General features: G+C 41.9%; 46 protein-coding genes and 1 tRNA gene (2 of these 47 cut by a window edge). 32 read left to right on the forward strand and 15 right to left on the reverse strand.

The window, feature by feature from the left end:
* On the forward strand, nucleotides 1-1230 hold the 3' portion of the coding sequence (locus tag ACWU4D_RS00575; protein ID WP_456049423.1) for an ATP-binding protein. The gene continues 1008 nt to the left of window position 1, outside the view; 1230 of the gene's 2238 nt are visible here — the last part of the coding sequence; its start codon lies beyond the left edge, outside the window; its stop codon occupies nucleotides 1228-1230.
* 137 nt (nucleotides 1231-1367) lie between these two features.
* A tRNA-Ser gene (locus tag ACWU4D_RS00580) sits at nucleotides 1368-1455 on the forward strand.
* 511 nt (nucleotides 1456-1966) lie between these two features.
* On the opposite strand, the gene ACWU4D_RS00585 is transcribed toward ACWU4D_RS00580, so the two are convergent.
* Nucleotides 1967-3631 (reverse strand): hypothetical protein, encoded by a 1665-nt coding sequence (locus ACWU4D_RS00585; protein WP_456049424.1) that lies wholly within the window; start codon nucleotides 3629-3631, stop codon nucleotides 1967-1969.
* Nucleotides 3632-4049: 418 nt separating this feature from the next.
* Here ACWU4D_RS00585 and ACWU4D_RS00590 point away from each other — a divergent pair, with 418 nt between their 5' ends.
* Nucleotides 4050-4502, forward strand: a complete 453-nt coding sequence (locus ACWU4D_RS00590; RefSeq protein ID WP_456049425.1) for a hypothetical protein — start codon at nucleotides 4050-4052, stop codon at nucleotides 4500-4502.
* A 215-nt stretch (nucleotides 4503-4717) separates the two neighbouring features.
* Here the strand turns inward: ACWU4D_RS00590 and ACWU4D_RS00595 are convergent, their stop codons facing one another.
* From ACWU4D_RS00595 to ACWU4D_RS00605, 3 genes are read right to left on the reverse strand one after another with little or no spacing between them, the layout of a single operon-like run.
* On the reverse strand, nucleotides 4718-5464 hold the full coding sequence (locus ACWU4D_RS00595; RefSeq protein ID WP_456049426.1) for an ABC transporter ATP-binding protein: 747 nt from the start codon (nucleotides 5462-5464) through the stop codon (nucleotides 4718-4720).
* Nucleotides 5464-6564 carry a FecCD family ABC transporter permease gene (locus ACWU4D_RS00600; RefSeq protein WP_456049427.1) on the reverse strand — a complete coding sequence of 367 codons (1101 nt, stop codon included), beginning with the start codon at nucleotides 6562-6564 and terminating at the stop codon, nucleotides 5464-5466. The genes ACWU4D_RS00595 and ACWU4D_RS00600 overlap by 1 nt, the downstream gene beginning before the upstream one ends.
* Nucleotides 6564-7739 (reverse strand): ABC transporter substrate-binding protein, encoded by a 1176-nt coding sequence (locus ACWU4D_RS00605; protein ID WP_456049428.1) that lies wholly within the window; start codon nucleotides 7737-7739, stop codon nucleotides 6564-6566. The genes ACWU4D_RS00600 and ACWU4D_RS00605 overlap by 1 nt, the downstream gene beginning before the upstream one ends.
* A gap of 195 nt (nucleotides 7740-7934) precedes the next feature.
* On the opposite strand from ACWU4D_RS00605, the gene ACWU4D_RS00610 reads away from it, so the two are divergent.
* Nucleotides 7935-9809, forward strand: a complete 1875-nt coding sequence (locus ACWU4D_RS00610; protein WP_456049429.1) for a DUF294 nucleotidyltransferase-like domain-containing protein — start codon at nucleotides 7935-7937, stop codon at nucleotides 9807-9809.
* 12 nt (nucleotides 9810-9821) lie between these two features.
* On the forward strand, nucleotides 9822-10538 hold the full coding sequence (locus tag ACWU4D_RS00615) for a 3'-5' exonuclease (protein ID WP_456049430.1): 717 nt from the start codon (nucleotides 9822-9824) through the stop codon (nucleotides 10536-10538).
* 189 nt (nucleotides 10539-10727) lie between these two features.
* Here ACWU4D_RS00615 and ACWU4D_RS00620 read toward each other — a convergent pair whose 3' ends face one another.
* On the reverse strand, nucleotides 10728-12308 hold the full coding sequence (locus ACWU4D_RS00620) for a BCCT family transporter (protein ID WP_456049431.1): 1581 nt from the start codon (nucleotides 12306-12308) through the stop codon (nucleotides 10728-10730).
* Nucleotides 12309-12772: 464 nt separating this feature from the next.
* Here ACWU4D_RS00620 and ACWU4D_RS00625 point away from each other — a divergent pair, with 464 nt between their 5' ends.
* From ACWU4D_RS00625 to ACWU4D_RS00640, 4 genes are all read left to right on the forward strand, one after another.
* Complete coding sequence (locus ACWU4D_RS00625; protein ID WP_456049432.1) at nucleotides 12773-13255, forward strand: hypothetical protein; 483 nt, start codon at nucleotides 12773-12775, stop codon at nucleotides 13253-13255.
* 475 nt (nucleotides 13256-13730) lie between these two features.
* A complete protein-coding gene (locus tag ACWU4D_RS00630; RefSeq protein ID WP_456049433.1) occupies nucleotides 13731-14144 on the forward strand; it encodes a DUF4174 domain-containing protein in 414 nt (137 codons plus the stop codon).
* 258 nt (nucleotides 14145-14402) lie between these two features.
* On the forward strand, nucleotides 14403-15299 hold the full coding sequence (locus ACWU4D_RS00635; protein WP_456049434.1) for a DMT family transporter: 897 nt from the start codon (nucleotides 14403-14405) through the stop codon (nucleotides 15297-15299).
* A gap of 139 nt (nucleotides 15300-15438) precedes the next feature.
* On the forward strand, nucleotides 15439-17142 hold the full coding sequence (locus ACWU4D_RS00640; protein ID WP_456049435.1) for a methyltransferase domain-containing protein: 1704 nt from the start codon (nucleotides 15439-15441) through the stop codon (nucleotides 17140-17142).
* 128 nt (nucleotides 17143-17270) lie between these two features.
* On the opposite strand, the gene ACWU4D_RS00645 is transcribed toward ACWU4D_RS00640, so the two are convergent.
* Both ACWU4D_RS00645 and ACWU4D_RS00650 read right to left on the reverse strand, forming a co-directional pair.
* A complete protein-coding gene (locus ACWU4D_RS00645; protein ID WP_456049436.1) occupies nucleotides 17271-18683 on the reverse strand; it encodes a hypothetical protein in 1413 nt (470 codons plus the stop codon).
* A gap of 469 nt (nucleotides 18684-19152) precedes the next feature.
* A complete protein-coding gene (locus tag ACWU4D_RS00650) occupies nucleotides 19153-19605 on the reverse strand; it encodes a MarR family winged helix-turn-helix transcriptional regulator (RefSeq protein WP_456049437.1) in 453 nt (150 codons plus the stop codon).
* Nucleotides 19606-19886: 281 nt separating this feature from the next.
* Here ACWU4D_RS00650 and ACWU4D_RS00655 point away from each other — a divergent pair, with 281 nt between their 5' ends.
* Nucleotides 19887-20090, forward strand: a complete 204-nt coding sequence (locus ACWU4D_RS00655) for a hypothetical protein (protein WP_456049438.1) — start codon at nucleotides 19887-19889, stop codon at nucleotides 20088-20090.
* Nucleotides 20091-20142: 52 nt separating this feature from the next.
* Here ACWU4D_RS00655 and ACWU4D_RS00660 read toward each other — a convergent pair whose 3' ends face one another.
* A complete protein-coding gene (locus ACWU4D_RS00660) occupies nucleotides 20143-21408 on the reverse strand; it encodes an anaerobic sulfatase maturase (RefSeq protein WP_456049439.1) in 1266 nt (421 codons plus the stop codon).
* 194 nt (nucleotides 21409-21602) lie between these two features.
* Entirely contained in the window at nucleotides 21603-23834 is a 2232-nt protein-coding gene (locus ACWU4D_RS00665) for an arylsulfatase (RefSeq protein WP_456049440.1), read from the reverse strand.
* Between ACWU4D_RS00665 and ACWU4D_RS00670 the strand changes: the two genes are divergently transcribed.
* On the forward strand, nucleotides 23824-23958 hold the full coding sequence (locus tag ACWU4D_RS00670) for a hypothetical protein (RefSeq protein WP_456049441.1): 135 nt from the start codon (nucleotides 23824-23826) through the stop codon (nucleotides 23956-23958). The two genes, ACWU4D_RS00665 and ACWU4D_RS00670, sit on opposite strands and share 11 nt — an antisense overlap.
* Before the next feature lie 421 nt (nucleotides 23959-24379).
* Here the strand turns inward: ACWU4D_RS00670 and ACWU4D_RS00675 are convergent, their stop codons facing one another.
* Nucleotides 24380-25300, reverse strand: coding sequence for a LysR family transcriptional regulator (locus ACWU4D_RS00675; protein ID WP_456049442.1), 921 nt, complete (start codon nucleotides 25298-25300; stop codon nucleotides 24380-24382).
* A 286-nt stretch (nucleotides 25301-25586) separates the two neighbouring features.
* Between ACWU4D_RS00675 and ACWU4D_RS00680 the strand changes: the two genes are divergently transcribed.
* The 5 genes from ACWU4D_RS00680 (at nucleotide 25587) to ACWU4D_RS00700 (ending at nucleotide 30104) form a co-directional block, all read left to right on the forward strand.
* On the forward strand, nucleotides 25587-26567 hold the full coding sequence (locus tag ACWU4D_RS00680; protein WP_456049443.1) for a TRAP transporter substrate-binding protein: 981 nt from the start codon (nucleotides 25587-25589) through the stop codon (nucleotides 26565-26567).
* Between the two features lie 81 nt (nucleotides 26568-26648).
* A complete protein-coding gene (locus ACWU4D_RS00685; protein WP_456049444.1) occupies nucleotides 26649-27134 on the forward strand; it encodes a TRAP transporter small permease in 486 nt (161 codons plus the stop codon).
* Between the two features lie 54 nt (nucleotides 27135-27188).
* Nucleotides 27189-28466: a TRAP transporter large permease gene (locus ACWU4D_RS00690; protein ID WP_456049445.1), complete on the forward strand. Its 1278-nt coding sequence runs from the start codon at nucleotides 27189-27191 to the stop codon at nucleotides 28464-28466.
* Between the two features lie 148 nt (nucleotides 28467-28614).
* Complete coding sequence (locus ACWU4D_RS00695; RefSeq protein ID WP_456049446.1) at nucleotides 28615-29451, forward strand: aspartate dehydrogenase; 837 nt, start codon at nucleotides 28615-28617, stop codon at nucleotides 29449-29451.
* A gap of 137 nt (nucleotides 29452-29588) precedes the next feature.
* A complete protein-coding gene (locus ACWU4D_RS00700) occupies nucleotides 29589-30104 on the forward strand; it encodes a GNAT family N-acetyltransferase (RefSeq protein ID WP_456049447.1) in 516 nt (171 codons plus the stop codon).
* Nucleotides 30105-30121: 17 nt separating this feature from the next.
* Here the strand turns inward: ACWU4D_RS00700 and ACWU4D_RS00705 are convergent, their stop codons facing one another.
* Nucleotides 30122-31063 (reverse strand): DMT family transporter, encoded by a 942-nt coding sequence (locus tag ACWU4D_RS00705; protein ID WP_456049448.1) that lies wholly within the window; start codon nucleotides 31061-31063, stop codon nucleotides 30122-30124.
* A gap of 273 nt (nucleotides 31064-31336) precedes the next feature.
* Between ACWU4D_RS00705 and ACWU4D_RS00710 the strand changes: the two genes are divergently transcribed.
* Both ACWU4D_RS00710 and ACWU4D_RS00715 read left to right on the forward strand, forming a co-directional pair.
* Nucleotides 31337-31786: a MarR family winged helix-turn-helix transcriptional regulator gene (locus tag ACWU4D_RS00710; protein ID WP_456049449.1), complete on the forward strand. Its 450-nt coding sequence runs from the start codon at nucleotides 31337-31339 to the stop codon at nucleotides 31784-31786.
* Entirely contained in the window at nucleotides 31783-33174 is a 1392-nt protein-coding gene (locus ACWU4D_RS00715; protein WP_456049450.1) for an MATE family efflux transporter, read from the forward strand. Before ACWU4D_RS00710 ends, ACWU4D_RS00715 begins: the two co-directional genes overlap by 4 nt.
* 45 nt (nucleotides 33175-33219) lie before the next feature.
* Here the strand turns inward: ACWU4D_RS00715 and ACWU4D_RS00720 are convergent, their stop codons facing one another.
* Nucleotides 33220-34119, reverse strand: coding sequence for a LysR substrate-binding domain-containing protein (locus ACWU4D_RS00720; RefSeq protein WP_456049451.1), 900 nt, complete (start codon nucleotides 34117-34119; stop codon nucleotides 33220-33222).
* A 109-nt stretch (nucleotides 34120-34228) separates the two neighbouring features.
* On the opposite strand from ACWU4D_RS00720, the gene ACWU4D_RS00725 reads away from it, so the two are divergent.
* The 9 genes from ACWU4D_RS00725 to ACWU4D_RS00765 all read left to right on the forward strand — a co-directional run bounded on the left by ACWU4D_RS00725 (nucleotide 34229) and on the right by ACWU4D_RS00765 (nucleotide 48543).
* Nucleotides 34229-35581 carry an aspartate aminotransferase family protein gene (locus tag ACWU4D_RS00725; RefSeq protein ID WP_456049452.1) on the forward strand — a complete coding sequence of 451 codons (1353 nt, stop codon included), beginning with the start codon at nucleotides 34229-34231 and terminating at the stop codon, nucleotides 35579-35581.
* Entirely contained in the window at nucleotides 35578-36423 is an 846-nt protein-coding gene (locus ACWU4D_RS00730; protein ID WP_456049453.1) for a 3-keto-5-aminohexanoate cleavage protein, read from the forward strand. The genes ACWU4D_RS00725 and ACWU4D_RS00730 overlap by 4 nt, the downstream gene beginning before the upstream one ends.
* A 147-nt stretch (nucleotides 36424-36570) precedes the next feature.
* A complete protein-coding gene (locus tag ACWU4D_RS00735) occupies nucleotides 36571-37536 on the forward strand; it encodes a TAXI family TRAP transporter solute-binding subunit (protein WP_456049454.1) in 966 nt (321 codons plus the stop codon).
* Between the two features lie 341 nt (nucleotides 37537-37877).
* On the forward strand, nucleotides 37878-40718 hold the full coding sequence (locus ACWU4D_RS00740; RefSeq protein ID WP_456049455.1) for a TRAP transporter permease: 2841 nt from the start codon (nucleotides 37878-37880) through the stop codon (nucleotides 40716-40718).
* 283 nt (nucleotides 40719-41001) lie between these two features.
* Nucleotides 41002-42405, forward strand: coding sequence for a glucuronate isomerase (gene uxaC / locus ACWU4D_RS00745; protein ID WP_456049456.1), 1404 nt, complete (start codon nucleotides 41002-41004; stop codon nucleotides 42403-42405).
* Between the two features lie 92 nt (nucleotides 42406-42497).
* Entirely contained in the window at nucleotides 42498-44504 is a 2007-nt protein-coding gene (locus tag ACWU4D_RS00750) for a heparinase II/III domain-containing protein (RefSeq protein WP_456049457.1), read from the forward strand.
* On the forward strand, nucleotides 44495-45358 hold the full coding sequence (locus ACWU4D_RS00755; RefSeq protein ID WP_456049458.1) for an SMP-30/gluconolactonase/LRE family protein: 864 nt from the start codon (nucleotides 44495-44497) through the stop codon (nucleotides 45356-45358). The genes ACWU4D_RS00750 and ACWU4D_RS00755 overlap by 10 nt, the downstream gene beginning before the upstream one ends.
* A 202-nt stretch (nucleotides 45359-45560) precedes the next feature.
* A complete protein-coding gene (pfkA, locus tag ACWU4D_RS00760) occupies nucleotides 45561-46523 on the forward strand; it encodes a 6-phosphofructokinase (protein WP_456049459.1) in 963 nt (320 codons plus the stop codon).
* Nucleotides 46524-47004: 481 nt separating this feature from the next.
* Nucleotides 47005-48543: a sensor domain-containing diguanylate cyclase gene (locus ACWU4D_RS00765; protein WP_456049460.1), complete on the forward strand. Its 1539-nt coding sequence runs from the start codon at nucleotides 47005-47007 to the stop codon at nucleotides 48541-48543.
* A 79-nt stretch (nucleotides 48544-48622) separates the two neighbouring features.
* On the opposite strand, the gene ACWU4D_RS00770 is transcribed toward ACWU4D_RS00765, so the two are convergent.
* Nucleotides 48623-50242, reverse strand: a complete 1620-nt coding sequence (locus ACWU4D_RS00770) for an NAD(P)/FAD-dependent oxidoreductase (RefSeq protein WP_456049461.1) — start codon at nucleotides 50240-50242, stop codon at nucleotides 48623-48625.
* A 323-nt stretch (nucleotides 50243-50565) separates the two neighbouring features.
* Here ACWU4D_RS00770 and argG point away from each other — a divergent pair, with 323 nt between their 5' ends.
* Nucleotides 50566-51909 (forward strand): argininosuccinate synthase, encoded by a 1344-nt coding sequence (gene argG / locus ACWU4D_RS00775; RefSeq protein ID WP_456049462.1) that lies wholly within the window; start codon nucleotides 50566-50568, stop codon nucleotides 51907-51909.
* A 96-nt stretch (nucleotides 51910-52005) separates the two neighbouring features.
* Here the strand turns inward: argG and ACWU4D_RS00780 are convergent, their stop codons facing one another.
* Complete coding sequence (locus ACWU4D_RS00780; RefSeq protein WP_456049463.1) at nucleotides 52006-53211, reverse strand: multidrug effflux MFS transporter; 1206 nt, start codon at nucleotides 53209-53211, stop codon at nucleotides 52006-52008.
* A 476-nt stretch (nucleotides 53212-53687) separates the two neighbouring features.
* On the opposite strand from ACWU4D_RS00780, the gene ACWU4D_RS00785 reads away from it, so the two are divergent.
* From ACWU4D_RS00785 to ACWU4D_RS00800, 4 genes are all read left to right on the forward strand, one after another.
* Entirely contained in the window at nucleotides 53688-54362 is a 675-nt protein-coding gene (locus tag ACWU4D_RS00785; protein WP_456049464.1) for a spondin domain-containing protein, read from the forward strand.
* Nucleotides 54363-54370: 8 nt separating this feature from the next.
* Nucleotides 54371-55063, forward strand: a complete 693-nt coding sequence (locus ACWU4D_RS00790) for a spondin domain-containing protein (protein WP_456049465.1) — start codon at nucleotides 54371-54373, stop codon at nucleotides 55061-55063.
* 68 nt (nucleotides 55064-55131) lie between these two features.
* The gene (locus ACWU4D_RS00795) at nucleotides 55132-55869 is read left to right on the forward strand and encodes a response regulator transcription factor (protein ID WP_456049466.1); all 738 of its coding nucleotides are present in this window, start codon (nucleotides 55132-55134) and stop codon (nucleotides 55867-55869) included.
* 23 nt (nucleotides 55870-55892) lie between these two features.
* A complete protein-coding gene (locus ACWU4D_RS00800) occupies nucleotides 55893-57344 on the forward strand; it encodes a sensor histidine kinase (protein WP_456049467.1) in 1452 nt (483 codons plus the stop codon).
* A 77-nt stretch (nucleotides 57345-57421) separates the two neighbouring features.
* On the opposite strand, the gene ACWU4D_RS00805 is transcribed toward ACWU4D_RS00800, so the two are convergent.
* On the reverse strand, nucleotides 57422-57671 hold the 3' portion of the coding sequence (locus ACWU4D_RS00805; RefSeq protein ID WP_456049468.1) for a cupin domain-containing protein. Its footprint extends 83 nt past the window's final position; only the last 250 of its 333 coding nucleotides appear in the window; the start codon falls outside the window, past its right edge; its stop codon occupies nucleotides 57422-57424.

The following is a 57671-nucleotide window of genomic DNA, read 5'->3' on the forward strand; positions in this document are numbered from 1 at the left end:
GTCTTTTTAGATGCTGAAAAAATGAAAGCTCAAGAAAGTACCACTGCAAAGAGTAACTTCTTCGCGACCTTATCACATGAGATTCGTACTCCAATGAACGGTGTGTTAGGAAACGCCCAGTTGATGATGAATGATGAGCTCAGTCCTGCACAAGCTAAACGCTTACAGGTTCTTCACCAATCCGGTGAACATATGATGACCCTGCTCGATGAAATTCTCGATTATTCAAAAATTGAACAAGGCTATTTAGAGCTTGATGCACAAGATTTCGCTTTAGAAGATTTGACCGACAGTATTGTCAGTGTTTACCAAGGGTTATGTGACGAAAAAGGCCTCACACTTAACATTGAATCGAATATCGAGCCAGACCGGTATTATGTTGGGGATATATCGCGGATTAAGCAGATACTCTTTAATCTCCTCAATAACGCGGTTAAGTTTACCGACCAAGGACACATTAGTATTCGTTTAGACGAAGAAGTGACTGGGTATCAAGAAAATACGTTAAGCATATCGATTGAAGACAGCGGCATTGGTATTAGCCCAGAAGCGCAAGATAAAATTTTCAGACCTTTTGAACAGGCCGAACTCAACACCAACCGTAGATACGGTGGAACAGGTTTGGGCCTCGCCATCGTTGATCAATTAATAAAACTGATGGGTGGGGAAATTAAGCTCACAAGCATACTGTCGCTTGGGAGTTTCTTTGACGTCAAACTTCCTTTGAAATTGGGTACTAAAACCGAATCATCGACTTCGTATGTGACGAAAGATGTTCAGTTTAATGGAATAAAAGCCTTGATCGTGGAAGACAATCGAGTCAACGCTCATATTTTGGAATCGTTTCTTGTTAAGCGAGAGATCGAGAGTGTCGTTGCTGAAGACGGCTCCATCGCACTTGATCAACTCGAAAAGGAGGACTTCGATTTTATTCTTATGGATCATCATATGCCAGTTATGGACGGTATCGAGACGATCAAACGTATTCGCGCTCGTGGAGATGCGATCAATCAAATCTTTATCCTCGGCTGTTCCGCTGATGTATTTAAGCAAGCGAAGGATAAGATGATGAACGCTGGCGCCGATGTGATGCTCAATAAACCAGTAATGGAGCAGGAACTCAATGATGTGCTCTATCGTCATACCGATAAAATTTATCAATATCATAAAGAAGCAGCGCAACCTTCGGAGAATGATCCTCTAGCAGACGACAAAGAGACAGAGGACTAACCCGATTTATTTAAGCACAGAGGCGAACCCAGATGTTTATTGTTTAACCAAACAACTGTTTTTTGTATGAATATACTTGACCCAAAGTCAGATAATCATTACATTGACGCCTCGTTAGCCTATCGTGCTAACAATACGGTGAGTTGGCCGAGTGGCTGAAGGCGCACGCCTGGAAAGTGTGTATACGGCAACGTATCGAGAGTTCGAATCTCTTGCTCACCGCCACATTGTAGTCCGCAGACGTTCGTCTGCGGACTTTTTCGTTAAAATCTTCTTATTTTTCATTGCCTTACCTTCCGTGGTCGTTCGTTTGTGTTCACCTCTATCCGTGCATTTGTGTATGCCAAAATGTATGCCTACTATGTAGAACTCATTTTGGCATACACTTACAACAGGCTAGTCGTTAATGGAAAAGGGAACGATTTTACCTACTGTTGTTGAGATAATTGGTAATATTTTCAATACGTTAACTTATCAAGTGTATAACGGCCAAAATACCCAATTTCATCAAAAAATCCGCATACACTTGGAGATTGAAATATGGCTAGAAGCTTATACAAACTGTCTGCTAGAGAAGTAAATACCTTGAAGGCTAAATCAAAACCATACCGTGTGTCAGATGGTTTTTTGAAAGCAAACCGCCGATTAAACTTGAAATTAACGCAACAACAAAAGACCAATGGAACTCATGGGTCATCAATACGTTTATCCATCAACGTCCTTAGAGCACCGTGTTTTATCGAAATATATTACGGGCCGCTTCACTTGTATTAGGACAGATCGACACCGCATGCCGAATTCCTGGATAAACGTCACTAGATACACTGGCCGCTGAAAGTAAGTCCCCTAGCTCTCTCGGATTTTTCTCATACCAAAACGACACATTATCCGTCTCTAACTCTCCGTTTGAGAGCAGTCCAATTGGTCCATATTGACATTGCAAAATGGGATAGCCTTGTTTCTGTATCACAAGGCCAATTCGACGCATGTCTTCGTTTTGTCCCACACCATCCGATGCCAATCCCATACCTGTGCGGTAGGCCAACAGATCTTGTGAATAAAGAGCGTACCCATCTTCGGTTTTCTGTGGATTGCGGGCCCGCGCTTCATATGTTTTTCGCATGTAACGCAAAATATCTTTTTTTGTTGCAGGCTCGAAGTTGAGTTTTGGTTCAACGAGGTTAATCCGTGTAGTTTGGACAGGTTTAAGGTTATTTGCACCTCTCCATAAGTTTTCAGCGTATTGTTTTACAATCGGAGAGGCACAAGCTTCATTGGTTAAGAAATGCGCAGTTTCTGCATCGGACACCAACTCGTCATTAAGGGATGTTAATCTGTTTTGCGCAAATGAAAAAACGTCGCCATTTGATGTTGATGCGGCCCCGATTATTGCAAAAGGACTGAATTCACCGCTTAGATACTTCGCATTTGCCATGGTTTCATATTTTTTCGCCAAACGGTTTTCCATATCCACAGATTTTTGTCCATATGGCGTTGTCACCCCATAACGGGTTTGAAACCAAGATTCCGTATATCTAGTGCGGTTTGCGGGTAAATGCGTTTTACAAAGTTTTGAGTATTGATCGACATATATTACATAGCTCTTTGCAAAATCCCCCGCGTTAGCAATAAACTGAAAATTACCCTCAATAATATTCCGAGGTGTCTCAAAATTCTGGTAACTACTCCAATAAGTACCGGATTTATAGATAAGACCAGGTCGTTTAGACCAGTGTAGGAGATTCGCGAACCCGTCATATCGTTTCTTTTCTAGTGCCTGTTTTTGAACTTTGTGGCGTTCAAACATCGCTGAAATGTCGGTAAGGGCAGCCGTTTGTTGTGTCGACTTTGGTTTACGTCGCTTCAGTACGGTTGAAGCAGTCAGGTACTCAATTCCATAGGGGACTCCTTCAAGGCCATCGATTTCATATCCGGGTCGCCAAGGTGTGCCATCTGCAGGTTGTTTAAAACTTAAATAGATAACTGGATCTTCAGCTTCAAAGGAAGCCTTCTTACCGCCACCATACGGATGAAGATAATTGTCTTTTATATAGATCCATGCCGCGACACGTCGACGATTAGATTGATACCTTGGGTGATTTTTCCATTCTGGGAATGTTGCGTAAAGTGCAGGAATAATATGATTTGAGAAACGAGCAATTTCCACCTCCGAATACGTGAACCCAGGTTGGGGTGCTTCGATTGGTGTCGTTTGAATAGATGCCTCATCTGCTTCGAAATAAGTGCCTTTTGAAGAAATTGTTCTTTCGGCAAAAATCATCAACTCAATATTTCCTGGCGCACTATCTCTTGGATGAATGCCGGTGTAAGAGAGCATTGCACCATAATAAACACCGCTGGTATCCTCGTATATTTTGCGCGCTTCAGGTATGTTCCTCAAATCAAGAGTTTGCGCCATGGTGAGGAATGAGGAACATAATACCAGTGTGATCGATAACAAAAACCGCATGTAAGAGCCTCTATCGATTTTTCAACAACCTAATACTCAAGCTGACATCTTCACCACTTGAGACTTGTATGGAGATGAAAAACATTTTTGACGTTTAGAACGTTAATACACTAAACGACATTTCTTATCCATTCAACAGGTGCTGATTTTCCCAAGAATAAACCTTACTCAAATTTATGAGATATTTATACCCTATAGGAACCCACCTTAACTAACTGATATATTGCTCTGAAAACAGTACCACTCAATTACCCAAAGGCTAATTATTGTCTTTACATCTTTAACATTAACCTTTAAGTTAGATTTTTCTTAATTAGATTATGCTAATGTTAATATATAGAGGTACCACATGAATTTAACACAGCGTCTTACTATATCCATTTTAGCCGGTGCATTGCTAACGGCTACTTGCGCTATGGCCGAGAGTACAGCCACTAATCCGATCGAGAATAAAGCACTTTTCATAGTCACCAGTGATTCTTTACAAACACAAGGGATGGCAATGGTATTAGGCAATGCTATGCAATCAAAAGGAGTTTCTGTCGATGTACTATTATGTGACCAAGCTGGTGATTTAGCGCTGTCATCTACTGTTAGTAACCCATTAAAACCACTCAATGCGACTCCCGAACAGCTGATCGCTAAACTACAATCGAAAGGGTCTAATATCAGTGTTTGCTCCCTTTATCTTCCAAATAGTGAGCACAGTAAACAAGATCTACGTGATGGTATCAAAGTTGCCACTCCACCAGAAATGGCAACAATGATGATTTCTGAAAATGTTCGCGTCTATAATTTTTAATCGATAGCCTTAAGTAAAGGGACTAAATGTAGATTAGAACATTGTTTTAGATTGAAAATATTGGCCCATTCGTGATTAATTGGCTCCGAAGCCTCAGGGCAGAGTCACGGTTAGGCCAATGAAATGGTTAAAAAAGTTGTTGGTGTGAAAAATCGAGCCTGTCACAGATTCTGTGTAACTTATATAAACACTAGCCATAAGCCGGGATAGTGTTTTTACAGGTGAGTAACAACTACTGGCCGTTGGTCTAACTGAATAATCTGTGAGTTTACTTCAAATAAATGACGAATCAATTCACGATTAATGATGTGATTGGGCTCGCCATACGCAAACAAGCTACCACGATGCAACGCTGCTACTTTGTCTGAATATTGAATCGCTAGATTTAGATCGTGAATAACCATTAACGTGCAAGCTCTTTGTTTAAGAGTATAGGCTTTTACGTATTCTAATAACTTTAATTGATTGTTCATATCCAGTGCTGAGGTGGGTTCATCGAGGATTAATATGGCGGGTTTGTTTATTACAGCTTGTGCCAAACCAACCATCTGACTTTCACCACCGGATAGCTCAGTACACACTTTGTTAGCGAGGTGTACGATGCCAATATCTATCAATAACGCTAGTGCTCGTTCTGCGCTGTTTGCTTGGGTAAACAAAGACCTAGATCCTACATGCATGGTAGTGATCAGCAATTCAACTACCGTAATACTTGCGGAAATTCGGTGGTCTTGAGGTAGGTACCCAATTTCGTCATTCTCAATTGGCTGGCCATTGTAGGTAATCAAGCTAGGATTTAACCGGATGAGTTTGGTCATTTGTTTGAGAACGGTCGATTTACCCGCTCCATTTTTTCCTATCAACGAAACCATTTCACCAGGTTGGATTTCAGGAATACTGAGAGCATCTAACACTTTATGCCCAGAGAAAGAGACAGATAACTCATTGATTTTTAGAGCCATTAAAATTTCCCTCCTTTTTTCACAATGAGAAAAATAAAGAAAGGCACGCCGACAGTCGACATCATGACGGTGAGGGGGAGAATAATCCCTGGCATGATAGATTTGCTCGCGATCGATGCTAGCTCAAGCAGCACAGCACCAATTAGAAATGAGGCGGGCAAAAAGAAACGCTGGTCTTCTCCTAAAATCATTCTAGCAATATGAGGGGCGACTAGTCCGACAAACCCAACAGCTCCCACAAATGAAACTGATAGCGACGTAATCACAGACACTAAGATCAACGTTTTAATACGCAGGCGATTCACATTTATCCCCATCGATTCTGCACGTTCTTGGCCAATTTTTAATGAGGATAACTTCCAAGCATCTTTCATCATGATGGCCATCACAATCGGTAACAAAATCGCAAGAATAGTGATTTTTTCCCAGCTACCTCTGTCGAGTGAACCCATTTGCCAGAATATCAGAGTCTGCAGTTGTGTCTCGGTGGCAATATATTGCATCATCGTCAACATTCCGTCATAGGCAAACATAATTGCAACACCAAATAACATTACTCCCTCAATCGAGATACGGCGTAATGATGACATTCCAGCAATCATAAATGTGGTGAGTAAACACATAACAAATGCCATCGTTGCAATTTGATATTGCTCTGGAATCAGAGGTAAAGAAATAATATTCGTGATGACCAAGGCTGCCCCAAAACCTGCCGCTGCCGAAACACCGAACGTATAGGGGTCAGCTAACGGATTATTGAGTGTTGTTTGCATCTGTGCCCCAGCAATGGCCAAAGCTCCACCAATAAACGGTGCCATCAAGGACATCGGCATACGGATGTCCCAAATGATGATTCGACTTGCAATATCACTCGATGCTGGGTCAAAGATTCCTCTTATAACTTGTGACAACGTAAGGCCTTGAGAGCCAATCAAAATATCAGCGATTAGGCACACAATACTCAATACAAAAAAGACAGCTAGAGCTATCCTTTTCTTTCTCGCCCTCATGTAGTGAAGGTTCAGAGCGTCAGACGCTTCATTCATTAATGTGTCTTGGTTATCAATACTGATACTTTTGATGCAAGTCGACTCACTCACTATTTCATTGCCTCAAAATTATTTTGACCAAACACACCCGTTGCAGAACGATCGGCAAATTGCTTATTCATCTGTTCAAACGTCGCAAGTGGGTCTAAATCTTTAAACTGTTCTGGATGAATCCATTTTGCAAAATATTCCATCGCAACAAGATTATAAGGTGAGTTATAAAATGGCATATAAATAGAATATACGTTTTCAGTCTGATAACTTTGCGTTGCTTTTAGCCAAGTACGCTCCATTAATGCGCTAGTCGCCTTAGTAATCGCAGCTTCATTGAGTGGGGCATAACCGAATGGTACGCCCGCTTTGTTATTACCATCTTTATCTATCCACCCAGTCGTTTGCATGATGTACACATCCGGTTGAGAGGTAATCACGCTTTCTACCGACATTTGACCAGTAATAGCTCCTTTAAGTGGTTCATCCGCAATATTTGTCGCTTTTAAGAAAGGAATGTATGCCCCCATATTGCCCGCTGCAAATGTACGGCAACAAGAGTCTCGATAACCAGCGGCTCTCTCAATAAAGACCTTTTTGTTCATTTCATTTTCTGGCAGGTTTTCAACAACATCTGCTAGGTGCTGTACATGAGCTTGATAGTAGTCGGCAAATTTCTGGCCCTGCTCTTTTTCACCAAGTGCGGTCGCCAAACTCGTGACCGATTGAAGCGTGTTTTTAATTGGATTTTCGCGAAAATCGATTGCGATGACCTTAATACCCGCGTCATCAAGTTTGGCAATCAGTCCTTTCTCTTCTGCGAGTTTGATGTTCGATATATCGACAACGAACAAATCAGGCCTATTATCCATACTTATAAAACGTTCGGCGTCAAACTCACCGGATTTGATTGTCCCTACCTTCAAAATATTCTCAAGTTGTGGGTAATCTTTAATATAGCTAGCATACATACTCGGCGCAGATAGTCGCATATCATCACGCCACGCAACTAAGTGTTCAGCCGCATCACGCTGGTAAATGATTTCCAACAATGGAAACACACGACCTGTTGATAACGCGATATTATTCGGTTTTTTTTCTAGGGTAATACTCCGCCCCGCAACGTCAGTAACCGTAACAGGAAATTTGTCGGCATGCGCAATATTAGGGAGTACGGAAACGGTAAAAATAATCGCTGACGTCGTAAGGTATTGACTAAATATGTTATTTGTCATGGGGAACACCAATTTATTAGAATTAATTTTAATGGTAATGATAAGTGTTCTCATTGCGTTTAGTCAATCTAATTTAGTTGGTGAACTCGGCCTGAATACGCATTAAATGAGTCAATTCTGAATAGCAGTAGGTGTGGAAAGTCTTATTTCGTGTAAAATCCCTTGTTAATTATCCTTTTAAATACAGAGTAACTCATGGAAGTTGAACTGTTAGAAATTCAAGACTTTATTAGACAATATCCTCCTTTTGATGAGTTACCAGAAGACGCATTACAAGAAGTCGCCAAGAGTGTTGAGATATCTTACAGCCGCGCTGATACTGATATTATTGCGTTTAAAGATGATATCCATGAACTGTATATGATCCGTAGTGGTGTCGTTGAAATTTATCGACGTAACGGTCAGCTTCATAATCGATTAGATCAGGGTGAGTTATTCGGTCAAATGGGCCTACTCACTAACAATAAAGTACGCTTTCCTGCTAAATCAATTAAAGATACGCTTTTGTATTGCATCCCAGATACGGTTTTTTATAGTTTATGCGAGCGTTTTGAATACTTTGCCGATTTTGTCGAAGCAGAGGACAGTGCACGATTAAAACAAGCCGTAAAAAATCAAAATGAGGGCGGTAATGATCTCACTACGTCTAAAGTAAAGACACTGATAGCACGTGACCCGCTAATATTACCGTTGACTGCATCCATTCGTGACGTTGCAAAAACCATGGCAGATGAATATCAATCTGCTGCGTTAATTAATGACCCAGATAGTGAAATTGAAACGAATGGCTTTGTTGGATTGATCACCGAACATGACCTTTGCACACAAGTGGTGGCGCAAGGTATTTGCATCGACAATCCTGTTTCTGAAGTGATGACAACGGATCTTATTTCGTTAGACCGAAATGCCTACATCTCAGAAGCGATGTTAATCATGCTTCGCTATAATGTGCACCATCTACCCATCCTCAAAAATAAGCGTCCTATTGGTCTCATTACCGCCTCCGATATCATTCGTTATGAATCACAAAACAGTCTGTTATTTGCGAGTAGTATTTTTGAGCAGCAAACCACTGAGGAGCTGGCTCAACTCTCAACCCATCTAAAATATACCTTTGTGCGCATGGTTAATGAAGATGCCAACTCACATATGGTGGGACGTGCAATGTCGGAAATTGGGCGCAGTTTTAAGCAGCGTTTATTAATGTTAGCTGAAGATAAGTTTGGCCCACCGCCTATTCCATACTGCTTTCTAGCGCTTGGCTCTATGGCTCGTGATGAGCAACTTTTGGTTACCGACCAAGACAATGCGTTGATTTTAGATAACAGTTACGATGTCACAGTCCACGGTGCTTATTTTGAGCAATTATCCCAGTATGTGTGTGACGGCTTAGCGGCATGTGGTTACACTTATTGCACCGGTGACATTATGGCAACCAACCCTGAATACCGAAAAACTCAAGCGGAATGGGAAGCCTGTTTTGCTGACTGGATTGATAACCCTAATCCAAAAGCATTATTAAATTGCAATATCTTCTTCGACTTAACCGGAGTGCATGGGCGTATCAAATGGGCTGAAAAACTGAATGCCTTTATTTTACGAAGTGCCAAAAAGAACAACCGATTTTTAGCCTGTCTTGCTCGTAACGCGTTAAATAGAAAACCACCACTGGGTTTCTTTAAAGACTTTGTCATGGAAAATGATGGTCGTCATAATAACTCAATCAACTTAAAACGCCGTGGTACCGCACCACTTGCCGATCTTATTCGGGTTCATGCTTTAGCCATTGGTTCGCACTCGCAAAACTCTTTTGGCCGATTAGAGGACATTATTGAAGCGGGTATTCTGCCGAAGTCTAAAGGGGAAGATTTACGACACGCCATGGAGCTTATTTCACTCGTACGGCTACGTCATCAAGCATTAGACGTAGAGTCAAATATTGAACCGGATAATAATATTGAGCCAGAAAATATGTCCGATCTTGAAAGACGTAATTTAAAAGATGCATTTTTGGTGTTAAGCAATGCTCAAAACTTCCTAAAATACCGTTACACAGCGAATAAATTTTAAGGCAATCTATTCATGCATAGTATTACCTTCAATGACATTGTTAGCTGGGATGCACATTTACGTTTACAAGCTCGGTTATGTAAAGATCCGCGTTTAAAAACATTTTATAGTGCGGGTACATACCACAACGAAACGGCGATCAAGGATATCGAATTTGTTGCATTAGATTTTGAAACAACAGGTTTGAATCCTGAAGAAAATAGTATTATCAGTATTGGTCTAATTCCTTTTAACCTCGATCGAGTCTTTTGTAACCGAGCAAAAAAATGGTTTATCACCCCTCAAGATAACTTGGATGAAAACTCAGTGGTCATCCATGGTATTACACATTTTGATCTAATAGGTGCACCGGATTTAAGCCATGTACTAACTCCGCTCTTAGAGGCACTCGCGGGAAAAGTCGTGGTGGTGCATTATCGTAATATTGAACGGAATTTTTTAGATCGTAATTTACGCGCATCAATCAATGAAGGTATCGTTTTTCCAGTGATTGATACGATGCAAATTGAAGCTAATATCCAACGTAAAGCCGTGTCCGGTGTTTATAATTGGTTAAAAGGTAAGAAACCGCAATCTATCCGTTTGGGGAGTTCTCGCCAACGCTACAATCTTCCGAGTTACCAGCCGCATGATGCATTAACGGATGCCATCGCAACAGCTGAGTTATTTCAAGCGCAGATTCGTCATCATTATGATCCTGACATACCCATAAAAAAGTTATGGCTCTAGCTATTTGTGTTGCTGTGGGTATAGCAGTAGAACGGTGAGTGGGTGAATCGTGAGGAAATCGATTCGCTGGGGAAAGAGTAGGGGAAACATGCTGAAAAATCTGATGGTATAAAAAACCGATTAACCACTGCTAATCGGCTTTTATCAATCAACTAGAAGGGTATGGTTAACTCACACCCATCCAAGACCCTATTTTCTAGAGTGCGGTTCTGTTCTCATCCCCATTAGCAAACTCACACACATCACGAGTAAGATAATAGTGAACGGTAAAGCGGTAGAGATGGTGCCTGCTTGCAGCGCCTGGATAGCATTAGTTCCACCAACCCAGAGCAAAGCAATCGCAATCGCTCCTTCAATTGAGGCCCAAAAAACGCGTTGAGGTATAGGCGCATCTACTTTACCACCTGCTGTAATGCTATCAATAACTAGAGAGCCTGAATCAGAGGACGTGATAAAGAAAACTAGAACGAGTACCACAGCCACTAATGACAATATGCTACCGAATGGAAGTTGATCAAACATTTGGAACATTGCTAACGGTACTTCCGTTAAACCATTAGCACCTAATTCACCGACATTATTAATAATTTGATCGATCCCGACGCCACCAAATACAGACATCCATAAAATAGTCACAAGTGTTGGAATAATTAATACGGCGATAATGAATTCACGCACTGTGCGACCACAAGAGATACGCGCAATAAACATACCTACAAATGGTGACCAAGAAATCCACCATGCCCAATAAAATACCGTCCAACCATGCATCCAAGCTTCATCTTCTCGGCCATGTGGATTACTTAAAGGAATGATATTCTCTATATAGCCCATTACCGTTGTTGGGACTGTTCCCATTGAGATCGCTAGAGTCACTAATGCAACAAATACCACCAACACAATCGCTAAAATCATGTTGACGTTGCTGATCAGTTTAACACCGCCATCAATCCCACGAACGACCGATATAATGGCAAGTAATGTCACGCCGACAATGATGGTTATCTGAGTGGTGATACCTGAATCAATACCAAATACATGATGAAAACCACTTGCTGCTTGTTGCGCGCCTAAACCTAAAGACGTCGCCAGACCAAATAAGGTTGCTATAACAGCGAAAATATCGATGATGTGTCCAGCCCATCCCCAAGTACGATCACCTAGGATAGGATAAAATACGGAACGCATTGAAAGCGGTAAGCCTTTGTTAAAGGCAAAAAATGCGAGTGATAAAGCCACAACACCATAGATAGCCCATGGGTGTAAGCCCCAGTGGAACATGGTCGCTCCCAAGGCCAACTTAGCGGCTTCAGGTGTATTAGGCGTTACGTTTAATGGTGTTTCATACCAACCGGTAAAGTATGCGACTGGCTCGGCGACTCCCCAAAACATTAAGCCAATACCCATGCCTGCGGCAAATAGCATTGATAACCATGACAACGTAGTGTAGTCACTTTTGGCCTGTTCACCACCAAGGCGAATTTTACCAAATGGTGACACCACGAGTATCAAGCAGAAAATAACGAAAAAGTTTGCTGACCACATAAATAAGCCATCAAAAGCACCGATTATTTTCCATTTTAAACCGTCTAAACCAGCTTTAGACACTTCAGGATCGATCACCATGATCGCAATTAAAAACGCAATGATCAATCCAGCACTTATTCCGAAAACAGCATTGTGGATATCAAATCCCCACTTCTGCACGTTATCTCGCCCAATAGTATAATCGGTATTATCTATACTATATTTATCCTTATTTGAATTCATTTTTCCTCGTTTAGAGCATATGCTCATCTTATCAATTCTCGCAAATGCATAATAACAAAAGTGATGCCTTATCAGAAGGCCAACCCGGCTTTATCCCAGTACAACGCTCCGATAGACTCGAGAGGTAGTGCAGATTAGTTACTACAATCGAGATACTTACTCTGATGCATAAGATAAACAATAAATTGATTGTGGTTGAATGAGAGAGTGACATACAACGATTTCGAGTTTGATTTGAGAGGTTTATGTGATGTTTGAAGAACAGCCGCAACCAGTACTACACTTCAATCCAAGTGTTTACCTTGTGTATTCACTAAACAAATAAACAAAATCTTGCACTCGTATTTTGTAAGTGCTAGATTCTAAATTCTCAAATTGAACGATCGTTCAGTTATAAGTATTGAAAATTCTATATGTCTTTGAATTTTCTGTTTGGATTTCCTACTACTCAAAGTTGAATATAAATGAATAAAAATACTATTATCACTACAATCATTATCGGTCTAGTTGCAAGTATCGTCTTCATAATGGTCCAACCTTTATTTGGTATGTCTACGCTCACATCACGCCATGCTGCCGCTTATGTCGAGTTTGGTGGTTATAATCAGACGAATGCATTTTTACTGTCGTGGTTTGTCCATATCAGTGTTTCGGTTTTTTATGCCGCACTTTCACATCTCATCTTTATTCGTAATTCGTCGTTAACTGTGAGTACTATTCAGGTATTGGTTTTGGGTTGGATTACGACGCTAACGGCAACGCCTGCTAATGAATTTGTTGTAAAACTAGTGACAACGCAGCAATTTCCGGCAATCAGTTCGTTATCAGCAATAAATACAGAAATGGGGCCAAAGTTATGGCTACATATCGTGTTTTTTGCGTTCATCGTTTTTGGATTATGGATCTCAAAGTTCAAGAGATCAGCAACGGTAACAGCACGCGCTTAATCAGATTCGATCCGTGAAGCTACTAGCCTCCGATAATGACTATTGATTTATCAAACGGGGTTAGTGAGTTTTCTTATAAGTTGCAACAACTACTTACATCAACTTGAACACGTAGGCGTCGATTAATTCTAGAGCACATAGTATCGTGTGTTAGTGTATTGCAAGCTAATTTAATTGCGATGATCATTCCAGCTAAGATGCTTAATCGTTTTCAGAAATACGGTATTTGCGATGGGCATCCGACACTTTTAGGCTTACCATGACTTTCTTCAAGACTTAAACGATCTGTGATTCTGTATATCGTGATTTCTCATCACTATTCTCTGTTCTTGGTTGGTAATTAGAAACAGAAGAACTTTAAATCGGAATACTCCTATTTTTTAGGGATGGTTATGCATGAGGCATTATGTTTCGCTTTACTAAGTATTGATTTGAGGAGAAACTGAAATCCTAGTTTGAGTGACGAGGATAGAAAATGATACGTATACTATTGATGATTATGTCTTTATTTCCTTCATTCGCAAATAGCCATGAAAAACTATTGCGTGATGTATCCGAATTACAATGGGAAAATAGAGTGTTGCTAATTTGGTCTGAAGTTAGACCTGAAAGTAGCTTCGACACTCTCACCGATGGGATTGATGAAAGGGATTTGGTTTGGTTTCAGTTATCAAAAACGGCCGTTACTAGCAATTATGGTGGTGAAATTTCCGGAGAGTTCTTGGCTAGAACAAACAAAAAGTATCAGGATCCTGAAGTACAAGTAATGTTGATAGGTAAAGATGGTGGTATCAAAAATAGATACTCTTCACTTGATGTGCTGTCGGTATTCAAATCAATCGATGCTATGCCAATGCGTCAATCTGAAATTAGAAATGGAAAACCATAAGCCTGACGATTTGGTCGGTCTTCATATCCCGCTCATATACTGTAGTGTCAAAAATTAATTTGCCCGTGCTGTTGGAGAAAGCAACAGTTCTAGCGCGAAATAACTTCCGCATAGGAATTCCAAAAATATTACCTGTCGTTATGACAATACGCCGATTGTGGTAAATCGATCATTTTTCATGGTATGAGAAGAAAAATGGGTTCGTTCGCTTCTGGATCGTATAAACTCCTCAACATTAACGATAAATGGGACACACACATGCCTCACCGCTACACACCTACCATTAAAGATTGGCTATCTTTGCTAGTGCTGATTCTACTGTGGGGTACGTCACTTATGTTTACCACGGTCTCTCTGGAAAACTTTAGCCCTGTTGGTATCGTCTCTCTTAGAGTGTTGTTCGCAGCAGTTATTCTCACGTTTTTTATGCTTGCCAAAGGTTTGCGCTTGCCCAAGGAACCGTTAACTTGGGCCGTGTTTCTACTGTTGGGTGCTGTAGGGAATCTATTGCCGTTTCTTTTGATTTCTATTGGTCAGAAGGAAGTTAGCTCAGGAATTACAGGGTTGTTGATGGCCTTTATGCCTTTAGCAACGATGATTCTGGCGCACTATTTTGTGGTTGGGGAACGTCTAAATCGTTTTAAAATACTCGGTTTTCTATTGGGTATTTCAGGCGTGGCGGTTGTACTTGGACCATCGATAGTAGGAACTCACAACAATTTACTCAGTGGTCTACTGATCGTGCTCGCCACCTTTAGCTATGCGGTGAACGCTATTTTAGCACGGCGCTTACCTTCCTTTGATCCTATTGTCACGGCAGCGGGTGTGATGATTGTGTCCAGTATCGCCATAGTACCATTGTGGCTTTGGCAAGATTTACCGTGGCAACAAAGCTACTCTTTCAAGGCCACTTTATCTTTGTTGTGGCTGGGTATCGGGCCAACAGCCTGTGCCACCATTATATTGTTTTCTGTTGTCCGTACAGCAGGCCCAACCTTTCTGTCGTACATTAATTACGTCATTCCTTTAGTGGCGTATTTTACCGGAGCAATTATTTTGAACGAAGCGATCGAATTACGTAGCTTAGTCGCAATGTTATTGATCATTGTGGGTATAGCGTTAACGCGTAAGCGGGTAGATATAAGGGCAAGCTAGCGTAAAGAGGCGAGTATGTGTTTGTTCTTTTTTACCACTACAAACATCCTCTTCTCTCAGGTAACGCCCTTAAAATATCAGTTGGCTCCCTGACTCTAATCTGTATATGATTTAATGACCTAATTAAATGGCGCGCACTATGTCTTCAACTTCTTCTTTTTATGACCAAAATGCTCATCAACTTTCAGATCGATATAATGCTTTAGAGTTTGAAAAAGTGCATGAATCTTGGGAGTTGTTTTGGCCTGGAATGGGTGAAACAGTATTAGATGTTGGTGCTGGAACGGGTAGAGATTCGAAATGGATGTCAGAACGAGGAGCGAATGTTATCGCATTGGAACCTTCTTCTGCGATGCTTGAATGCGGAAAACAAGTTTCGGGCGATAAAGTGACTTGGGTAAAAGATTCGCTCCCTTCTTTAACAAAGATCGAAAACTTGGGAATGCGCTTCGATCTTATCCTAGTCAGTGCCGTGTGGATGCATTTAGCACCGAGTCATAGAAGCCGAGCTTTTAGGAAGTTATCCAACTTGCTTGCTCCTAACGGTCGATTGGTGATTTCACTTCGTCATGGTGAATTCTCAGATGGAAGAGAAAGTTACCCTGTCTCGATTGAAGAGCTCGAGAGTTTCGCTAAAGATACCGCTTTGCTAGTTAGACGTAAAACAAACTCAGATGACACTCTAGGACGCACAACGGTTACTTGGCATACGGTCGTGATGTCATTGCCAGATGATGGTTCTGGTGATTTGAACAAAGTGCGACATATCATTGTTAATGACAGCAAAAGCTCGACCTATAAACTCGGTCTACTTCGAGTGTTATTGCGCATTGCTGATGCTCACCCCGGTTGCGTGACCGACAGTTCAGAAGGTGAGGTGTCTATTCCGCTGGGATTGGTCGCTTTGTATTGGGTTAAAGCGTATAAACGTCTAATTGATAAAGAAAATATTCAACAAAATAGTAATACTAAGGTTGGACTGGCGTTCATCAAACCTGATGGTTGGGATAAAATTACTCACCTTTTAGCGGATGATTTGGCAATTGGTAGTTTCTTTACTGGTGATGACGCAATAGCAATTCAAAATACCTTCAAAGACTCAATTGAAACGATGAAACGGGGACCAATCAAGTTCATCTACAGTGGCTCTATTGAAGATAAAAATCAGGAATTTAGAACGAAGACTCCTCCCAAACGCCGAAAAATGGAATCAGGTATCGTTCTGGATAATGAATTTTTTTCAGGCTTTGGTTCGTTAGTACTTAAAGAGAGCTTGTGGGAGTGTTTTCGCTTATATAATTCGTGGATTGAGCCGTTGGTCGTTAATCAATGGGTTATGCAAATGCAGCGCTTTAAACTCAATCAAGAGCGTCAAATTACCTTGCAGACTTATCATAATATCTTGATATGGTTAGATAAAGAACACGATACAAGTGATGTGAGAAAACGAGTTAAGGACTTACAGCGTGATAACATCCGTATCTCTAGCGTCTGGAGTAATACAAAAATTACTCAAGATTACCATGTCGATCATTGTCTACCGTTCTCGTATTGGCCAAATAATGATCGCTGGAATTTATTGCCTACAACGAAAAAGGAAAACCTCAATAAAAAGGATCGGTTACCTAAGCGAGAACGCTTGGTTCATTCCAAACATCGAATACTCGACTGGTGGCAATTAGCTTGGGGTGATAATGATGTTAACACTCAACGATTTTTTTCAGAAGCATCGCTATCGTTGCCCAATATCCCTCCGCAATGCCGTGAATTCGAAGAGGTGTTTGAAGCGATGGGATTGCAAATTAGTGGGGTAAAAAGCAGATTATTGGTGGGGGAGTGGTAAATCATTAAATCTGTAGAAAACCTTAAATCTGGTGTTAATCCCAAATTAAAAAACAAGCCATTACCAGATACACGGGTAATGGCTTGAACATACTTTTCTCTATGTAGCAGCTCTATTCAAGAGGGCGTTTAGAAATCAAAAACAAGCCCTAGGCCAAGAGCTAATCCATCATCCAGGTCACTGCCTGATTCAGCAGTAAACGATGTATAAGATAAACCAACGCCAGCACTTACATGATCACTAATGGAATACTGAGCAGCCGCGTTAAGGATTGCTAGGCTCGTCCAGCCAGTATAATCATAGACAAAAATATTAGCTTCAGTATTGTTATCGCTATCTTCAGGTACCAGGTACATCAACCCACCGGTAAGCGTCATTGGTTTTGAAGGCTTATACATGCCACTGACAACGGCACCGATAACACCAGAGTTTTTGGTAATTGCAAACGGGGTGGTCGGTTTACCAAACATCTGCAGATTCGAGTCATCGTGATCAAACATCTGGCCAAGACCTTCGTTGAAAGGCTGGACCATCCCTTGTTTGAATATGTTAACTTGCTGAGTTTTATCGTTATCTACACTAGCTGCATAATAAAGCTTGGTGTTTACATAACCAGCAGGTAGTTGGTATTTGGCATTTATTACCAGTTGAGTACCATCATAATCTGTACCACTGCCGTCGTCGCCAAAGAAGGTCATCGCCTCACCAGTAAAACGAAGTTTACCGGTTTTATAACTGCCTGCTACACCAACCGATTGTTTGTCATCATTCGTCAATTGATCGATTTTACGAACGTAGTAAGCAGACATGCCACCTGCTGTATTTCCATGGCCGACCTCGATACCATAAGCGTATGCATCCTTGTCGGTTCCACTGTCACCATCGATATATTCGTTGCCTTCGAAAGGTGAATAGCCATCATTTCCAGAGCTAACATCATCGTTTTCAGAAGTGATAGCACCGAACGTGTGGATAACGGTACTCGTAGGTAGAGTATATTCTAGGTCTACACCGGTAAAACTATCACCTTGTAGGTTATAACCACCGCCAAAGAATACCGGCATCATACCGACTTTCAAATCGACAGTGTCAGTTTTCACTCGTCCGTAAACCTGAGCAATGGTGAGTTCCGAGCCTTCATTCTGAGCCATGGATAAATCATCGCTTACGCCACTGTCATAACCCATGATTCCATCTACAGCTTTGACCCACCAATTTATCGTACTTATTTCATCAATGGTATACGACCCGACGTTGTTATATGCCATGGTGGTATACTCTGAACCCTCACCATCTTTAAAGGCACGATCATCGAGACTATATGTTCTAACTGCGAACTGGTTTCTCATACTAAATCCAAGCGCGGCTGCAGATGGTCGAACGAATCCTTCATCAACGGCATCTCTTGGGTGTTCAGGCTCGGCAGGTTTCTCAAATTCTGTAGCAAACCCAGCAGCGAATGCGGATGTGCATAAGACTGAAGAAATAATGGCGGCCAGTGGCAGTACGGCAAATTTTTTCACGTTATTCAAATATTTCATTTCTTGCGCCTCAGTGTATTTTTAGTTTATTTCATTGAATTCTTTAATAAAATTAAACTCTAGATTAACGGCTGGTAAGAGATAAAGGGCTTTCAACTTTGAGCAACACATGATGAATTTCCCATTAATGACCTATCTTCAGTGGCTGGTCGATAAAGCGTCGTGAGATGACAATATGTATCCACAACAAATTTAGCTAAGCGTCTAGTGCACTTATTTCTGCTAAATTTTTTGAATTATCCATCAACATTTTTCTATCTAGCACGAGTTACAGTGTTTTACGCTTCATTGAGCGTAGACAAACTTATCTTGTGTCAAAGAGCTGCATTACGAGCATGAATATTAGTTAATCCATAGTTAGATAAATAATAGTTAGCTAAGTAATAGTTAGTTGAATAATGGTTAGCTAGGTAATAGTTAGATAACTAACTAGAAAGTTAAACCAATTAGGTAGGAGGGACAAAAGGTTTTATTTTATAATGTGAGGCTTATCACCACCAAGAGAGTTACGTACGGTGATTAAGGAAGATGTGAGGTCTTTAACCTGATCTAAATCAAGGGACTTGCGTAATTCATTATCAAGTTCAACCATGATTTCTAAGCTAATTTTAGCCGATTTTATGCCTTGCTCTGTAAGAGACACATTCATAATTCGGTCGTCTTGAGTATCTTGTTTTCGCACTATTAACCCCGAAACCTCCATTTTTTTGACTAAATTGGTCACAGTCGCGGGCTTGATGTCCAATCCTTGAGCAATTTCTCTTTGTGTTAAGGCGTCATAATCGAGTAACGAAATTAAAATTCGAGCCTGGCCAAAGTGAATTCCCAAGCTACCCAATGAGGATCTCATTTTGTCTTTAAGCAGTTTTTCTATATGCATGAAATAGTTGGTTAGTGGGTATTTTGTGTGATTTGATATCATGATCCTGTCTAAATCCTATACAAGCACGTAGATTATAGTTTACATGATGTCACACAAGTCTCGGTAGACAAAGGAAAAAACAAGACAAGAAATTAACTTACGCTATTCTGCCGTCTTTCACACTGCAGGTTAACCAAAGCCACCAAATAATATAACGACTGTTTCTTATATCTCTCTTGTCCCAAAAATGTTATTCAACTGAATTCATTACTTATACTTTACACATCAAATATTCACCTACTAGTATAACGAGTAGAGTCTAATAAAAGTTAAGGTGGAATATGAGGTTTCAGGTAAAAGAAGCGTTAGATAAAGTGTCGGATCTCGTTTCATGTGATCCAAATAGCGTTATCATAAATAGCATTGAGCCAAACAATATCAAACTTAGCTACGTGGATGAACTCAATTCTGAGTACGAGTTTACTTATCAAAATGGTGAGCTTTATCCATATCGAACAAAGACGATGAATTCTATTCCCAGTTAGTCGATAGCTGAATCTTTTTCTATCCCATTTGCCATTAAGATTTGGTTTCCCTTCACGATTTTTCCTTAATAATGACGAGTGGGTCTTTAACGACGTCCATAACCTTGGAAGCGGGTTGGCCCTGTTCAATCAACTGAACCATGACCTTCATGTAGCGATGGATATGCCTGAAGTATTTGTAATAACCTTCACATAGATAGTTTAAGCCCGGTTCACCGCTAGGGGTGGTTAAAAAGCGATGGCGGGGGCATTCCCCATTGCACGCAAATAGGGCTTCACAGTTATGACACTTCTTCGGTAACGAGGTGCTTTTGTTTGCTCCAAAGTTCTGCTGCTGATCTGAGGCAATCATTTTTTTAGGGTCTTCTTTTAGGACATTGCCAAGGAGATAGTCGGGGTAGACATAATGGTCGCAGGAATAGATATCGCCATTGTGCTCCAATGCTAATGCGCTGCCACATTGTTTGGCAAAAATGCAGATTGTTGATGGTAGCCCCAGCCAGGATTCGAGTGCCCACTCAAAGTTGACGACAAAAACTGAGCCGACATCGGTGCGCACCCATTGCTCAAAAATCTGGATTAAAAAGTCACCATAGACTGCCGGTTCAACAGAGTAGGGTGATAGAGTGACATCCAGTTCTTCATCATAAATAGGTGGCGCTGCATGTTTGAGCCCCTGCTTCAACTGCGAATCGTTTGGAACCCTTTCTACAATCGGCGTGAATTGGATGTATTCAATCTCCAGCGATTTTAGGAAATTATAGATTTCGAGTGGGTGTTTTGATGTTTCTCTGGTGACGCAGACAAGAGCATTGTAAGGGATGTCATATTTTTTCAATAAATTAAGGGCGGTGAGGACTTTGCTTAATGTTGGCTTGCCTGAATGGTCAACGCGATAGCGGTCGTGATATAGCTCTGGCCCATCGATGCTTAGCCCGACGAGGAAGCCGTTCTTTTTTAAGAAAGTGCACCACTGGTCATTCAGCAGTGTCCCATTGGTTTGCAGGGCATTGACGATCGACTTGCCATTCGCGTATTTGGCTTGAATTTGAACGACTCGCTCAAAGAAATCCAGGCCCGCTAAAGACGGCTCACCTCCTTGCCATACAAACTGAATTTCTGGAATATCCTGTGAGGAAATGTATTTACTGATAAAGGCTTCGAGTACCTCATCCGACATGCGGTAATAATTTTCCTTTCGAAGAAATGATTTCTTCTCTGAATAAAAACAGTACTCACAATCTAAATTGCACAGAGGCCCCATCGGTTTTGCCATCATGTGATAGCCGCTTCCTATTTGGCGATCATCGGTTTTCATTTTATATCTCTTTCTCTATGTTGTGGGGTGAGTTCAGTTTGGAAAATTAACCTTCGACCTGTGTGCCACTACAACCTTAGGCCGCTCCGCTAAACGACATAAAAGCTGAGCCAAGGCTGGGATTCCTTTTGGGAAAACCCAGCCTCGGCTCTTAGCACTTTAAGTTAAATAAAATATTCAACTTAAAGTATGGTCTAGTGACTCGCTGCGGCAGGGGCACCCGGTGGACGACCGCCCTCTGCACCTGGCTTGCCAGCACCCGGAGGAGGCCCAGCCATGAATGGTTTCACATCGAACTGGACGTAATCGATGCTTCCACTAAAGGCAAAACCATTCTCTTCGTCGGCATATGCCTTGCTAACAGGAAGGAAGAGGTCTTTACCAACATCCATGCCTTCAGGTCCGAGATTCGCAGAGGTTCCGATTTCGCCTTGACCGACCTGCTTGTCGTCGATGAAGAGTGTGCCGATACCGTTCTTGCGACTCTTTCTATCGAACACATATTTCACAACAGAATCACCGGTTGGCACATTCGTGTCTGACGAAACTTTATACATAACGCCATGGCTGTCGTACTCATAGACAAGCTTCTCATCCTTGATGTAGAAGGTATAACCGGCGATGTTGTCACCTAATGCAACGAGAACGCCTTCGTCATTTTTGTCGTCTCTGCTAATCGGAACAGTGATGGTCATGCTTCCTGAGTGAGGAGGAAATCCGCCGATGATGTGTGACATTTCTGGATAATATTTGAAACTGCTCCTAGCGGAGGCTGCATCTTTAGGGATGTAAGCGGCCAGCATTGGCGAAAAGGGTAGCATTGGAACTTCAGCTTCTTTTGTCATTTCAAAAAAGCGAGCCTTCATTTCATCATGTTTAGCAGGATATTTAGCTGCGACATCGGTGGTTTGGCCCATATCCTCGTTAACATTGTAGAGTTCCCATTGGTCGGAGCTGAAATCCTGTGTCATTGCGACCCAGCCCTGATCATAGATATAGGACTTATTCTGATAGAGAACGAAGGCGTTATCCCTTACTTCGGGTGCTTCGGCGTTGTTAAAGGTGCTCGCAAGGCTGACACCCGTAACCGGAAGCTGCTCGATGCCTTTGTATACGGTTGGTGCTTCAGCATCGATAATATCGAGCATTGTTGCCGAGATATCACTTGAATGCAGGTACTGGGAGCGAACTTTGCCCTTATCGGCGAAGTCGCCTTCAGGCCAGGAGATCAGCAGTGAGGCTCTGATTCCGCCCTCGTATACGTTGCCTTTATATCCTTTGAATGGTGTATTGCCGACCTGCGCCCAGCCTTTCGGGTAGAGGCCTGCAACATTAGGCCCGCCAATCTCTTTAAGTTTTGGATAGAGATCTTTAAGTGTTCTCGCTTTTCCGCCTGCCAGCGCCGCTGCAAAACTGTCGGTTCCATCAGGTCCACCGGCATCTGTGGCACCGTTGTCATTGAGCAGAACGATAATGGTGTTGTCGTACTCGCCAACCTTTTTCAGGTAGCTGACCAGTTCACCGATTTTTTCATCTGCTTCGGTAATAAAGCCGGCGTAGACTTGCATGAAGCGAACGTAGAGTTCTTTCTCTTCATCGCTAAGGCTATCCCAAGGCCGTATCCCTGGGTCGGAAGCTGGAAGAACCATGTCGGCAGGGAAGATGCCAAGGGCCTTCATGCGCTCAAATCGCTCTGCTCTGATGACGTCCCAGCCCTTGTCGTAAACCCCATCGTACATATCGACGTATTTCTCGACGACCTGTATAGGAGAGTGGCTGGTTCCGAAGGCAAAATTCATGAAGAAGGGTTTGTCGGGGTAGACCGATGCGTGATCCGCTATGTACATCTTTGCGTGAGCGATCAGGTCGTTGTTGAGAATGTAGTTTTCGTCATCGACTGGAGGCAGTGTCTCATTGCCGTTGATGAGTTGTGGCGTGAACTGATCCGTTTCGCCATCGAGAAATCCGAAGTAGCGATCATAGCCTTTAGCTAAAGGCCAATAGTCGAAAGGGCCAGCAGGAGTGTTGTGAACTTTGGGTGAATTATGATACTTCCCAACGCCATATGTGCTGTAACCATTCTCTTTCAGCATCTGCATAATGGTTGCAGCATTGTGGGATATGCGCCCTTGTAAGTTGGTTCTTTCTGGTGGGCCATTAAAGGCTGCGACGTGACCCATTCCGACTGTGTTACTTTCGCGACCGGTTAAAAGGGACGCTCTGGTCGGGGATGATAGCGGCGATACATGGAAATTGTTGTAGCGCAACCCTTGCTTAGCCAACTGGTCGATATTAGGAGTCTTGATTTCAGACCCGAAAGCCCCCCAATCGGAGAAGCCCATATCGTCCAAAATGATATAGACAATATTAGGATCGGTTTGTTTTTGAGTATCAGTCTTCAGATCAGAAGCGGACATGTCTTTCATATTTTCGCCATCTGATTTTTCGGCTGGCGCTGCGTGTGGACCTGCTCCGAGCGGTGAGATTGTTGCCGCAACAGCAAGTGCAGTGCCTACTGCTGTAGGTCTGTTAAATAACTTATTCCACTGACCTCTATCCATGTGTTTCCCTCGTCAAGTGAGTTCCAGTTGACGGGGGGCTGGAACCACCAGAACCATCAGCAATCGGAACGTTTCAAAATCCAGATTTCAATTGATAGCAGACCCCGTTCCGAAAAAGTCACCATGATTACTTACCAATAAGATATTGAACGAAGTGTTTTGTTGTAAGTGCATCAATTTCGAATGAAACTATATGAGTAAATACCGGCAAGATCATTAGAAATTTGGACATTTATTGATCTGGGAACTGATCGTTAAAAAAATAAAACCTTTTCGGCATTTTTCGTCACATTGCTGGAATGTTGTTAGGGGTTAAGGGGGGAGGGGTAGTGAAGATCTCAGCCACTTCTTTTAGTTAGTTCTTAATGGTGGCAAAATGTATCACGAGATACGCCCGTGACTTTATCAATCTAATGAACATTCTTCCCCGAAATAAAGATATGTTTTTCAGCCAAGCAGCTGTTAATAATAAAATCCCACGTGAGTTTGAGATCTTTAAATTGATGCAAATCTTTACTGGTTGATATCCAAAGCTCTCTATCAAGTTGCTGGCTAGGAATTACGCTACTCAAAGTCGTCTCATCATAAGCGACAAAGTGAGGGAGAATGCCTAGACCTAACCCAGTCTTTATCGCCTGACATTGCGTGTGTATTGTCGTTGTTTTATATACAAACTGGAGACCTGGCGAGATTTCGTTTTGGTACTTTAACAGACTAGAAAACACTTGATCTTCTATATAGCCAATGAAGGGGTGTTCGGTTAACTGCGAACGTTGTGTGATGGGTAGACGGGTGGCGAGGTAGTCTTGGCTGGCGAAAATACCTAGGGTGTAGTCCGTTAATTTCTTTTGAATAATATTGCTCCCTTTTTGCGGACCAATAGTGATGCTGATGTCGACCTCTCCACTTGTCATGACAGTGAAACCGGCAAGCGAGACTAACTCTATGTCGATATTTTTGTCTTTTACCCACTGTGGAAGCCGAGAAGCGAGATAGTAATTACTAAAGCCTTCGGTGACGCCAATACGTATCTTTGAACGAATATTCTGACGGCTTCGATAATTCTCATTCGCGAGTCGCAGTGTTCTTTCGCACTCTTCGGCGTAAGGTAATAAATTTTCTCCTGCCTTCGTTAAATGAAATCCTCTACTGTTTTTAAAAAATAACTTGGTTTCAATGGCAAGCTCAAGTTGTTCAATACGGTTGGCGATGGTGACGTGCGTGCATCCCAATTTTTTTGCGGCAACGGAAAGACGTCCATAGCGTTTTAGCGCTAAGAAATACTTCAAGTCGTTCCAATTGATATTGAGCAGATCAGGAGGCGTATTCACATTATTTGATTCCGATGAGGCGTTGGACAGAGATCTTCATGGTCTTATTTCATACTAAAATTTATAACATGTAAGCGATTTTAATGTAAATTTTTTTTCAGTTACTGTAAGAAAACTGCTATTGCCTTTGGTCTGAGCGACGTTTAGTTTGGTATTAAGCATACGGATTCTTGCTGTGTATAGGAATACATCACCTGTCCCATACGATGTGATTTATGTTCTCAAGTTAGAGAGCAATAAATTGACATGGGAAGAGTCGAGACTTACATGTAACTATAAGGAAATTATGATGAAAAAACGTTTATCAATGGCTATAGCCCTTTTATTGAGCGGCGCTGCCTCAGCGGCAGATTTTAACTTTACATTTGCCCATGTCCTTATTGATGAAACCCCAAATGGTCAGGCAGCGATTGCTTTTGCCAAAGAGGTCAATGAAAAATCAGACGGACGCATTTCAGTGACAGTACTTCCTGCAGCTCAGCTCGGTGGTGATGTAGAAATTATTGAACAATTGCAAATGAATATGGTTCAAATCGCCATTCCGCCAACGGCTACCTTAGGTAACTTCGAACCTCGTGTTCAGATTTTAGACCTGCCTTTCTTATTACCTTCTGAAGATAAAATGAAAAAAGTGCTCGATGGTCCAGCGGGTCGTAAGATCTTGGATACGTTAGACGGTCACGGCATGCATGCGGTCAATTTTTGGGGAGCAGGCTTTCGCCACATGACGAATAACGTTCGTCCAATCGAAACGCCGGAAGACTTGAAAGGGATTAAAATGCGAACGATGCAATCCCCGATTCTATTGAGTACTTATCGAAATTTAGAAGCTAACCCAACGGCGATGGCCTATACCGAAGTTTATAATGGGCTTCAGCAGAACGTGATTGAAGGACAAGAAAACCCGATTGCCAATATCACGAGTAAGCGTTTTTATGAAGTTCAAAAATACATGACGTTAACCGCAAATGCTTACCATGGCTATGCTGCTATCGTGAACAAGGATGCTTGGGATTCGCTACCTGAGGATTTACAACTTGTGATGACCAACGCGTTTAATCATGGCCGAGACGTTTCGCGTAAATTAACCAATGAATTGGAAAGTGCCGCTCTGGAAACGATCAAAGAAAGTACTCAAGTGACAGAGTTATCTTCTGAACAGATCGACGCCTTTATTGAGGCAAGTAAACCAGTACATGAAGAATTTCGTGACACGCTTACTTCAGACCTTCTAGACCTGGTTTACGCCGAGTTAGATAGCGAATAATGGAAAACTGGTACCTTTGTGCAACGTAAGTAAAGGTACCATTTTCTAGTCATTTCGAAATACGACTAAAAAGAGACAGGCATGTTTGAACGAATAAATCGCATTGTAGATAAGGTTGAAGGTTTTGCTATCGCGGGTATTTTAGCGCTGGCGACGATTCTGACTTTTGTCCAGGTCGTATTTCGTTATGGTCTCAATGATTCCATTTTTTGGGCAGAAGAAGCCATCTTATACCTCATTATCTCGATGACTTTTTTGTCAACTAGCTTAGGCATTCGTCGTGGTACTCATATTACGGTCGATGTTGTAAAGGTTCTTGTTAGTCAGACTTATTTGCCAATATTTAAAGCGATCTCGGCGACTTTAGGATTGGCATTCGCGGCAGCTCTTTTGTATTACGGCGGTAACCTTTTCTATGCCACGTTAATGAGAGGGCAGCTTTCTCCCGCGCTTAGACTCCCAGTAGCTTCCATTTACGCATTTATTCCGATTACTGCATCGCTTCAAATTTATCGCTATAGCGAGCTTATATATTCGGCTTATAAAGAGCACATGCAACGAAAGTAAGTTGTGTTTCTACAACGATGAACGATTACTTTTCTTTTTAGTATAAGGCCTCTCATGATCGCATTCTTACTCCCAATTTTTATCGTATTGTTGTTATTAGGCTTGCCTATTTATGGCTCACTTGCCTTTTCGGTGGTTGGAGCTCTTGGTTTAGCAGGGCCGATGGATCCGACTATCGTCCCCATGAGGATGTTTTCGGGCATCAATAATTTTTCTTTGATGGCGATTCCTTTTTTCATTCTTGCAGCGGAATTAATGCGTGTTGGCGGTTTGTCTACTCGGCTCATTCGACTTGCTCAAGTTTTGATTGGTTGGTTGCCCGGTGGTCTGGCGTCTGCGGCGGTATTATCGTGCTTATTTTTTGGTTCAATTTCAGGTTCAAGCCCTGCGACTGTGGTTGCGATTGGTAGCATTATGTTCCCTGCGTTAGTTGAAGCGGGGTACAGCAAACGCTTTTCGATTGGCTTATTGACAACCGCTGGGACATTGGGGCCAATCGTGCCGCCAAGTATTGCATTGATCATTTATGGCTCGGTGACTGCAACAAGTGTTGGCCAGCTCTTTGCGGCAGGTATTCTTCCAGCGTTGCTGTTAGGGAGTATGTTGATTGCATATTGTGTTATTCATGCAAAACGAAAGCAGTATCTTGGTACTGAATTTCCGAACCTGAAAGAAGTGGTAGAAGCATTTAAGGGGTCGGCATGGGGCCTAGGTTTACCCGTAATCTTATTAGGTGGCATCTATAGTGGGGTGTTTACTGCAACCGAATCAGCTTCCGTGGCTTGTGTTTATGGTCTGTTTGTTGGAATGGTGGTGTACAAGCAGATTACCCCTAAAGATGTTTGGAAAATTTTAGAAAACACCGGACTTACGTCTGGCTCACTATTGTTGATTACTGCGGGCGCCTCGGCATTTTCTTGGTTATTGACGATAACCGGTACTCCTACTGCTATTGCAAATAGCGTACTTTCATTGAGTGATTCTACGTTTGCGATAACCGCATTGCTCAATATTGTCATGTTAATTGCCGGATTTTTTCTTGATAGCTCATCGGCCATTATCGTACTCGCGCCATTAATGACCCCGATCGCGTCCGAAGTTGGGTTAGATCCTGTCCATTTCGGAATTATTAACCTCGTCAATTATTCTGTTGGAATGATTACACCACCCGTTGGGCTAAATCTTTTCGTTGCCGTCACTATTTCACAGATGAAGTTAGCCGATATTTTCAAGGGATGTATACCGTTTCTTCTTATTATGCTCGTTGGTTTAATGATCATCACTTATTGCCCATGGATTAGCTTGGCGATACCGGATCTGCTTTTTAAATAATGGTTGATGATTTAAATAGCGATTATTAAACCTCCTATTACTTGAGTTATGTCTAGATGTTCTCCAGAAAGGTAAAGACTTACGATGTTTCGTGCTGTCTGGAGTAAGGCATTGATATTAAATATTATCTTTTTGGTTAAGGATTGAAATGAAACAAAGACAAGCATTGAAAGTCGGCATTATTGGTTTAGGTGCAGTTGGGCAAATGGTCGCGAGTTGCATCGAAAATGGCGATGCAGGCAATGCAACCTTAGTCTCGCTGTTGTGTCGAGATAAGCAGAAAAATCTCGCGAGAAATGGGCATCAATCGGATCATTTCAAATCAATCATTACTGAGAGTCGCGAGCATTTTTTTGCCCAACAACCCGATATTGTCGTTGAAGCTGCCGGGCAGGGAACACTGAATAGTGATGGTATTGATGTGTTGCAAAGAGGTATCGACCTTGTTGTGTCGAGCATTGGACTTTTCACAAACGATAAACTGCTACGAGATTTTATCGATGCTGCAGATCAGTCTGGATCCAAAATATTATTATCCTCTGGTGCGCTTCCCGGTGTCGATTGGATGTCGGCGGCTTCGCTAGCGGAAGTCGAACAGGTATCAATCTCACAGATAAAACCGACGTTGTCTTGGCAAGGTACACACGCAGAAGAGTTGGTTGACTTGAAAAATATCACCGATACAACCTGCTTTTTTAAAGGAACCGCTCGTGAGGCCGCTCATCTTTTTCCCAAAAGCAGTAACATCACTGCGATGCTTGCCCTCGCGACCGCTGGACTCGATAGTACCAATGTTGAGTTACATGCCGATCCTGTGAGTTCAACAATGAAAACTCGTGTTGAATTTAATAGCACTGTTGGAAATTTGAATATTGATTGGCAAGGTGTACCATCGGAGTTAAACCCAAGTACCAGTGCAGATGTTCCACTTGCCATCGTAAAAGCAATTAGAAATCTTACATCGCCTGTTATATATGGCGTATAGTGGGTGGAAGCTTTAATCGAACAAAAGTTGTAGATACCCGTCCTAATTATTCCGACGTGCAGCTACAGTCAATGATTTGATGACGATAATTACTTTTGCGCTTCCCATTACACGTCATCAATAAAATGAGTGCTTAGATGATTTATCAACACATTAACGATTCCGATGTTTCTGAAACATTAGACCAACAGCTCCGAGAATTACTTAGCCTCTGCTTTGTTAGTGGAAATGATGAGGAAATCTTCAAAAAACAGCGCTATTACAATGACATGCCACAGCACCGATATATGTTGTGGCAAGGCGATGAACTTGCTGCACATATTGCTGTGCATGAAAAGCAGGTCATAATTGATGAACAACCTAGCGCAATCTGTGGAATTGCCGAGGTTTGCGTTCACCCCAAATACCGAAAGCTAGGATTGGTTAAGCGTCTTTTAAAAGAAGTTCACCTCGATCGCACTCAGCGTGGTGATGCGTTTTCGATATTATTTGGAGATGAGGAAGTGTATGGATCTAGTGGCTATCAATGCATACACAATTTAAAAGCACTAAACCCAAATCAAGAATGGACGGTCACCGGACATACAATGGTATTGTCCCTCAATAAGCAATGGCCGTCCATTGAGGTTAAACTGGTCGGTATCCCATTTTAACCCCTCGTGGCTAGAAGCTACTCAGCAACTTTGTTCCCCATATTTTTCGTGGATTTCTTTTTTGAAGATAGCTCTTTGAAAATGACGTCCCATTGACTCGCAATCATCCCTAATAGCATCAAGCCACACCCAAATAACCCTCTGGTCGTCATACCTTCCGAGAGAAAAAGAATTCCCCCAATAAGTGCAAACACGGACTCCAAACTCATGATAATCGCCGCGTGTGCGGGTGGAGCGTCTTTCTGAGCGATAACTTGAAGGGTATACGCGGTGCCGACAGAACCAAGCCCACCATAGAGAATGGGAACGGTGGCTTGAAGTATTGGTTCCAGCATAATGGGTTCTTTGATGATGGCAACAATAAAGCTAAATAGGCCACACCAAGCAAATTGGATAGAGGCAAGAGTGACAGGCTCTACACGCTTGGCGAAGTGATCGATCGTTAACACATGCATGGTAAAGAATAGCGAACACGCCAATATTAGCAGGTCACCTTTGCCGATATAGAAGCCATCTTTTACGCTAATAAAATAGAGGCCGATTGCAGCAAATAGAGCACCAACCCAAGTCGCGGCTCCTGTTTTGTGTTTCAAAACCAGGCCTAAAATGGGGACTAACACAACGTACAACCCGGTAATGAATCCTGCGTTTCCTGCGGTGGTATATTGAAGGCCAACTTGCTGTAATGACGCGCCAAGAAACAGGATCGTTCCTGCGAATAACCCGGCAACGAAAACACTTTTCTTACTTGATACTTGGTTTCTATCTTTATTCTTATTTCTTCGGTTAAGAAAATAGATTAGAGGCAGTAATGAGATCGAACCAAGAGCGAATCTGATAGCGTTATATAAGTAGGGACCAATGTAGTCCATCCCCTTAAGTTGAGCGACAAATGCGAAACCCCAGATAGCAGACGTGAGCAGTAAGAGAAGGTCGGAGCGTAGTGTTTTATTCGTCATAGTGGAGTTTTAAAGGTTGTTGTTATAGGTGGAAAAATCGAATGAGGAGCATAACACGGTTTTGTTTATTCTCACGATATAAAGATTGGTTCCAACTATTATTATTATGCATCTTATGGAACTTTCGTATTGACATATCAACGTCTCACATATATTGTCTTAAATCAGACTATATTTTTGCAGACTATCTCGTTTCGTACTAAATTCTCTTTCTGTTTTATATCTAGACATGCTTTATCAACACATACTTTAATTAAAAAATGAGCTGCTTTTATGATCAACTTGGACGCCGACGATATTCTACTTTTGTTTCAGATTCCCCATCATTTTGTCCATCAACTGATGCACGATCATATTGTGCCGAGTGAGTTGGGGGTCAATAAGACAGAGATGCGTACTCTGATGTCGGTTCGCCGTGGTGGTGGACTCACAATGCTTGAGTTGGGGCACCGTGTTGGGATCCCTAAAGGTTCGTTAACGTCCGTCGTCGATAAGTTGATCACGCTAGAATTGGTTGTACGCTCTCAGCACCCTGATGATAGACGAAAAGTCGTGGTAGCCATTACTGACAAGGGTTTGGAAACCGGTGAGCTCATGGACACCCACCTGCGTAACCATTTGGGGAAAAAGTTCATGGCACTAAGTGAAGAACAACGTACAGACCTTTTTCAAGCTCTTAGAACCATTCATAACATTTCAGAACAACTACAGGATTCAAAATGAAACGCGCAGCGAACTCAGATTTTTTAGGTAGCGATCCTCTTGTGCCGTTATTGATGCGGCTTTCCATTCCAGCGGTTGTCGGCATGATGGTTATGGCGCTGTACAATATCGTAGACAGTATTTTTGTTGGACTTGGTGCCGGAGCGTTGGCACTTGCAGGTCTGGCCATCGCGTTTCCGATTCAAATTACCCTTGGTGCTTTAGGTCAAATGGTTGGGGTAGGTTGTGCATCGATTGCGTCTCGAAAAATGGGACAGGGTAAACAAGAAGAAGCCGAAGCCGTTCTTGGGACGTGCATTGTATATTCTCTGGTGCTCGCGATTATTGCAACTTCAGTTTTATCGTATACATTGGAAGATGCCTTAATTCTGTTTGGTGCGACGAAAGCGATTCTTCCTTACGCGAAAGGGTACGTGCAAATCCTTCTGATTGCAGTTCCGTTTCAAATGATGAGCATGTCTACTATGAACATGATCCGCTCTGAAGGAAATGCGAAGAAAGCGATGAACGTGATGCTTGTTGGCGTCGTCATTAATCTTATCTTGGACCCGATATTTATTTTCACCTTAGATATGGGAATCGAAGGGGCTGCGTGGGCAACGGTTATTGGCCAGACAACTAACTTCATTCTGGTATTTTCATACTATTTACGCGGGCAAGGTGTATTAAAACTGAAATTCACACACATGGTTCTTCGATTTAGGTTGGTAAGACAAGTTACCGTATTAGGTTTACCTAACTTTATTCAAATGGCGGGGACTGGGTTAATTGCGATTATTGTTAATAATTTACTCGGGACGTTTAGTGGTGATATTGCGATATCAACCTACGGGATTATTTCACGCTTAATGTCTTTCGTGATGATGCCATTGGGGGGAATCGCACAGGGGTTTCAACCTATCGCAGGTTATAATTATGGTGCTCAAAACTACCAACGAGTGAAAAAGGTATTTCAGCTAGCCTTAGCCTTTGGCACTGGGATTTCCGTGGTATTCTTTACTTTAGCTATGGTGTTACCGGGTAACCTTGTTGGGATGTTTACAACGGATCCTGAGCTAAAAGCGTATGCGATTCCGGCGCTGAAAACATTCTGTCTATGTACTCCTATCATTGGGGTACAAATCATTTCGTCGATCTATTTTCAGGCGATTGGCCGCGGAATGCCGGCACTTTTTCTCGGGCTATCGCGTCAATTTATTGTGCTGTTGCCAATGATATTGCTGCTTTCCCACTACTATCAGGCTGACGGCATTTGGATTGCGTTCCCTGCATCAGATTTGATTTCTACCTTACTCACGGTATCTATTGTGTTTTTTGAGATCAAGAAACTAAACAGAAAAATTGATATGTCGACGTATTCGGTATCGACGACAGTCCCATCTAAATAAGATTGAGCTCAAACTTGTTCTCACATAGGTTTGAGCTTGAATCGATCACGTAACCTTCAAGCTTTTATCGAACCACTCATAAAGTGTCTGAATGATGGGGCTGGACTGACGGTAAGAGGGTGCAAGGAAGTAAAACCCATAACCGCTCGCAAACGATAAGTTAAGTGGGTTGACCAACTCACCTGATGTTAAGGCGGCTTCTGCCAGAAAATCCGGTACAAGCGCGACGCCTTGTTTGTGCTTCGCCGCTTCTATCGACATGAAAAAATGCTCAAATCCATGATAGAAATTAGGGTTGCTAGACAGTTCGCCTTGATTGACTTGCTGACTAATGAACTGGTCCCAAATTTGTGGGCGAGTGGTGTGCATTAGCAACGGAAGTGCTAAAAGATCCGTGCTGTTTTCCATGGGGTGCGAATCAAGGAAATCACGGTGAACCAAAGGCAGCATGGTTTCTGAACGTAATAGAGTCGCATTATCGTGAGTTAATGATAAAGGCAAACATCGAATGGCAATATCGGCACTAGATTGATGAAATTGATAATATCCATCCCCTGAAATAATGTTGAGTTTCATATTGGGAACAAGTTGGTTGAGTTGCGTGAGGCGTGGAATCAACCAAAGATTACTGAAGGACGGTGTCACATCTATCGTGATGTGTTTGGTCTCTTGTGAAAACTGTTGTAAGCGAGACGTTGAGGTTTGAATTTGATCAAGGGCAGACATGATGGTGGGTAGATACTGACGTCCCTCTTCGGTGAGTTTTAAGCTGCCATTGATCCGATCAAATAAGGGAAGCTCCAAGTACTGTTCGAGAAGCTTAATTTGTTTACTGACGGCTCCTTGAGTGACACACAACTCCTTTGCCGCGAGAGAGAAACTCAATTTTCGAGCCGCAACTTCAAAGGTTTTCAGTGCATTAAGGGGAGGGAGTTTGTTGGGCATGTGATACCTATGAGTTTTTTTCATGCATCTTGATAATATATCGTTTGTTTGACTCGGTAAAGCTGTACTAATTTAAACCACTCCTACGAAATAAAGGGCTCTAAATAAAATGCCGAATCATCTGTTTCAACGTCACTGCCACGCCAATTTGCCATTAGCTAAACAAGCGAAAGGAGTTTATCTCTACGATCAACATGGTAAAGCCTATTTCGATGGTAGCGGAGGAGCAGCCGTTTCTTGTTTAGGCCACAGCCACCCAGCAATACGTGAAGCATTGCACCAGCAGATCGATCAAGTCGCTTATGCCCATACCGGATTTTTTAATACTGAAGTTGCGGAAAACCTAGCAGAAAAACTAACCGCTGCTGCACCAGGTTCACTGGATAAAGTGTATTTCGGATCGGGTGGTTCGGAAGCGGTAGAAGCGGCGCTAAAATTGGCTCGTCAGTACTTTGTTGAAAAGGGTGAACTGCAACGAACGCGATTTATCTCTCGTAGCCAAAGTTATCATGGCAACACTTTGGGGGCGCTTGCGGTTGGAGGAAATGCCCTGCGTCGCGCACCATTTTCATCGTTATTGATGGACGTGGAACATATTTCACCGTGTTTTGCCTACCGAAATAAAACTGATCAAGAAACGCATTTTGAATATGGTCAACGCGTTGCGAATGAACTTGAAGAACGTCTGCTTGCTGTTGGACCAGAAACAGTGATTGGCTTTATTGCCGAGCCTGTCGTTGGAGCAACAGCAGGGGCGGTTGTTGCTGAGCAAGGATATTTCAAACGCATTCGCCAGATTTGCGATAAATATGGGATTCTTTTGATCCTCGATGAAGTGATGTGTGGAATGGGACGAACAGGAACGCTGTTTGCTCACGAACAAGAAGACGTTACTGCGGATATTGTAACAATAGCGAAAGGACTTGGTGCGGGTTATCAACCGATTGGCGCGATGATCGCCACAAAAGAGATTCACGATACCATATCGCAAGGGTCTGGGTTCTTTCAACATGGACACACATACATGGGGCATGCGGTTGCGATGGCAGGATCTCTTGCTGTATTGAATGTGATCGAACAGGAAAATCTATTACCCAAGGTACGCAGTTTAGGTGAATTACTGCAATCACAACTTGAAGACAAATTTAATAATCATCCATTTATTGGGGATATTCGCGGTCGAGGTTTATTTAGAGGAATTGAGATTGTTGAAGACATTACAACCAAACACCCTTTCGATTCTAGCATTGCAATTCATAGCCAAATCAAAGCACAAGCAATGGAGTTGGGGCTGATTTGCTATCCAATGTCTGGGACGGCTGATGGTCAAAATGGCCACCATGTGTTACTGGCTCCGCCATTTATTATGGATGAGTCCCATGTGAGTGAGTTAACAGATAAGATCTTCCGTAGCATTGATTCAGTAACGCAAGCCGCGTACAAAAACAGCAGGAAATCATGATGCAAAAAACACAGTATGGTGAGAGTAAAAGTACCATGGTTATCGTCGCGTTAAATGGCGCACGTAAAACCAAACAGGATCATCCGAATTTACCGATCACGGTTGAAGAGATTGTAAAGGAAGTTAAAGGTTGCGTTGAAGCCGGTGCCGCGATGGTACATTTGCACGCGCGAAACCAAGAAGGGCTGCATTCGCTTGAAATTGAAGACAACGCTTTGATTCTCGATGCCGTGAGAGAGCAAGTTGGTGACAATGTAATTATCCAACTTACCACCGAAGCGGTTGGAATGTATCCGCCACAACAGCAGATGGACCTGATAAAAGCACTAAAACCTGAAGCTGCTTCATTTGCAATTTCAGAGTTGATTCCTTCGAAAAATCAGGAAATTGCAGCGAGTAAATTCTTTCATTGGGTAGCCGAAGAGGGAATTATCGCTCAATATATCCTTTACTCAGAACAACAGTTTGAATATTATCTAGATCTTGTTGAGCGAAACATTCTCCCTAATCATCACCATCACATACTTATAGTGTTGGGTCGATATGATAAAAACCAGCAGTCTGACCCGTCAGAATTAGCCCCGTTTGTTCCTTTAGTTGAAAAATTAAATGGCACACGGTGGGCGGTATGTGCTTTTGGGGAAAAGGAGCAAGCTTGTTTGTTAGAAGCCGCGAAATTAGGTGCCGATATTCGAATTGGGTTTGAAAATAACCTCTATGATACCGAAGGACACCTCGCCGAAAATAATCTGCAACAAGTGACCGCGATCAACGCAAAATTGGAAGAAAGCGGGCACTATTTGCTTTCTGCTCGTGATAGTAGAGCAATGTTTGTAAAATAAGTGTGTTTTATGGTCAAAACATCTGATTCATTTAACCAATGATTTATTAAAATGTTGTTGTTCTGTACGTTACCTTTCTAGAATCGAAATATGAGAGTATTTCAATCATCTATGAATGGATAAAACTAAAACAAAATGGAGTTAAGCATGTTTTTAAAAAAACTCGCTCTAACCGCTCTGGTTGGAACCGCGCTAGTGAGTACCGCATCAATTGCAAGTACTAAACACGTTGTTATTGGTACTGGTGGACAGACAGGTGTTTATTATCAGGTAGGTGGAGCTATTTGCCGTCTAGTAAATAAGGGCACTTCGGATCATGAAATTAACTGTACTCACAAAACAGGTGGTTCAGTAACTAACATTAATGGTATTCGCTCTGGTGATGTCGATATGGGCGTTGCTCAGTCAGACTGGCAGTTCCATGCGTACAATGGTACGACTCCTGATAAATTCCCAGATGGTGCGTTTACAGACTTACGTGCCGTTTTCTCTGTGCATGCTGAACCGTTCACTGTGGTTGCACGTACTGATTCTGGTATCAAAACCTTTGAAGATCTAAAAGGTAAAAAAGTTAACGTTGGTAATCCAGGTTCTGGTCAACGTGGTACTATGGAAATCCTGATGGATAAAATGGGTTGGAAGATGGACGATTTTGCCATTGCTTCTGAACTCAAGTCGTCTGAACAAGCTGCAGCATTATGTGATGGCAAAGTAGACGCGATTATCTTTACTGCTGGCCACCCAAATGGTTCAATCAAAGAAGCGACCACTTCTTGTGATGCAGTTCTAATCCCAGTTGACAACGATGTTGCTAAGCAACTTGCTGCTGACAATGATTACTATGCGATGACAACTATCCCAGCAGGTATGTACAAAGGTACTGATACAGATACTGCGACTTTTGGTGTTGCGGCGACGTTTGTTAGCTCAACAGCGACTGACGAAGAGACAGTTTATCAAATGGTTAAAGCGGTATTTGATAACTTTAAACGCTTCAAAAAAATGCACCCAGCATTTGCACATCTTAAAGAAAGCGACATGATCATTAAGAACTTGTCAGCTCCGTTGCACGACGGTGCAGTTCGCTACTACAAAGAAAAAGGCTGGATGTAATTATTCAGTCGCGCTAAGTTAGTCGATATCAGTTGATACGCTGCTTAGTGCGTTAGTGAACCTTTTAATTTAATGTAAAACGGAGTTTTTTCTCCATTTCAAATTGGTGTGAAGTATTGAGTTATTCAATATTTCGCATCAATTTTTTGCCTCAAATGTTGTTGCATATTTGTCTCGCTACTTTTTAAAAATTTGTTTTATTAACTTTTCGTTATTCACAAAGCTAAGAAGAATTTAGAGACAGAGTTCACTATTTAAAAAACCAATTTATAACTGATTCGCAAGAAGCAATTTGCAGTGCGTATTCAATAAGAAAAAACATTGGAATAGGAAGTCACAGGATGATGACAAACGATACGACGAATACACAATTAGATGACAAGGAATTGCAAGACCTTGTTGCGTCGAATGATATGGGAGGGAGGAATCCAAGTAATAAATCGATTGTCAAGCTGATGGCTGGAGTCGCACTTGCTTGGTCTCTTTTCCAAATTTGGATCGCTTCTCCGTTACCGTATATGATCGGATGGGGCGTGTTTGCCAGCGGTGAGGCACGCTCTGTCCACCTCGGCTTTGCTATATTTTTAGCGTTTCTTGCTTATCCAGCTTTTAATCAATCTCCAAGGGATAAAGTACCAGCGCTTGATTGGGCGTTCGCAATTGTTGCATCTCTATGTGCTTTATACCCATTAATTGCCGATTCTCAATTGGTTGACTATTTGTTTGGTCTTCGCCTAAGTGATCGTCCAAGTGCTCCAAAACCGTTTGATATCGCGGTATCCATTGCGGGTATGATTTTACTACTCGAAGCCACACGACGAGCATTGGGCCCTCCTTTGATGGTCGTTGCGATGGTTTTTCTTGGCTATACCTTTTTGGGACCGTATGCACCAGAACTGATTGCGTGGAAAGGCGCTACGTTCGGCGGTGTGATGGATCACCAATGGCTTTTCTCTGAAGGCGTCTTCGGTATTGCGCTTGGCGTTTCAACGGATATGGTGTTCCTGTTTGTATTATTCGGTGCCTTACTAGACCGTGCAGGCGCGGGTAACTATTTCATTAAAGTCGCGTTTTCATTAATGGGGCACCTACGGGGTGGACCAGCAAAAGCAGCTGTAGTGGCATCGGGAATGACTGGCTTGATCTCTGGTTCATCGATAGCAAACGTGGTCACCACGGGTACGTTTACCATTCCGATGATGAAACGAGTTGGCTTTTCTGCAGAGAAAGCCGGTGCCATTGAAGTGGCGTCGTCTGTGAATGGGCAAATTATGCCACCGGTAATGGGAGCTGCGGCTTTCCTTATGGTGGAATATGTCGACATCCCTTATTTTGAAGTGGTTAAAACCGCGTTCTTACCGGCGATTATTTCGTATATTGCCTTGGTGTATATTGTGCATCTCGAAGCAATGAAATCGAACATGCAAGGTCTGGTTCGTGACGAAAGTAGCCGTACGTTTAAAGATGTGTTGATGTCATGGGCAATGACATTGTTGCCGATCGTTGCGTTAGCAGGTGCTGCGGTATACCTTTCTGAGTTGTACGAAGTATTAGCCAGCAATGCAGCGAGATTGCTGTTTGTCCTCGCGGTAATTTTGATTCAGTTCGTCGTATTGCGCAGTGTGAAATCTTCTTTAACTGAGGATAAGTTAGCCAAGGTATTCTCCGTTGGCGCAATGGTGCTTTGCAATACAGTTATTGGTGCATTTGGTCTGTTTTTCTTAATTGGATCGATCAAATCTCACATCCCAAGTGAACTGGTTGCTTGGGTGATCATTGCGATAGTTATCGTGGCTTATGTGATACTGGCGAAGATCAGTTCACAATATCCAGACTTAGAACTCGATGATCCGAACGCACCTGTTCAGCATTTGCCAAAAGCGGGTCCAACAGTGATGTCTGGTTTGCATTTCTTGCTTCCAGTACTAGTGTTGATCTGGTGTTTAATGATTGAACGCAACTCACCAAGCCTTTCAGCATTTTATGCCACGGCATTAATGATTTTCATTCTGGCGACTCAACGTTACTTGTTTGATTTCTTCCGTGGAAATAAGACAGACGGTGCCCTAAAACTTGGATTTTCCGAGCTGGTTGAAGGACTAATCGGTGGTGCTCGAAACATGATCGGTATCGGTATTGCCACGGCTGCTGCTGGGATTATCGTTGGTGCCGTTTCACAAACGGGTGTTGGTTTAAAGTTAGCAGCATTGGTTGAATTTCTGTCGATGGGGCATATCTTATTGATATTGCTTTGGACGGGTATTTTAAGCTTGATTCTTGGAATGGGCTTACCGACGACGGCGAACTATATTGTTGTTTCTTCGTTGCTTGCACCTGTTATCGTTAGCTTGGGTCAACAAAGTGGTCTGATTGTTCCATTGATTGCCGTGCATATGTTTGTGTTTTACTTCGGTATCATGGCAGACGTCACGCCTCCGGTCGGGCTGGCATCATTTGCGGCCGCCGCGGTCTCGGGAGGCGACCCAATTCGAACTGGATTTGTCGCGTTCTTCTATTCGCTTCGTACCGCACTATTGCCATTTTTGTTTATCTTCAACACAGATTTACTTCTGATTGATGTGACATTCCTACATGGCGTTATGATGTTTATTACCTCGACAGCGGCAATGTTGATCTTTACCGCTGCAACGCAAGGGTATTTTTTGACCAAGTCTAGACTTTGGGAGTCATTTAGTTTGCTTCTAATTGCCTTTACCTTGTTCCGTCCGGGATTCTGGCTGGATTATGTTATGCCTCCATACGACGAGCACTCTGGCAAAGAGTTTGCTCAAGTGATGGAAAGCGTAACTCCAGGTACTGAACTTCGCGTGCAAGTCGATGGTCAAAACGACGTTGGCGACGCAGTTAAACTTACGATGTTAGTTGAAGTCAGCGAAGGTGAAACAGGACAAGAACGTTTGGAAAATTATGGCTTAGAATTGCTGCCTCAAGATGATGGCTCGATACTCGTCGATGGTATCGGGTTTGATAGTCCGGCGGAAAAAGTCGGTTTTGATTTTGACCAAATTGTTGAAGTTGTCGGTGTTCCAGCTGATCGCCCTGCAAGACAGTGGTTCTATATTCCAGCGCTACTTTTACTCGGTAGCATTGTTATGTTGCAGCGTCGTCGTCGGTTTAATGACAATGCGGCTGCTCAAAATAATGCAGCTGGATCTGCTTAACGCGATCGATATAAACTTCTCGTGATGTTATCTACAAGAAGTCATTTACAAAAGGAGCGCAGCAGCGCTCCTTTTTATTTGTCCTCGAAATTTGTATTGTGGAAATCGAGCTTTCATCATAGTTTTATTAAAATGAACCATTGTTTTATTTTATTTGTAACTGGTTTCAAATATTTAAAAAGATAGATGCGTTACATTGGGAATGACAGGCTATATTGTGGCGCTGATTATTTCACTTCAATGGTTAAACTGCGCTTCATTTTTAACGGGTAGGAGCCCTGATATGAAACCTTTTCTGTGTGATGATTTCTTACTGACTAACGATACAGCAAAAACGCTTTATCACAGTTACGCTAAACACCTCCCGATTATCGACTATCACAATCACCTAAGTGCCCAAGAAATTCATGACGACATTATGTTTGAGAATATTGCTCAAGCATGGCTAGGGCATGACCATTACAAATGGCGTGCGATGCGCAGTAATGGCATTGATGAATCGTTGATTACTGGTGATGCCGATGAATTCGATAAGTTTCAAAGTTGGTGTGCGACGGTCCCGCAACTGATTGGCAATCCATTATATGCGTGGACTCACATGGAATTGCGTCGTTATTTTGGTGTCGATACGATTATCAATGCTCAAAATAGTAAAGCGATTTGGGATGAGGTAAATCCTAAAATTTCGACGGAAAGTTATTCGGCTCGTAACTTGTTACGCATGATGAATGTTGAATCACTTTGTACCACTGATGACCCTCTAGATGATTTGAAATATCACAAAGGGTTATCCGAATCGGATTTCGAGATCAAAGTATTACCAACTTTCCGAGCTGACCCACTTTATAACATCGATCGTCATGAAGCTTTCCGAGCATGGATAAGTAAATTATCGACCATTACGCAATCAGAAATTACCGATATCGACCAACTGTTTTCGGCATTGAGCTTACGTTTCGAGTATTTTCATCAGGCGGGTTGTCGCTTATCAGACATGGGTTTAGCAGAAGTGGCATTTGCGGAATGTTCCTTGGAAGATGCGAATGCTGCATTAAAGAAAGTCCTGCTGGGAGAAGAGATCTCTGATTTAGAAGCGGCTCAGTTTAAAACTCAAATCTTTCAATTTATTGGCAGTAAGAACCACGCATTAGGGTGGACGTTTCAACTGCATATTGGCGTTCTCCAAGACCCCAATAAACGTCGCCTAAAAGAGGTTGGACCCGCGACAGGTTTCAGTGCGATTAACGACAGCTGTTTTGCGAAAAATCTCAGTTGTTTATTGAATGGGCTCGATCTTAATAAAAACATGCCACAGACGATTATTTATTGTTTAAACCCTAGAGATAATCATGTTCTCGGTACTTTGATAGGTTCTTTTCAAGACAGCGACGCCTCGCCGGGTAAAATTCAATTTGGCGCTGCGTGGTGGTTTAACGATCAAAAAGAAGGAATGATTGAGCAGCTTAAAACCTTAGCCAACCTTGGTTTGTTAGGCCGATTTGTTGGCATGCTAACGGACTCACGCAGTTTATTATCCTTCCCTCGACATGAATATTTCCGCCGCATTTTATGTAATCTCATCGGAGAGTGGGTAGAGCAAGGTGAACTGCCGAATGACGAAGCCTTACTAAAGGATACCGTGGAAGCTATTTGTTACGGGAATGCGAAAGAATATTTTGATCTTTAGTCGGAAACAGGCGCTAGCAGTATCAAAAATATTGTCACGTCGACGATCCTGGTGTTTGAAATTATTGTATGTGCGAATGAGGTTTAGAACGGATGCTTCAGTTTACTGATTCTGAAATGGCTCATATAAAAAGCCGATGTAGCCAAGCGATGATCGATGCGATTATCGCGAAAAACCAAACAGTGATTGAGACAGATACACTCGTTCCTCCCGATGCTCGAGCAACGTGGAATCATTACTTTTTTTGCCCTGAACATGGTGTTAGGTTGGAATGGGATCGTCACAATCAGACAGAGCATCGTTGCCCGGTTGATGGAAAGATATTTACTGGCGAACCGTATGATGGTGCTTGGTGGCGTTGGCTTAACGGGCTCAATGCAAGAGCGTGTAATGACTTAGGGTTATTATGGCATTTAACCGGAAGCGATGTTTATCTGGAGAAAGTGAAATCGATTCTATTAGGTTATGCCGATGTGTATCCAGAGTATGAAGAGCATGGTGGGATTCCCTATAATAACCCGGGAAAAGCCAATTCTCAGACATTGTGTGAAGCGAATTGCCATATTGATTTTGCTCGAGGCTACGATTTTATAAAGCAAAGCCTTTCGAATAATGAACAAATGCATATTGAACAGAATCTACTCCGCGAAGGTGCTGAATTCATGATGCAGTATCGCACACCTCAAATTCATAATCATGAAATGAAAATTGGTTCGACCATCGGTGTGATAGGGCTGCTACTCGATGATAGGGAGTTAATCGACTTTGCGGTGGAAGCGAAGTATGGATTGCGTTACCAGATGGATCACGGCCTCGTTGGTGAAGGCATGTGGTTTGAAGGCTCGGTGCATTATCACTACTATGCGCTTCAAGCGTTAATGGGTTTTGAGTTAATGGCTCGTAAAACGCAATATTCGTTAAAATCGCACGCCAATTTCCACACGTTTCTCGCTTATCCACTGAAGTTGATTATGCTAGATGGGCATTTCCCACTAATCAACGATTGCGTGGCTGGGCAGGAAGTCTTTACTAATGCAGATTTGTTTGAATATGCGTACGCTGAGTTCAATGACCCAATATTTGGTCGTGCTCTAAAAAGTATTTACAACAACATCAGTCGCGATAATCTTGACGCTTTGTTATACGGGGTCGAAAAAATACCGGCTGAACTAACACCATTAACGGTTGAGCACTTACATGCTCCGGTGGCGGGATTGACGAAAATCGTCGATGTTTCCAATCAGAATATGCTGTTGCTGAAGCACGCTCCGTTTGGTGGTGAGCATGATCACTATGATCGATTAGGCTTAATTTTGTTTCGCCACGGCCATCAATTGCTGCCAGACCTTGGAACCTGCGGCTATGGCGCAGAACTGCATTATGGCTATTATAAAAACTCTGTAACTCACAATACGTTGGCGGTGAATCAACAGAATCAGCCACCAGCAAATCCCAAAGTGCTTAGCTATCAACAAAGCGACGACTGGGTATTACTCGATACTTTAGTCGATTGGAGTGAGCCCTATCCGGGTGTTGATAGTCATACTATTGTGCAATGGAGTGATGAAGCTTATCGAGACGTGAAATTTCGCCGTACGATATTTTGGCAAAATGATGTGATGATTCAAGTCGATCACGTTGATAATCCTCATCGGGCCGAACTTGATCTAGTGTGGCATTTTCGAGCAAAACATCACCGGTGTACTGCACATAACAAAATTGACAATGTGTTCACCGAAGGCCCGCTTAGCTACCTGAGTGACGGTTATTCTCGTTCAATTCTAGGGGTGGTTCGCGAGCAATTTCAAGTTGCAAACGAAGTCAAACCGTACCAGTGTTTTATTTCTGCTAACGGAAGTCTGTTGTTTGGAGAGGGGCCGGATAATCCAGCGACTCAAAACCTAGCGTATATGCTATGCCGAAGCAGTGACAGTATTCTACGTTCTGTCGTTGTGCATGATTTGACCAATCAAAGCACAATTGACAAAGTATCGGTGGAATGGAACCAAGATAATGTTACCTTGATGCTAGAAGGTGGGAAAGTTAAGCGAGAATTGAAATTGATGTTTGAAGAGTCGGGCTGTTCTGTATGGAACTAACCTCGAAGCCGATGTTGGCAGTAGATTGTCGAAATACGCTCGGTGAAGGTGTGGTATGGAGTGAAGCTCGAAATAGTGTCTTCTGGACGGATATAGAAGGGCGACAACTTTGGGAGTATTCACCTCAATCCGGTGTTTCCAAATCCCGTGCAATGCCAGCACGTTTATGTGCTTTTATGTTCAGAGATAAGAACACGTTACTGGCGGCATTTGATAAGTACGTGGCGTTATATTCACTTAATGATTCTAAGGTAACCCATTTATTCGACTTTGAGCCGAATAATCCACATAGCCGCCTGAATGATGGCAAGCTCGACCCCTACGGTAACTTTGTTGTAGGCGGTATTAATGAGTCCAATGATGATGCCTTTTGCTCATCTGTGATAAAAGTGGGCCCTGATTTTAATGTGACAACATTGCTGACCAATGTAGCGTGCAGCAATAGTATTTGTTTTTCGCCAGATGGTAAGACGATGTATTTTGCAGATACACCAAAGAAGCAAATTTTGGCCTATCCATACTCTTCAGATAGCACACAGCTTTCCAATCCTCGCTGCGTTTATCACGGAGAGGGTGATCTTTCATTTCCCGATGGAGCGACAGTCGATGAGCAAGGGTTCCTATGGTGTGCGATTTGGGGAGGAGGAGCAGTAATTCGCATTGACCCTATATCCGGTCAAATAGACACAAGAATCGACCTCCCAGTTAAGAATCCCACATGTGTCGCATTTGGTGGGGTGACAATGAATACATTGTTTATTACGTCTTCGACGCTACAGATGAGCGACGAGGAACAATTGGCAATGCCACACTCAGGTGGTTTATTCTTGGTCGATGTTGGTCTTTTAGGGTGATTGAACTTTGCTCATTGGAATAAAAAGAGCGGTCAATTTTATGTATTCCGTGATCCTACATCGGACATTGTTTTTCTAGATTAGCTATTTTTAATGGGTAAAGAGTACTATTTTTTGAAGTGTTGATTAGGTATCTATAGAGAATCGATACAAATTTCATATCTTATTTATTTTTGCATTAAGCCATCAAATGGAGAGTTATATGGTTAAAAAAATTGGAGTACTTACAAGTGGTGGTGATGCGCCTGGTATGAATGCTGCTGTTCGTGCAGTGGTACGTGAAGGGCAACACCAAGGACTAGAAGTGTACGGTGTGTTTGATGGTTATGCTGGCTTGCATCAAAATAAGATCAAAAAACTAGAGCGCCAATCGGTATCGGATGTGATCAATCGTGGTGGTACATTTTTAGGTTCGGCACGTTTTCCTGAATTCAAAGAAGAGAGCGTGAGAGCTGAAGCTATCGAAAATCTCAAAAAGCATGGGATAGAAGCGCTCGTTGTGATTGGCGGTGATGGCTCCTATATGGGGGCATCTAAATTGACAGAGATGGGTTACCCCTGCATTGGTATCCCAGGAACCATCGATAACGACATTCCAGGAACAACGTATACCATTGGTTATGATACTTCTCTAAACACTGTGGTTGAAGCTATCGATCGCTTGAGAGATACATCCGCGTCTCATAAACGGATATCTCTTGTTGAAATTATGGGGCGCTATTGTGGTGACCTGACATTGCGAGCGGCCGTAGCTGGCGGTGTCGAATTTGTTGTGGTCCCAGAACAGGTATACGATGAAGCAGAAATTATTAATCGTATACAAGCAGGTATCGATAAAGGTAAAAAGCATGCTTTGGTAGCGGTGTGCGAACATGTTACTGATATCGAAGCGTTAGCCCGTAATATAGAAGCCAACACCGGGCATGAAACTCGCGCGACGATTCTAGGTCATATACAACGTGGTGGTAAACCAACAGCACGAGATAGAATTATTGCCAGTCGTATGGGATCGTACGCGGTTAAACTGTTGATTGAAGGACATGGGGGACGTTGTGTTGGAATGATGAATTCTCAAATGGTGCATCATGACATTATTGATTGTATTTCCACAATGAAACGACCATTTAATCAAGAGTTGTATGATCTTTCAAACTCACTGTTTTAATGGTCGCCAAATAGCCGTATACAACATGTACAAGTAGCCATGTTGTATCAGGATAAAAGAACTATTAAATATTTGATGTCACTCACAAAAAGATGGCCAGTTTATAGGGGTCATCTTTTTTTATTCTAAGCGATGCAAATCAAGTTCTCGTCATCGTCTCCTAGTTAGTCGACATTTCATCAAGCCTATTCAATTCACCCTCGCATTATTTACAAGTAGAACCTAATATTAAAGTAAGATTATTGTTCTATATTGTATTTGTTATAGTTTGAGTGTTAATTGATAAATTAGTTAATATTCATGCTCTGACACGTTGTTATTGACTCACTCTCGGGGAATGAATCGGTTGCTAAATGAGATGTTGAAAAATAACTTTTTTCGTAGCATTCGAATGAAGGTCGTTATTTTATATTCCGTCCTAACAGTCTTATTTACGACGGCTCTGTTATTTACGCTTTATGTAAATGAGAAGGATCGCGTCTTGAATTTGGCATTAGACAGTTCTGCTGAAATCTCACGCTTGCATGCGACGTTACTGAGCCATGAATTTACACAGTATGTTGCAATGCTGAAGATGGTAAGTGAAGAGCCTAGAATTAAAGAAGGTGATGTTGATCATATCCTCGAAGACGTAAAAAGACTTGTGACATTGGGAGATGGTGATTTTATCAATGCTGTTTATCTTGATAGTGACTTCAACTTATATGATGCGAAGGGCAATGTTTCAAAAGTAGCGAACTCTGCGATTTTAAGAGCAAAAGATTGGGAAGGAAGGGAGTACAATATAACATCACCTTTTGAAAGTCGTATTGAGAGCGGGTTGATCATTATGGTGGCTGTCCCTATTCGCGATTATTCAGGAATGTGGAAGGGGTCATTGGCTGTTGCATTGGATGTTCACCGTTTGATTGAACGAGTCTCTTCGATTAAATTGAAAAATGGAAGTTATGCGTGGTTAGCCAATGGGAATGGGGATGTCATTTTGCATCCAAATCCGAAAGTTATTATGAAAGCGAACATAGCCAAGGCAGCACAATCTGGTTTTTTAGGGTTTGAAGAAACGTTAGAAAAGGTAAAAACCCAAGATCATGGCTATGGTCGCTTTAGAGATACAAATATTAATGAAAATAAAGTCATTACTTTTTCTAAAGTCGATGAGATTCCGGGGTGGGTTTTGTTTGTGACGACGATAGAGAGTGAAATTTTCAGCGATATCTACGCAATCGTATACAACGTATTCCTCGTATCAAATATATTGATGCTTGTATTTATGTATCTACTCAGCAAATTCGCGAAAAAAATTACAGAGCCGATTGCGAGGTTGACATACGAAGTAAGAGTTTCTGCCGTAAGTAGCAACCAATCGATTACTGTGATTGATTCGAATGACGAAATAGGGCTATTATCACGCGCGTTTTCTCAAAGCCTAAGAAAAATTCGTCAACATACCAGTCAGTTAGAATCACTGGTGTCTGAAAGAACGAAAGAAATTGAGGCTAAGAACCTCACTCTTGCTACTCAAAATAAAAAGCTTGAGGAACTTGCTTCGAAAGATCCTTTGACACAACTCTATAACCGACGCGCTTTCTACGTTTTTTTAGAAAAAGAGATCGCTAGAGTGAATCGTCACGGCGGTAATGTGTGTTTGGTGATGATTGATTTAGACCACTTTAAACTCATTAACGACAATCATGGTCATGATGTCGGGGATGAAGTGTTGTGCAGTATCGCTGATTGTATTTCAATGAATTCAAGAAAAGAAAACGTGATATGCCGCTGGGGAGGAGAGGAGTTTGTCGTATTAATTCCTGAAGCAAACCTTGAGGCTGGAATGATGTACCTTGAAGGCTTGCTGAAGAAAGTAAACACATTGAAAGTAAGAGAAAAGTATAAAGTGACATTTAGTGCTGGTATTTCTGAGTTTAAATCGAAAGAGCAACCAGAGCTGTGGATAAAACGAGTAGATGAAGCACTGTACCAAGCTAAAGAAGCCGGACGAAATCGAATCGTATCGGCTTAGTTTAGGTTAATAAACGAGTTTGATAGAGCTCTCATTAAATAGAGGGATGCAGCAGAGGTGTTTGTTTTTCACTTATCACTTACTGGTTGCCATGTTGTTTTATCATGTTTAAAGCAACAGCTTCCGCAATTTTAATACCATCAATCCCCGCAGAAAGGATGCCACCCGCATAGCCCGCTCCTTCACCACCAGGATACAAGCCTTTAGTATTAATACTTTGGAAATCCGCTCCACGCTTTATTTGAACAGGTGACGATGTCCGAGTTTCAACACCTGTAAGCATGGCATCTGGTGTCGAAAATCCACGAATTTTCTTATTAAAAGCAGGTAACGCCTCACGAATCGCTTCTATGGCAAAATCGGGAAGACTAGCGCTAAGATCCGTCATATGAACATTAGGTTTGTAGGATGGTTCGATGTCAGCAAAAGGTTTGGCAGTGGAACCCGCCAAAAAGTCTCCTACTCGTTGTGCTGGAGCATCGTAGTTACTTCCGCCCAATATGTAAGCATTGCGCTCAAGTTTACGTTGAAGAGCAATACCTTGAAGTGGGTCATTGTTGAAATCACCCGGTGAAATTCCGACCACAATCGCACTATTGGCATTTCGTTCACTTCGAGAATACTGACTCATTCCATTGGTAACCACTGCTTCTGTTTCTGACGTCGCGGCAACGACCACGCCACCCGGGCACATACAGAAACTGTATACACTGCGCCCGTTTTTACAATGATGGACCAGTTTATAGTCAGCTGCACCTAAAATTGGGTGTCCTGCATTTGTACCAAATCGAGCATTATCAATCATTTCCTGCTTGTGTTCGATACGGAACCCGATAGAAAAAGATTGAGCTTCTAAATGGACGCCTTTGTCATGGAGCATTTGGACCGTATCGCGTGCACTATGCCCAATTGCTAACACTACATGATTAGAGTGGACTATTTCGCCACTTTTTAGCGTCACGCCCGTAATTTGATTTTCTTCGATGTTGAGTTCATCAACTCGAGTTTCAAAGCGAATTTCGCCACCAAGTTCAAGAATTTTGCTGCGCATTCTCTCGACCATAGTAACCAATTTGAACGTGCCGATATGAGGTTTGCTAACATAAATGATTTCAGCTGGCGCACCCGCAGCAACAAATTCCTGTTTGACTTTTAGACCAAGAAAGTTGGGATCTTTGACTTGACTGTATAATTTTCCATCGGAAAACGTTCCAGCACCACCTTCACCAAACTGTACGTTAGATTCAGTATTGAGTTCTGCTTTACGCCAAAAACGAAAAGTGTCTTTAGAGCGTTCATGAACAGATTTACCACGCTCTAAGAGAATGGGTTTAAATCCCATTTGAGCGAGGATCAAAGTTGCAAAAAGACCACATGGGCCCATGCCAATGATTATCGGACGCTCGGTTAGGTCTTTAGGTGCTTGCGCAACATATTTATATTGAGTGTCCGGTGATGCACTTACATTTTGATCATCGTTAAACTGGTCAAGCAAGGCTTTTTCATCTACATCTACTAGTGTGACGTCCAAGGTGTAGATTAAGGTGATGGTATTACGTTTACGCGCATCGTATCCACGCTTGAACACATGTATATCTACCAGTTTCTGTTCATTAATTGCTAATTTTTCCAAGACAAATAGCTTTAATGCATCGTCATTGTGATCGAGTGGAAGTTTGACTTGGTTCAAGCGAATCATGAGGTCACCTTATGGAGTGTTGCGAAAGCGCGTAATTTACTTCATAACCAGAAAAATTGAAAATAATTCGTGGTAAAAAATCTGTTTTGTATTGGTTTTAAAGTAAACAGGTAGCGGATGACAAGGTGTGGGGTGATTAAATAAGTCGATTGCGCACTTGGATAGCAAGTTTATTGGGAATTTAGCCGTGAACCTCTTGGGAAATTCTTCCGATCAAGGTAACATTGCTGCTAACAATCACCAGAACAATCTGGTTAGTGTAATCAGCTAAATTTCACATTTATTACGCCCATTGGGTGTGTGCTCGCAAAAGGCTTTAAAATATGTCAAATACCATTCTTCAGAATATTCCAGTTGGTGAAAAAGTGGGTATCGCTTTTTCTGGTGGACTCGATACCAGTGCAGCGCTGCATTGGATGAAACTTAAAGGTGCCCACCCTTATGCTTACACGGCTAACTTAGGTCAGCCAGATGAAGAAGACTATGATGAGATTCCTCGTAAAGCAATGGAATATGGCGCCGAAAAAGCGCGTTTGATTGACTGCCGTCCTCAGCTAGCGGCTGAAGGTATTGCTGCACTGCAGTCTGGAGCGTTTCATGTCACAACAGCGGGTTCTACCTATTTTAATACCACGCCAATTGGCCGTGCAGTAACTGGTACTATGCTAGTGGCCGCAATGAAAGAAGACGGCGTTAATATTTGGGGTGATGGCAGTACCTTCAAAGGTAATGATATCGAACGTTTTTATCGTTATGGTTTGTTGACCAACCCAGCACTACGCATTTATAAACCATGGTTAGATCAAACGTTTATCGATGAGCTTGGTGGCCGTGCAGAAATGTCTGAATTTATGAATACTCATGGTTTCGGCTATAAAATGTCACTGGAAAAAGCCTATTCTACCGACAGTAATATGTTAGGTGCGACTCATGAAGCGAAAGATTTAGAGTTCCTCGCTACTGGCATGCATATTGTGACTCCAATTATGGGTGTACCATTTTGGAAAGAAGATTGCGTTATCAAATCAGAAGAAGTATCGGTTCGATTTGAAGAAGGCGTTCCAGTTGCATTAAATGGTGTTGAGTACCCTGATCTTGTTGAGCTTATCTTAGAAGCGAACCGTATTGGTGGACGTCATGGTTTAGGCATGAGTGATCAAATCGAAAACCGCATCATTGAAGCAAAAAGTCGTGGTATTTATGAGGCCCCGGGACTGGCCTTACTATTTATTGCTTATGAGCGTCTGTTAACTGGTATTCACAATGAAGATACGATTGAACAATATCGTATGAATGGACTTAAGCTAGGTCGCTTACTGTATCAAGGTCGTTGGTTCGATTCACAAGCATTAATGCTACGTGAAACGGCACAGCGTTGGGTTGCACGTGCGATTACTGGTACGGTAACGTTAGAGCTTCGTCGCGGTAATGATTACTCTATCCTGAATACAGAATCAGCTAATCTTACGTATGCGCCAGAGCATCTAAGTATGGAAAAAGTGGAAGATGCGCCATTCTCTCCATTGGACCGTATTGGACAACTTACTATGCGTAATTTGGATATCGTTGATACTCGTGAGAAGCTCGGCATTTACTCAGATACTGGCCTAGTGTCGTTGCGTGATGGTAAGAGTTTCCTAAGTTTAAACGACGAAGAAAGTAAATAAGATGTTTATTCAATAATTGATTTTATTGAATTGCAATAAATGAAAAATAGGACGATTTTATCGTCCTATTTTTTGTTGGCAGATAAGTACAAATTGCTATTCTGCTTTGATTACATTGTCGACGACATGCGGTTGATGTTTAACTCTAAACCATAGCAGGCTTGCTACAACGCCGACAGATAGCTGTAAAATTCCGAGATTGGTGATTAAGGTGTCCGGATTTAGCGAAACTAATAGCATTCCCAAAGAACCCGCCATCATAGAGCTAAACTGTATTATTGCCACCGCTGAACCCGTATCTTGACTTTGTTGATCGAGCATCAGGTTGGTTCCAGGAACTCGCGTTGTTAATACCATCATGCTTGCCGGTCCAATAATCGCAGCAAAAGCCCATGGAGAAAGGTGACCAATAGTTAAGGTGAATATTCCACACGTTGCGGTGATGCCAAAGCATACTGAAATAATGCTTTGAACCTTAATTTTCTTGGTTAGCCTCATATACATCGATGGGCCGAACGAAGCACACAAGGCATTGAACCCAAAAATATAGCTGAATTCTTGTTCAGTAAAGCCAAAGCCATCAATATAGATATAAGAGCCTGAGGCAAGAAATGCCATCAATGAGATCGGCGGTAGTGTGAAAATAGCCAATAGTGAAAGGAAATTGGGGTTTTTTACGACAACCGTTAATCTGCCCCAAGAGCGAAGAATTGAACCTTCATATTTACTTTCTAATGTTTCGCGATAAAACAAAGAAAATATCATGCTCATTCCACCAAATATGGCTAAAGCGAAAAACATTAAATGCCATGAGCCTAATTTCAATAATAGTGCACCGAAAATAGGGGCAACCATTGGAGCAATGATCACGAGAGACATAATGGTTGCCATGATCTTTTGTCGTTCACGTCCACCGTATAAATCCTTAACGACAGCAGTAGCGACAACGGTAACAGCGCTGCCACCAAAGGCCTGGATAAGACGGTTGATAATCAGCATATCAATCTGATTAGACAGTGCACACCCTAAACTGGCGACTACATAGATTGCCAAACCAGTCATAAGGATAGGTTTACGACCAAATTTTTCGCTTAATGGGCCCCAAAAAAGTAAGCCACATGCATAGGCGACGAAATAAATACTTAGAGTAAGGTTAACCAAAGCTTTGCTAGTGTCTAAGGTTTCGACCATCGACGGCAACGCAGGTAAGTATAAATCGGTTGTAAGTGGTGGAAAGGCACTGATGATGACGAGAAATATTAATGTTCCAGTCTTGCCAAGGAAAGGCTGTTCTACTTTCACATTTGAGCTCCAATTGGGATGTTAAAATAGGTTGAGAGTTATACACCTTAGAGGCGTATGTATTTTCGGATAATATAGGTACACGCTGCTACGATTCAGTATTTAGGTCTAAATCTCGAATTACGGTTCAATCTTAAGATAGGGGGTGCAATGATGTCTACTGTACTCGTGATGCTGTCAATAAGAAAGCGATTGAATGCATTAGAAAGTGATTAAATGAGTAGTGCAATGGAAATTGCTGAAAACGGGTGTATTTTATTTGAACCTCTGTCAGGCTGTTGTTCCATATAAGCGTTTAATGCCACCAAAAGCGGTTTTGTCATTTCCTATAATTGATTGGTTATGTGGTTTTGTGAAGGCGAGGTTATTTCAGAACAAAATAGTGAATATTACGTGATAAGTTCGTGATATCTGTTCGTCATACTGTATTTCTTAATAAAAAATACACACTTGACTAAGATAAAAGGGAGTTTTTCATGACAAACAAGCACTTAATTGCAGTAGGTCTTTTCGGTCTATTTTCTGCAACTGCACAAGCGCAAGACTTAACGGTTACATTAACTAATCTAACCCACAATATTTACTTTACGCCAGTTGTTGCTGGTGCACATGATTCAAGTTTTGAAATTTTTGAAACAACTACTCCCGCAACAGCAGAATTAGAGGTTTTAGCTGAACAGGGTGACATTTCTGGTGTCAGTGGTTTATTAGGTAATGCTGGCGCAGATGTTATTGAAAACCCTGCTGGAGGATTGTTAGCTTCTGGTGAATCAACAACATTTTTATTAAGTAATTCAGTTGGTAATGATTATTTGTCTGTTGCGGCAATGATGTTACCTACTAATGATGCATTCATTGGCTTAGATAGCTGGGAGATTCCATCTGAAGTCGGTACTTATACTGTCTATTTGAATGCTTATGATGCGGGTACAGAAGCTAATGATGAGCTAGCTGACAGTATCCCAGCCTTCCCGGGCGGTGATGCAGGAACTGGAGGTTTTGGTGTCACGGCTGAAATTGGTACGTCTAATATACACATCCATCCTGGTGTCATTGGTGATGATGATGCCTTAGGTGGTATTAGTGATTTAGATAGCAGTGTACATCGCTGGTTAAACCCTGTTGCTAAATTGACCGTTGTGGTTGAATAGGAGGCTTTATGATGAAATTTTCTAAAGTCGCTCTTGTTACCGTTGGTGCGTTAGCGTTAGTGGCATGTGATGATGATGCTGATTCCGATTCACCGGTGGCGACTATTGATACATCGGTTGAATACGAAGTCGTGCTCAAAAATCTAACTAATGGTCAGACTATTTCACCACCGTCATTAGTATTACATGATACGGGATCTTTATTTACCATTGGCGAACCTGCTTCTGAAGCATTAGAGTTATTAGCGGAGGCTGGTGATGCAAGTCTTATCTTAAGCGATACTAGTTTTATTTTAAATTCTGCAAGTGCGAGCGGTGGTATTGCTAATGGTACGTCAACGACGATGACGGTTAGCCACACAGATGCTGTAGAATATTTATCATTTGTTAGTATGTTAGTGAGCAGTAATGATGCTTTCACCGGCGTTAACCAAGTAGACTTAACTGACTTAGAGCTAAATGACTCAGTCACTTATCAAACAGTTGCCTATGATTCGGGTACTGAAGCCAATACGGAAACTGCTGATACAGTGCCTGGAACCGGTGGGGAAGCTTATAATCCTGAGCGTGATGATATTGATATTGTTACTATGCATCCAGGTATTGTGAGTAGCGATGATGGACTTACAACTTCAGCGTTGTCTTACCAACAAAAGTTCGATAACCCTGTTATGTCTGTTACTATCACACGTACCAGATAAACTAATATGACTTATTAATTGTTATTGGTGAGTAACGGTTAATAAGTCTCTTTCTTAGAGAATTGAAAGTGCCAGATAGTATTTTAATCGTAGAAGATGACCAAGATATTGCTGAGCTAATCAAGGTCAATATGCAAGATATTGGCTTGGAAGTCACACATTGCGATAATGGCGAAGATGCGATTAAACAAGCTTTAGAAAATGATTATTCGTTACTAATGCTAGACCTTAATTTACCTGGGTGTAGTGGTCTCGATGTCTGTCGTAAGGTTAGAGAAGCTAAGCAAGAACAAGCTATTTTAATGCTCACCGCTAGAACCTCTGAAATAGATCGTGTATTGGGGCTAGAATTAGGAGCAGACGATTACATGGCAAAGCCCTTCAGCGTGAGAGAGTTACAAGCTCGAGTACATGCATTATTACGCCGAGTACATTTGTTACAAAACAATCAAACCCAAGAGCCAGTAGCAGACAATAGTATCATTTGTCATGGTCAATTGATGATCAATCAACGCTCTCATGAAGTGGTATTGCGTGAGCAGCGTATAGAGCTTACTTCTACAGAATTTGACCTATTGAGTTTTATGGCTCAACATCCAGGCCAAGTTTTTTCTCGTACTCAGTTACTCGATAAAGTATGGGGATATAAACATAGTGGGTATGAACATACAGTAAACTCTCATATCAACCGACTACGCAATAAATTAGCCGCTGGTCAACCCAATTCAAATAACAAGGCGTTCCCTCATATAATTCAAACGGTCTTTGGTGTCGGTTATAAATTTAGTCCGGAAGGCGTCGTTTAATGAGAGTGTCACTTTATCAACGAATGACTCTTGCTTTAGTGCTATTGTTTATCGCTATCACATGTTTGGTTTTTTGGTGGTCTGCTACGTTAGAAAAACACTCTCACCATGAAGCTGAACAACGGCTCCACCTAGAGCTTGCAGAACATCTTGGGCATGATAATCCTCTATTAAAAGAGGGGGTCTATGATAAAAATGCATTAAAGAACCTGTTTCATAGTCTAATGATTCTAGGGCCTAGTTTTGAATTTTATTTTATTTCTCCAAGTGGGCAGCTAGTGAGCTATTCAGCAGAAAAGAGTGCGATAAAACGTCAGCATATCGATGTTGCTCCTCTAGTTGACTTTATTAACCGCAAAAAGCCATTGCCAATTTATGGTGATGATCCTCGTGATCACAATCAACAAAAAATATTCTCTACAGCACCCATTTATAACGGAGAAAACCTACAAGGATATCTATATGTCATTATCGGTGGTCAAGCTTATGACTCCGCTTTTGCTGATGTAGAGCCTGACTTACTTCGCTCGCAATCTTTAATTTTTATCTTAGGTATCGTGGTTTCATTCTTTTTAGTCTCGATTATCTTATTACGTATTTTAACCCACCCTTTAAAGCAATTAACGAATAATATTAGTGCTTTTAAGAAAGCAGGTTTTGAGAAAAATAAAGTGGAATTGCAACAATGGCCAGCGGCAAAGCATAACGAGATTCATGAATTAGGTGAGGCTTTTAATGAAATGGCTGAGCAAATCAATTACCAATTTGTCCAGTTACAATCTATTGATAAAACAAGAAGGGAGATGCTAGCCGATCTTTCCCATGATTTACGAACGCCATTAGCGGCTTTGCAAGGTTATTTAGAAACCATTCAATTACGGGGTGATTCGTTAGAGAAAGAACAACATCAGCGCTTTATTGAAATTGCTTTCAAAAATGCCAATCAACTTAAAAAATTAGTGGATCAAATTTTTGAATTAGCCCATTTAGATGGGGGACAAGTAACATTACAGTTAGAAAGCTTCCCATTAGCTGAATTATTACATGATATTGTGGCTAAGTTTCAGCATCGTTTACAGGATAAACAATTGAAGTTGAGTATTACACCTGAGCAGTGTAATTGTATGGTGTATACAGATATTGGTAAATTAGAGCGCGTGTTGAGCAACTTGATTGATAATGCAATTCGTCATAGCCATCAAGGCGGTTGTATTAATATCGAAGTCAATGAAGATGAAAGTAATAAGTTACACGTAGCGGTGATTGATAATGGTACAGGGATTCATGAGCATGAATTAGCTTATATCTTTGATGCCCGCTATCGAGCGAGTAATGCTCTATCTGATAAAAAAGAACACGGTGGGTTGGGTTTAGCGATCACTCAAAAATTATTACATCTCTTACATTCTGAAATTAATGTAGAGAGTCAAATTGGAAAAGGTACCTCTTTTCATTTTTATTTGAACAGAAGTTAATTCTCTTATTTGTATAAGTATGGCCTTTCATTAGACTTAAGCTCGAAAGGCCAAAATGGTCGGGATTTAATCGCTACCTATAGAAAATCGTCACGACGTGGTGAGAATACATCAAGTAAGATACTGCCGTCTTCTAAAGCAACCGCACCGTGCTCAAATGTTTTAGCTGCAATATAGGCATCGCCTGCTTTTAATACTTTTTTCTCACCATTAATTTCTGCTTCAAAACTTCCTGATACAACGTATCCAATTTGATCATGGATTTCGTGAGTGTGAGGTGCGCCAATCGCGCCTTTATCGAATTCTAGGTGAACCGCCATTAAATCT

It is taken from the genome of Vibrio phycocola (genome assembly GCF_053850235.1).

Excerpts from the sequence above, each read along its gene's own strand:
- ACWU4D_RS00685 (WP_456049444.1), top strand. The coding sequence starts at position 26,649 with ATGTTTGAACGAATAAATCGCATTGTAGATAAGGTTGAAGGTTTTGCT.
- ACWU4D_RS00655 (WP_456049438.1), top strand. The coding sequence starts at position 19,887 with ATGAGGTTTCAGGTAAAAGAAGCGTTAGATAAAGTGTCGGATCTCGTT.
- ACWU4D_RS00705 (WP_456049448.1), bottom strand. The coding sequence starts at position 31,063 with ATGACGAATAAAACACTACGCTCCGACCTTCTCTTACTGCTCACGTCT.
- ACWU4D_RS00700 (WP_456049447.1), top strand. The coding sequence starts at position 29,589 with ATGATTTATCAACACATTAACGATTCCGATGTTTCTGAAACATTAGAC.
- ACWU4D_RS00670 (WP_456049441.1), top strand. The coding sequence starts at position 23,824 with ATGTCTTTCATATTTTCGCCATCTGATTTTTCGGCTGGCGCTGCGTGT.
- ACWU4D_RS00625 (WP_456049432.1), top strand. The coding sequence starts at position 12,773 with ATGAATAAAAATACTATTATCACTACAATCATTATCGGTCTAGTTGCA.
- ACWU4D_RS00615 (WP_456049430.1), top strand. The coding sequence starts at position 9,822 with ATGCATAGTATTACCTTCAATGACATTGTTAGCTGGGATGCACATTTA.
- argG (WP_456049462.1), top strand. The coding sequence starts at position 50,566 with ATGTCAAATACCATTCTTCAGAATATTCCAGTTGGTGAAAAAGTGGGT.
- ACWU4D_RS00640 (WP_456049435.1), top strand. The coding sequence starts at position 15,439 with ATGTCTTCAACTTCTTCTTTTTATGACCAAAATGCTCATCAACTTTCA.
- ACWU4D_RS00645 (WP_456049436.1), bottom strand. The coding sequence starts at position 18,683 with ATGAAATATTTGAATAACGTGAAAAAATTTGCCGTACTGCCACTGGCC.
- ACWU4D_RS00720 (WP_456049451.1), bottom strand. The coding sequence starts at position 34,119 with ATGCCCAACAAACTCCCTCCCCTTAATGCACTGAAAACCTTTGAAGTT.
- ACWU4D_RS00690 (WP_456049445.1), top strand. The coding sequence starts at position 27,189 with ATGATCGCATTCTTACTCCCAATTTTTATCGTATTGTTGTTATTAGGC.
- pfkA (WP_456049459.1), top strand. The coding sequence starts at position 45,561 with ATGGTTAAAAAAATTGGAGTACTTACAAGTGGTGGTGATGCGCCTGGT.
- ACWU4D_RS00660 (WP_456049439.1), bottom strand. The coding sequence starts at position 21,408 with ATGAAAACCGATGATCGCCAAATAGGAAGCGGCTATCACATGATGGCA.
- ACWU4D_RS00680 (WP_456049443.1), top strand. The coding sequence starts at position 25,587 with ATGATGAAAAAACGTTTATCAATGGCTATAGCCCTTTTATTGAGCGGC.
- ACWU4D_RS00620 (WP_456049431.1), bottom strand. The coding sequence starts at position 12,308 with ATGAATTCAAATAAGGATAAATATAGTATAGATAATACCGATTATACT.
- ACWU4D_RS00665 (WP_456049440.1), bottom strand. The coding sequence starts at position 23,834 with ATGAAAGACATGTCCGCTTCTGATCTGAAGACTGATACTCAAAAACAA.
- ACWU4D_RS00715 (WP_456049450.1), top strand. The coding sequence starts at position 31,783 with ATGAAACGCGCAGCGAACTCAGATTTTTTAGGTAGCGATCCTCTTGTG.
- ACWU4D_RS00650 (WP_456049437.1), bottom strand. The coding sequence starts at position 19,605 with ATGATATCAAATCACACAAAATACCCACTAACCAACTATTTCATGCAT.
- ACWU4D_RS00635 (WP_456049434.1), top strand. The coding sequence starts at position 14,403 with ATGCCTCACCGCTACACACCTACCATTAAAGATTGGCTATCTTTGCTA.
- ACWU4D_RS00725 (WP_456049452.1), top strand. The coding sequence starts at position 34,229 with ATGCCGAATCATCTGTTTCAACGTCACTGCCACGCCAATTTGCCATTA.
- ACWU4D_RS00590 (WP_456049425.1), top strand. The coding sequence starts at position 4,050 with ATGAATTTAACACAGCGTCTTACTATATCCATTTTAGCCGGTGCATTG.
- ACWU4D_RS00790 (WP_456049465.1), top strand. The coding sequence starts at position 54,371 with ATGATGAAATTTTCTAAAGTCGCTCTTGTTACCGTTGGTGCGTTAGCG.
- ACWU4D_RS00695 (WP_456049446.1), top strand. The coding sequence starts at position 28,615 with ATGAAACAAAGACAAGCATTGAAAGTCGGCATTATTGGTTTAGGTGCA.
- ACWU4D_RS00735 (WP_456049454.1), top strand. The coding sequence starts at position 36,571 with ATGTTTTTAAAAAAACTCGCTCTAACCGCTCTGGTTGGAACCGCGCTA.
- uxaC (WP_456049456.1), top strand. The coding sequence starts at position 41,002 with ATGAAACCTTTTCTGTGTGATGATTTCTTACTGACTAACGATACAGCA.
- ACWU4D_RS00605 (WP_456049428.1), bottom strand. The coding sequence starts at position 7,739 with ATGACAAATAACATATTTAGTCAATACCTTACGACGTCAGCGATTATT.
- ACWU4D_RS00710 (WP_456049449.1), top strand. The coding sequence starts at position 31,337 with ATGATCAACTTGGACGCCGACGATATTCTACTTTTGTTTCAGATTCCC.
- ACWU4D_RS00730 (WP_456049453.1), top strand. The coding sequence starts at position 35,578 with ATGATGCAAAAAACACAGTATGGTGAGAGTAAAAGTACCATGGTTATC.
- ACWU4D_RS00755 (WP_456049458.1), top strand. The coding sequence starts at position 44,495 with ATGGAACTAACCTCGAAGCCGATGTTGGCAGTAGATTGTCGAAATACG.
- ACWU4D_RS00770 (WP_456049461.1), bottom strand. The coding sequence starts at position 50,242 with ATGATTCGCTTGAACCAAGTCAAACTTCCACTCGATCACAATGACGAT.
- ACWU4D_RS00630 (WP_456049433.1), top strand. The coding sequence starts at position 13,731 with ATGATACGTATACTATTGATGATTATGTCTTTATTTCCTTCATTCGCA.
- ACWU4D_RS00750 (WP_456049457.1), top strand. The coding sequence starts at position 42,498 with ATGCTTCAGTTTACTGATTCTGAAATGGCTCATATAAAAAGCCGATGT.
- ACWU4D_RS00595 (WP_456049426.1), bottom strand. The coding sequence starts at position 5,464 with ATGGCTCTAAAAATCAATGAGTTATCTGTCTCTTTCTCTGGGCATAAA.
- ACWU4D_RS00610 (WP_456049429.1), top strand. The coding sequence starts at position 7,935 with ATGGAAGTTGAACTGTTAGAAATTCAAGACTTTATTAGACAATATCCT.
- ACWU4D_RS00800 (WP_456049467.1), top strand. The coding sequence starts at position 55,893 with ATGACTCTTGCTTTAGTGCTATTGTTTATCGCTATCACATGTTTGGTT.
- ACWU4D_RS00740 (WP_456049455.1), top strand. The coding sequence starts at position 37,878 with ATGATGACAAACGATACGACGAATACACAATTAGATGACAAGGAATTG.
- ACWU4D_RS00785 (WP_456049464.1), top strand. The coding sequence starts at position 53,688 with ATGACAAACAAGCACTTAATTGCAGTAGGTCTTTTCGGTCTATTTTCT.